Annotated in this window: 47 protein-coding genes, 3 tRNA genes, 6 rRNA genes and 1 pseudogene (2 of these 57 only partly in view); 15 read left to right on the top strand and 42 right to left on the bottom strand. The window is 46.2% G+C overall.

Features of this window, described 5'->3' with window-relative positions; translation table 11 throughout:
* From glpG to ftsY, 6 genes are all read right to left on the bottom strand, one after another.
* On the bottom strand, positions 1-127 hold the 5' portion of the coding sequence (gene glpG, locus OCV50_RS13850; RefSeq protein WP_261903297.1) for a rhomboid family intramembrane serine protease GlpG. 710 nt of this gene lie to the left of the window's left edge; 127 of the gene's 837 nt are visible here — the first part of the coding sequence; its start codon is at positions 125-127; its stop codon lies off the left edge, out of view.
* 36 nt (positions 128-163) lie between these two features.
* Positions 164-484: a thiosulfate sulfurtransferase GlpE gene (gene glpE / locus OCV50_RS13855; protein WP_239843081.1), complete on the bottom strand. Its 321-nt coding sequence runs from the start codon at positions 482-484 to the stop codon at positions 164-166.
* 397 nt (positions 485-881) lie between these two features.
* Entirely contained in the window at positions 882-1,739 is an 858-nt protein-coding gene (rpoH, locus tag OCV50_RS13860; RefSeq protein ID WP_032553383.1) for an RNA polymerase sigma factor RpoH, read from the bottom strand.
* A gap of 177 nt (positions 1,740-1,916) precedes the next feature.
* Positions 1,917-2,885, bottom strand: a complete 969-nt coding sequence (gene ftsX, locus OCV50_RS13865) for a permease-like cell division protein FtsX (RefSeq protein ID WP_239843082.1) — start codon at positions 2,883-2,885, stop codon at positions 1,917-1,919.
* Complete coding sequence (ftsE, locus tag OCV50_RS13870; protein WP_032553381.1) at positions 2,875-3,549, bottom strand: cell division ATP-binding protein FtsE; 675 nt, start codon at positions 3,547-3,549, stop codon at positions 2,875-2,877. The genes ftsX and ftsE overlap by 11 nt, the downstream gene beginning before the upstream one ends.
* A 77-nt stretch (positions 3,550-3,626) precedes the next feature.
* A complete protein-coding gene (gene ftsY / locus OCV50_RS13875) occupies positions 3,627-4,883 on the bottom strand; it encodes a signal recognition particle-docking protein FtsY (protein WP_261903298.1) in 1,257 nt (418 codons plus the stop codon).
* 231 nt (positions 4,884-5,114) lie between these two features.
* On the opposite strand from ftsY, the gene rsmD reads away from it, so the two are divergent.
* Positions 5,115-5,717 carry a 16S rRNA (guanine(966)-N(2))-methyltransferase RsmD gene (gene rsmD / locus OCV50_RS13880; protein ID WP_239843084.1) on the top strand — a complete coding sequence of 201 codons (603 nt, stop codon included), beginning with the start codon at positions 5,115-5,117 and terminating at the stop codon, positions 5,715-5,717.
* A 10-nt stretch (positions 5,718-5,727) separates the two neighbouring features.
* Entirely contained in the window at positions 5,728-5,994 is a 267-nt protein-coding gene (locus tag OCV50_RS13885) for a DUF1145 domain-containing protein (protein ID WP_032553377.1), read from the top strand.
* A gap of 58 nt (positions 5,995-6,052) precedes the next feature.
* On the opposite strand, the gene OCV50_RS13890 is transcribed toward OCV50_RS13885, so the two are convergent.
* From OCV50_RS13890 to OCV50_RS13905, 4 genes are all read right to left on the bottom strand, one after another.
* Positions 6,053-6,640: a YhgN family NAAT transporter gene (locus OCV50_RS13890; protein ID WP_239843085.1), complete on the bottom strand. Its 588-nt coding sequence runs from the start codon at positions 6,638-6,640 to the stop codon at positions 6,053-6,055.
* A 133-nt stretch (positions 6,641-6,773) separates the two neighbouring features.
* Positions 6,774-7,010, bottom strand: coding sequence for a YecH family metal-binding protein (locus OCV50_RS13895; protein ID WP_239843086.1), 237 nt, complete (start codon positions 7,008-7,010; stop codon positions 6,774-6,776).
* A gap of 91 nt (positions 7,011-7,101) precedes the next feature.
* Positions 7,102-7,722 (bottom strand): lysoplasmalogenase, encoded by a 621-nt coding sequence (locus OCV50_RS13900; protein WP_239843087.1) that lies wholly within the window; start codon positions 7,720-7,722, stop codon positions 7,102-7,104.
* Between the two features lie 932 nt (positions 7,723-8,654).
* Positions 8,655-9,029: a DUF4145 domain-containing protein gene (locus tag OCV50_RS13905; RefSeq protein WP_239843088.1), complete on the bottom strand. Its 375-nt coding sequence runs from the start codon at positions 9,027-9,029 to the stop codon at positions 8,655-8,657.
* Positions 9,030-9,273: 244 nt separating this feature from the next.
* On the opposite strand from OCV50_RS13905, the gene OCV50_RS13910 reads away from it, so the two are divergent.
* A complete protein-coding gene (locus tag OCV50_RS13910) occupies positions 9,274-9,603 on the top strand; it encodes a DUF2500 domain-containing protein (RefSeq protein ID WP_261903299.1) in 330 nt (109 codons plus the stop codon).
* A gap of 26 nt (positions 9,604-9,629) precedes the next feature.
* Here OCV50_RS13910 and OCV50_RS13915 read toward each other — a convergent pair whose 3' ends face one another.
* From OCV50_RS13915 to rhtB, 7 genes are all read right to left on the bottom strand, one after another.
* A complete protein-coding gene (locus OCV50_RS13915) occupies positions 9,630-10,643 on the bottom strand; it encodes an acyltransferase (protein WP_261903300.1) in 1,014 nt (337 codons plus the stop codon).
* A gap of 122 nt (positions 10,644-10,765) precedes the next feature.
* The gene (gene arsJ / locus OCV50_RS13920; protein ID WP_261903301.1) at positions 10,766-11,986 is read right to left on the bottom strand and encodes an organoarsenical effux MFS transporter ArsJ; all 1,221 of its coding nucleotides are present in this window, start codon (positions 11,984-11,986) and stop codon (positions 10,766-10,768) included.
* A gap of 96 nt (positions 11,987-12,082) precedes the next feature.
* Complete coding sequence (locus OCV50_RS13925) at positions 12,083-12,589, bottom strand: cyclin-dependent kinase inhibitor 3 family protein (RefSeq protein ID WP_261903302.1); 507 nt, start codon at positions 12,587-12,589, stop codon at positions 12,083-12,085.
* 17 nt (positions 12,590-12,606) lie between these two features.
* The gene (locus OCV50_RS13930) at positions 12,607-13,611 is read right to left on the bottom strand and encodes an ArsJ-associated glyceraldehyde-3-phosphate dehydrogenase (protein ID WP_261903303.1); all 1,005 of its coding nucleotides are present in this window, start codon (positions 13,609-13,611) and stop codon (positions 12,607-12,609) included.
* 41 nt (positions 13,612-13,652) lie between these two features.
* Positions 13,653-13,994, bottom strand: a complete 342-nt coding sequence (locus tag OCV50_RS13935) for an ArsR/SmtB family transcription factor (protein ID WP_171761272.1) — start codon at positions 13,992-13,994, stop codon at positions 13,653-13,655.
* Between the two features lie 100 nt (positions 13,995-14,094).
* A complete protein-coding gene (locus OCV50_RS13940; protein WP_239843095.1) occupies positions 14,095-15,315 on the bottom strand; it encodes an EAL and HDOD domain-containing protein in 1,221 nt (406 codons plus the stop codon).
* Positions 15,316-15,338: 23 nt separating this feature from the next.
* On the bottom strand, positions 15,339-15,956 hold the full coding sequence (rhtB, locus tag OCV50_RS13945) for a homoserine/homoserine lactone efflux protein (protein WP_239843096.1): 618 nt from the start codon (positions 15,954-15,956) through the stop codon (positions 15,339-15,341).
* A gap of 81 nt (positions 15,957-16,037) precedes the next feature.
* Here rhtB and OCV50_RS13950 point away from each other — a divergent pair, with 81 nt between their 5' ends.
* Positions 16,038-17,018: an alpha/beta fold hydrolase gene (locus tag OCV50_RS13950; RefSeq protein ID WP_261903304.1), complete on the top strand. Its 981-nt coding sequence runs from the start codon at positions 16,038-16,040 to the stop codon at positions 17,016-17,018.
* Between the two features lie 143 nt (positions 17,019-17,161).
* On the top strand, positions 17,162-17,989 hold the full coding sequence (locus OCV50_RS13955) for a Cof-type HAD-IIB family hydrolase (RefSeq protein ID WP_261903305.1): 828 nt from the start codon (positions 17,162-17,164) through the stop codon (positions 17,987-17,989).
* Between the two features lie 77 nt (positions 17,990-18,066).
* On the opposite strand, the gene OCV50_RS13960 is transcribed toward OCV50_RS13955, so the two are convergent.
* A complete protein-coding gene (locus tag OCV50_RS13960; RefSeq protein WP_261903306.1) occupies positions 18,067-18,534 on the bottom strand; it encodes an EVE domain-containing protein in 468 nt (155 codons plus the stop codon).
* A gap of 39 nt (positions 18,535-18,573) precedes the next feature.
* Here OCV50_RS13960 and OCV50_RS13965 point away from each other — a divergent pair, with 39 nt between their 5' ends.
* Both OCV50_RS13965 and OCV50_RS13970 read left to right on the top strand, forming a co-directional pair.
* On the top strand, positions 18,574-20,124 hold the full coding sequence (locus tag OCV50_RS13965; protein WP_261903307.1) for a COG3650 family protein: 1,551 nt from the start codon (positions 18,574-18,576) through the stop codon (positions 20,122-20,124).
* A 1-nt stretch (position 20,125) separates the two neighbouring features.
* A complete protein-coding gene (locus tag OCV50_RS13970; protein ID WP_261903308.1) occupies positions 20,126-20,725 on the top strand; it encodes a tRNA-uridine aminocarboxypropyltransferase in 600 nt (199 codons plus the stop codon).
* 65 nt (positions 20,726-20,790) lie between these two features.
* Here OCV50_RS13970 and OCV50_RS13975 read toward each other — a convergent pair whose 3' ends face one another.
* The 8 genes from OCV50_RS13975 to lptM all read right to left on the bottom strand — a co-directional run bounded on the left by OCV50_RS13975 (position 20,791) and on the right by lptM (position 30,749).
* On the bottom strand, positions 20,791-23,271 hold the full coding sequence (locus OCV50_RS13975) for a bifunctional diguanylate cyclase/phosphodiesterase (protein WP_261903309.1): 2,481 nt from the start codon (positions 23,269-23,271) through the stop codon (positions 20,791-20,793).
* Between the two features lie 204 nt (positions 23,272-23,475).
* On the bottom strand, positions 23,476-25,971 hold the full coding sequence (locus OCV50_RS13980; protein ID WP_261903310.1) for a bifunctional diguanylate cyclase/phosphodiesterase: 2,496 nt from the start codon (positions 25,969-25,971) through the stop codon (positions 23,476-23,478).
* A gap of 162 nt (positions 25,972-26,133) precedes the next feature.
* A complete protein-coding gene (gene yigB / locus OCV50_RS13985) occupies positions 26,134-26,850 on the bottom strand; it encodes a 5-amino-6-(5-phospho-D-ribitylamino)uracil phosphatase YigB (RefSeq protein ID WP_261903311.1) in 717 nt (238 codons plus the stop codon).
* A 9-nt stretch (positions 26,851-26,859) separates the two neighbouring features.
* Complete coding sequence (xerC, locus tag OCV50_RS13990; protein WP_261903312.1) at positions 26,860-27,792, bottom strand: tyrosine recombinase XerC; 933 nt, start codon at positions 27,790-27,792, stop codon at positions 26,860-26,862.
* Entirely contained in the window at positions 27,761-28,459 is a 699-nt protein-coding gene (locus OCV50_RS13995; protein WP_239843105.1) for a DUF484 family protein, read from the bottom strand. The genes xerC and OCV50_RS13995 overlap by 32 nt, the downstream gene beginning before the upstream one ends.
* 29 nt (positions 28,460-28,488) lie before the next feature.
* On the bottom strand, positions 28,489-29,319 hold the full coding sequence (dapF, locus tag OCV50_RS14000) for a diaminopimelate epimerase (RefSeq protein WP_239843106.1): 831 nt from the start codon (positions 29,317-29,319) through the stop codon (positions 28,489-28,491).
* A gap of 11 nt (positions 29,320-29,330) precedes the next feature.
* On the bottom strand, positions 29,331-30,584 hold the full coding sequence (gene lysA, locus OCV50_RS14005) for a diaminopimelate decarboxylase (protein WP_261903313.1): 1,254 nt from the start codon (positions 30,582-30,584) through the stop codon (positions 29,331-29,333).
* A gap of 48 nt (positions 30,585-30,632) precedes the next feature.
* Entirely contained in the window at positions 30,633-30,749 is a 117-nt protein-coding gene (gene lptM, locus OCV50_RS23325) for an LPS translocon maturation chaperone LptM (RefSeq protein ID WP_032553346.1), read from the bottom strand.
* Positions 30,750-30,824: 75 nt separating this feature from the next.
* Here lptM and cyaY point away from each other — a divergent pair, with 75 nt between their 5' ends.
* Positions 30,825-31,139: an iron donor protein CyaY gene (cyaY, locus tag OCV50_RS14015; protein WP_239843108.1), complete on the top strand. Its 315-nt coding sequence runs from the start codon at positions 30,825-30,827 to the stop codon at positions 31,137-31,139.
* Positions 31,140-31,206: 67 nt separating this feature from the next.
* Here the strand turns inward: cyaY and OCV50_RS14020 are convergent, their stop codons facing one another.
* Positions 31,207-33,735, bottom strand: coding sequence for a class I adenylate cyclase (locus OCV50_RS14020; protein WP_261903314.1), 2,529 nt, complete (start codon positions 33,733-33,735; stop codon positions 31,207-31,209).
* Between the two features lie 342 nt (positions 33,736-34,077).
* Here OCV50_RS14020 and hemC point away from each other — a divergent pair, with 342 nt between their 5' ends.
* The 6 genes and pseudogenes from hemC to OCV50_RS14050 all read left to right on the top strand — a co-directional run bounded on the left by hemC (position 34,078) and on the right by OCV50_RS14050 (position 40,015).
* On the top strand, positions 34,078-35,016 hold the full coding sequence (hemC, locus tag OCV50_RS14025) for a hydroxymethylbilane synthase (RefSeq protein ID WP_032553343.1): 939 nt from the start codon (positions 34,078-34,080) through the stop codon (positions 35,014-35,016).
* Between the two features lie 2 nt (positions 35,017-35,018).
* Complete coding sequence (locus OCV50_RS14030; protein ID WP_261903315.1) at positions 35,019-35,747, top strand: uroporphyrinogen-III synthase; 729 nt, start codon at positions 35,019-35,021, stop codon at positions 35,745-35,747.
* Between the two features lie 19 nt (positions 35,748-35,766).
* Positions 35,767-36,987: a uroporphyrinogen-III C-methyltransferase gene (locus tag OCV50_RS14035; protein ID WP_261903316.1), complete on the top strand. Its 1,221-nt coding sequence runs from the start codon at positions 35,767-35,769 to the stop codon at positions 36,985-36,987.
* On the top strand, positions 36,987-38,168 hold the full coding sequence (locus OCV50_RS14040; RefSeq protein ID WP_261903317.1) for a heme biosynthesis protein HemY: 1,182 nt from the start codon (positions 36,987-36,989) through the stop codon (positions 38,166-38,168). Before OCV50_RS14035 ends, OCV50_RS14040 begins: the two co-directional genes overlap by 1 nt.
* 131 nt (positions 38,169-38,299) lie before the next feature.
* Positions 38,300-38,575 carry a cytochrome c gene (locus tag OCV50_RS14045; RefSeq protein WP_261903318.1) on the top strand — a complete coding sequence of 92 codons (276 nt, stop codon included), beginning with the start codon at positions 38,300-38,302 and terminating at the stop codon, positions 38,573-38,575.
* A gap of 404 nt (positions 38,576-38,979) precedes the next feature.
* Positions 38,980-40,015: pseudogene (locus OCV50_RS14050) on the top strand (IS630 family transposase).
* A gap of 90 nt (positions 40,016-40,105) precedes the next feature.
* Here the strand turns inward: OCV50_RS14050 and OCV50_RS14055 are convergent.
* The 15 genes from OCV50_RS14055 to trxA form a co-directional block, all read right to left on the bottom strand.
* Positions 40,106-40,182: transfer RNA gene (locus OCV50_RS14055), tRNA-Asp, on the bottom strand.
* Positions 40,183-40,223: 41 nt separating this feature from the next.
* Positions 40,224-40,339 (bottom strand): 5S ribosomal RNA (rrf, locus tag OCV50_RS14060).
* Between the two features lie 119 nt (positions 40,340-40,458).
* Positions 40,459-43,350 (bottom strand): 23S ribosomal RNA (locus OCV50_RS14065).
* 293 nt (positions 43,351-43,643) lie between these two features.
* Positions 43,644-43,719: transfer RNA gene (locus OCV50_RS14070), tRNA-Ala, on the bottom strand.
* Between the two features lie 40 nt (positions 43,720-43,759).
* Positions 43,760-43,836, bottom strand: a tRNA-Ile gene (locus OCV50_RS14075).
* A 66-nt stretch (positions 43,837-43,902) separates the two neighbouring features.
* Positions 43,903-45,455, bottom strand: a 16S ribosomal RNA gene (locus tag OCV50_RS14080).
* 346 nt (positions 45,456-45,801) lie between these two features.
* Positions 45,802-45,917: ribosomal RNA gene (gene rrf / locus OCV50_RS14085) — 5S ribosomal RNA — on the bottom strand.
* Positions 45,918-46,061: 144 nt separating this feature from the next.
* A 23S ribosomal RNA gene (locus OCV50_RS14090) occupies positions 46,062-48,953 on the bottom strand.
* A 311-nt stretch (positions 48,954-49,264) separates the two neighbouring features.
* Positions 49,265-50,817 (bottom strand): 16S ribosomal RNA (locus OCV50_RS14095).
* The 16S, 23S and 5S rRNA genes sit together here with 3 tRNA genes alongside, the layout of an rRNA operon.
* Positions 50,818-51,290: 473 nt before the next feature.
* A complete protein-coding gene (fre, locus tag OCV50_RS14100; RefSeq protein WP_150895980.1) occupies positions 51,291-52,004 on the bottom strand; it encodes an NAD(P)H-flavin reductase in 714 nt (237 codons plus the stop codon).
* Between the two features lie 20 nt (positions 52,005-52,024).
* Entirely contained in the window at positions 52,025-52,294 is a 270-nt protein-coding gene (locus tag OCV50_RS14105) for a 2Fe-2S iron-sulfur cluster-binding protein (protein ID WP_261903319.1), read from the bottom strand.
* The gene (gene ubiD, locus OCV50_RS14110; protein WP_261903320.1) at positions 52,291-54,135 is read right to left on the bottom strand and encodes a 4-hydroxy-3-polyprenylbenzoate decarboxylase; all 1,845 of its coding nucleotides are present in this window, start codon (positions 54,133-54,135) and stop codon (positions 52,291-52,293) included. The genes OCV50_RS14105 and ubiD overlap by 4 nt, the downstream gene beginning before the upstream one ends.
* A gap of 96 nt (positions 54,136-54,231) precedes the next feature.
* Complete coding sequence (locus OCV50_RS14115) at positions 54,232-55,227, bottom strand: hypothetical protein (protein WP_261903321.1); 996 nt, start codon at positions 55,225-55,227, stop codon at positions 54,232-54,234.
* A gap of 114 nt (positions 55,228-55,341) precedes the next feature.
* A complete protein-coding gene (gene rho, locus OCV50_RS14120; protein ID WP_032552271.1) occupies positions 55,342-56,601 on the bottom strand; it encodes a transcription termination factor Rho in 1,260 nt (419 codons plus the stop codon).
* A gap of 196 nt (positions 56,602-56,797) precedes the next feature.
* The gene (gene trxA / locus OCV50_RS14125) at positions 56,798-57,124 is read right to left on the bottom strand and encodes a thioredoxin TrxA (protein ID WP_032552270.1); all 327 of its coding nucleotides are present in this window, start codon (positions 57,122-57,124) and stop codon (positions 56,798-56,800) included.
* Positions 57,125-57,235: 111 nt separating this feature from the next.
* Between trxA and rhlB the strand changes: the two genes are divergently transcribed.
* A protein-coding gene (gene rhlB / locus OCV50_RS14130; protein ID WP_239843133.1) for an ATP-dependent RNA helicase RhlB crosses the window boundary here: on the top strand, positions 57,236-57,671 show its start. It continues 875 nt past the right edge of the window; the window shows 436 of its 1,311 coding nt (coding positions 1-436); it begins with the start codon at positions 57,236-57,238; its stop codon lies off the right edge, out of view.

Below are 57,671 nucleotides of genomic sequence, written 5' to 3' on the forward strand. Positions count from 1 at the left end.
CAATCAACCATAGCGCGACACGCCCTTCTCCCTCTGGAGACATCTGAATTGAGATATGGCGCGACGCCATATAATCAATGAAAGCCTGCGCAACACGCGCATTATTCAATACCATCAATCTTACCATTGGAGTTTCCTGCTTAAATTTTTCTAGGGAAGCAAGCTAGCCTGTCACTACAGGGAGCTGGGCACGATGCCAAGCTTCAAAGCCTCCATCCACACTATATACGTCTTCGAAACCTTGGTTGACTAGGTATTGTGCGGCACCTTGGCTGCTAATACCGTGATAACACATCACAAGGATCGGTTGTTCAAATTCTACCTCATCCATAAACGCGACCATGGTGTCATTCGTCAAATGATACGCGGTTTCTGGGTGTGCAACGGCAAATGATTGTGGATCGCGGATATCTACTAGGCGTGCATCGCCCTGCTTAATGAGTGTTTGAGCACCTTGCACATCAATATGTTTAAACTGGTCCATGACTTTCTCTTGTACTGATTTACTTTGGTGCCATTGTAACCTATCCCAAGGCTAACATTTACACCGACTTAATAAGGTTATCCACCAGCGATCACTTTTACACCATATGTGGATAAATCTGTGAATTGCGTGAATAAAGTGTTTTTTGAAAAATGGATCCACAAGATGTAGTAATGATCCTGATCTATCTGTGGGTTAACTTGAAAATATCCCCACCAACAAAACCGCTTGAAAGCCTTACTACACCCTGCTTTTTGACAACTGACGAAGAAACTCCTCACAGAGTTATCCACAATCCACACTTAGTCATTTCGATCGCAATAACACTAAAATGCGATCCAAATAAAAAGGCCGAGATCTCTCGATCTCGGCCTTTTCATAAAAATCATGTGTGCGCTTAGAAGTCGCCGACAGCTTGCTTTAACTTCTTCATTGCGTTCTTTTCTAGCTGACGAACACGTTCTGCTGAGATGTTGTAGGTTTCAGCAAGATCTTGCAATGTTGCCTTGTCGTCATCTAACCAACGCGAACGAACAATGTGTTGGCTACGGTCATCTAGGCTTGCTAGTGCATGACCAAGACGATTATTGGTATGCGTTTCCCAGTTTGCAGCCTCAACCGTTTCTGCAACGTCTGACGCTTTATCTTCTAGATAGTAAACTGGCGCCGTGTAAGCCGAACCGCCATCGTCATCGTCCATCGGTGCTTCAAAGGTCGCATCTTGCGCCGCAAGGCGAGATTCCATTTCACGAACTTCAGAAGGCTCTACACCTAACTCGCGTGCAACGGTTTCAACTTCACCATTGTTGAACCAACCTAGACGCTTCTTAGATTTACGTAGGTTGAAAAACAACTTACGTTGCGCTTTCGTTGTCGCAATCTTAACGATACGCCAGTTACGAAGTACGTACTCATGGATTTCAGCTTTGATCCAGTGAACAGCGAAAGATACCAGTCTTACCCCTACTTCAGGGTTAAAGCGTTTTACTGCTTTCATTAGACCAATATTACCTTCCTGAACAAGGTCAGCCATAGGCAGGCCGTAACCAGAGTAACCTCTCGCTACATGAACCACGAATCGTAGATGTGAAAGGATCAAACCTTTCGCCGCTTCGATCTCACCTTTGTAATGTAATCGCTCTGCAAGTCCACGTTCCTCTTCAGCAGTTAGCATTGGGTAGCTGTTTGCTGAGCGGATATAGCTGTCTAGGCTATCTTGTGTAACTAAAGCCATTTGATACGCTTGGTTTGCCATTCGGTTCCTCATCAATATCTGATCTGGAGTAGTCTTTCTATTAGAACCCGCTAATCTTGAACCTAAAATGAACAGGATTCAAGAAGGGGGAAGTAATTATGCATAATCAATTCGTCTATACAAGGCGAAAACTGACTAACATGTGTCTATTTCTCGTCTAAATATGACTCAATTCACCTAAACTGGTTCAATTTCTTTTAGGTGTCTTTGGGCAGAAAGTTTTGCTGCCACGCTACCAAGCAAGGTTCCAACGATTAAAAGCAGTAGTGATTCATCCCAGCTTAAGCCAATTAAGCGGAAATGACTGTCGTATAATTGCGCCAAGTCATCTACTGCACTGTTAAGTAATACCGTAATCAGGGCAGTCATGATCCACGCACTGACAGAGCCCAACACACCAAACCACATACCTGTGTAGAGATAAGGGCGCAGGATGAAGCTATCAGTCGCACCGATTAACTTCATGGTTTGGATCTCTTCTTTATGAGCAAGCACGTTAAAGCGCAGAGTATTACCAATAATTAAAAATACCGCCCCAAGCATAAGGAAGGTTAATGTCACTACGATGACAGTCGCCAGCGCTTTGATAGCATCAAGCCTTGCTAACCAATCTTCATCAAGGCGAACGTCTGTTACAGAAGGCTGCTCTTTGACTTGCTGTGCGAGTGCTTTAATTTCCGTGTCAGTTTCAACACTCGGTGTAATGATCAGTACACCGGGTAGTGAGTAATCATCAAGAATGGTCAGTGCGTCATTAAAACCTGAGTACTGGCTGAGGTCTGCAAGGCCTTGTTGTGGCGAGATGTACTCAACTAAATCAACTTGTGGCCAGCTTTCAATCTCATCTTTCATCACCATCACTCTAGGCTCTGGGATGCCCTCTTCTATATAAGCACTCACCTGAGAAGGGCTAGCAACATCTTGCGCAGCTTCACCCACGTTTTTACCAAGTAGGTATAAACACGCAGGCATCGCCAGTGCCATAGAAATTACAGCTAACGTCAGTAAGTTACCCAGAGGACGCTGCCACAAGTCTGACAGAGAAGACTTCGCCTGTTTCCAGTGAACCACCAAAAAACCATCGCTTGCCGCACGATTGTTGGCGCGCTTTGGTTTCGCCTTTTTAAGACGTTTATTAACGGCCATAGTCTTCTACCTCACTTAAGAAGCCTTGGTTTAACTCGAAATGACGATATTGTGGGCGAGTATTTACTAACCCCACATCATGCGTAGCTAAAAGGATAGTCACGCCTGCTCGATTAAATTCTTCGAACAGTCTTAAAACTCTATTCGATAATTCTGGGTCAAGGTTACCCGTCGGCTCATCGGCCAATAGTAGGGTTGGTCGGTTGACCACAGCGCGTGCAATACCGACACGTTGCTGTTCCCCCCCCGATAATTGGCTTGGTAGACAGCGCGCTTTATCGAGCAGACCCGTTTTATCCAATGCAGCACCAACGCGTCGCTTGATCTCATTTTCAGAGATCGACTCGATACGCATCGGCAGTGCCACATTGTCATAAATAGAGCGGTCCATTAACAAACGGTGATCTTGAAAGACGATACCAATGTTACGACGCAAAAAAGGAATGTCTTTACTCGGAATTCGAGTAATGTCGTGATCGTTGAACCAAACACGCCCGTCGGTCGGGCGCTCAATCGCACAGATCAATTTCAGCAGTGTGCTTTTACCCGCACCTGAATGCCCACCCAAAAAAGCCATTTCACCTCGCTTAAGATGAAAGTCCACTTTTTGTAATGCTTGGCGTCCACCTCGGTAGGCCTTGCTCACTTGCTGAAATTTGATCACCGAAAATTCCTCTTACGATCACTCTTATCAAATTTAAAAAGGTAGCAGGTTAAACACAAACCAAATTGCTACCCAGATTACTCTTCGCGACTAAACAACGCTTCAATAAAGTCTTTTGACTCGAATGGACGTAGATCGTCAATGCCTTCACCAACGCCAATAAAGCGAATTGGAATCTGGAATTGATCAGCGATAGAGAAAATCACACCGCCTTTGGCAGTACCATCTAGTTTCGTCAGAGTAATACCTGTAACCGGCGCGACTTCGCTGAATAGTTTCGCTTGGCTGATCGCGTTCTGACCGGTACCTGCATCTAACGTTAGCATGATTTCATGAGGCGCAGAGTCATCAATCTTCTTCATTACACGAACAATCTTGCGCAGCTCTTCCATCAAGTTGCTCTTGTTCTGTAGACGACCTGCGGTATCAGCGATAACCACATCCACACCACGAGCCTTAGCAGCTTCGATAGCATCATAGATAACAGAGGCACTGTCTGCGCCAGTATGCTGAGCAATCACAGGTACGTCGTTGCGCTTACCCCATACTTGAAGCTGTTCAACCGCAGCAGCACGGAAGGTATCACCCGCCGCTAGCATCACCTTCTTGCCTTCATTCTGGAACTGCTTCGCAAGCTTACCGATAGTCGTTGTTTTACCTACACCATTTACACCGACCATTAAGATAACGTAAGGCGTTTTGGTTGTATCAACCACCAATGGCTGTTCTACCTGACTTAGGATATCTGCCATCTCTTCTTTTAAGAGACCATACAGCGCTTCACCATCTTTCAGGTCATTACGAGATGCTTTTTCTGTTAGGTTATCAATGATTTTGACTGTGGTGTTCATGCCCACGTCAGCAATCAACAGTTGTTCTTCAAGCTCTTCAAATAGATCTTCATCGATTTGCTTACCTTTGAACAAACCGAAGAAGCCTGCGCCAATGTTGGCTTTGGTGCGGCTTAGGCTGCGCTTTAAGCGCGCAAAGAAGCTCTCGGTTGGTTTCTCTTGAACTTCTTCAACTTGTGGCTCTTCCGCAACCACTTCAGGCTCTGTTTCTACTTCTGCTTCTGCTTCTGCTTCTGCTTCTGCTTCTGCTTCTGCTTCTGCTTCTGCTTGTTCAGGTTGAAGTTCAGCACTTGGCTGTTCAAGTTCTTCTTGTAACTCCGCCTCTTGTGCAGATTCTTCCTTTTCTACCGGTTGCTCAACCTCAGCTTGAGGCTGCTCTTCCGTTTGCTGCTCTACTTTAGAGTCAGTCTGCGTTTGTGGGCTCTGTTCTTCTTCACCAAAGCCAAGCCACGATAATAATCCGCGCTTCTTTTTTTCCGCCATCAGAGGAGTTTCCTAGATCTACTAATTAACTGTATTGACTTAATGCACGTCGACTCTTTGCTATTGTTCTACAATACAAACTTGTAGACACGAATAGTAAAGAAAAATGACAAAGCAGTGATATGCTTGCTGTTTGCTTGATACACTTTGTCATTGCAAAATTTATTTAATACTCGAACCAAATTAAATTGGGCTCGATATAGTATCACTTTATTAGCGGTCAAAAAATCTATGGTAAGACGTCGCCAGCAAAACACATCACAAAAAAAGCCATCTGGAGGCTTTGTTAGAATCATTAGTGGCTCATGGAGAGGCAGAAAGCTCCCAGTTCACGACTTAGAGGGATTACGCCCAACCATTGACCGAGTAAAAGAGACACTCTTTAACTGGGTGGCTCAAGATATCCCAAATGCGACATGTCTGGATGTTTTTGCAGGCTCTGGCGGGCTCGGTTTTGAAGCAGCGTCTCGCCAAGCTAAGATGGTGACGCTTTTAGAGATGAACCAAAAGGCAGCTAAACAGCTATCGGACAACGCTAAAGAGCTGAAAGCCGATAACATTAAGGTAGAGAACATCGATGCTATCTCTTATCTAAGTAAGCCAGGCACACCTTATGATGTGGTTTTCTTGGATCCTCCTTTCCGTAAGGGCTTGCTTGCTGAAACTGTAAACCTACTAGAATCTAATGGTTGGTTGGCTGAAGATGCCGTGGTGTATGTCGAGACCGAAAAAGAACTTAAGCTAGAAGGCATGCCAGAGAACTGGGAACTCTATCGTGATAAAACCACAGGGCAGTCAAGCTACCGACTTTTCCACAGAACCATTGCAGAATAGGATTTAAATAATGAATGTACTGATTCCCGTTGCCAAAGCGGCTATTGCTTTCGTTTGGTTTGTTCTCATCGTTAACATTTTCCATCCATTCCCAGGAAATGCAGCGATTGCCCTATATATCATGACGGCATTCTTGTTCTTTATGCATGGCCTACAAATGCTGATTTTTATTGGTGCGTTTGGCGATAAGATTTCAATGACGCGCTGGGAGAAATGGTCAATTTTGATCTTTGGTATCTTTGCTCTGCTCGATATCCGACGCAAATACATGATGTAAAAAAAGCCGCTCAATTTTGAATTGAGCGGCTTTTTTAATGTAGCTGAACCAACTAAAGCTAAGAGACGATGTAAGCCTTGATACCATCAAGGAACATCTGGGTCGATATCATAATAAGCAATAGACCCATCAATCGCTCCACCGCTTTCAGGCCGCGTTCCCCGAGGATACGCAAGAAGAAGCCATTAAACATCAGAATAAAGAAGGTTGCGCCCCAAGCCAGTAATACCGCCGCAGACAGCTCCAACATATTGTCTGGGTGTTGGGTCGATAGCAGAATCAACGCTGCAATCACCGATGGCCCCGCAATCATAGGGATCGCCATAGGTACAATAAAAGGTTCTTCACCCGCCGCTAACCCAGTAATACTCCCTGCACTTGGGAAAATCATCTTAATCGCGATAATAAACAGGATAATACCGCCCGAAATACTCAAGGTTTCTGGCTGAACGTGCAAAAAGTTGAGAATGCTCTGACCGGCAAACAAGAACAGTAATAGGATAATCAGCGCGAACATAAGCTCACGAATCAAAACAGTTCGGCGTCGCTTTGGATCGATGTGTTTAAGTATGGAGAGCACAATCGGCAAGTTGCCTAACGGATCCATAATAAGAAACAGCATGGTGGCTGCAGATAGGATTTCCATGAATAAGTCCTGAAAAGCGAAGGTGCGCGGAGTATAGCAGCCTCAATCCGGCTTTTCGAACCTAGTGGGAAGGATTATGTGTTAAATCTATGATTTAAAGGGAAGCAGGAACCCGCCTCCCAAAACAACCGAATTAGTGGCTACATACTCGTGCCATATTGGTTCTCAGCTTATCGCCCTCTAACACTACCTTCTCCATTTTCACAAAGAAAGTCAGCAATGCGTCCAAGTCCAAACCACTGAGCTTGCAAGTATGAAAGCGTGCTTCTGAACCGTACTCTTGCGCCAATTTTTCAGCCAACTCTTCACGAGTCATCGCTTGTTCATTTAATAGGTTAAGTACATTGTGAGCATGAATTTCAGTCGTCATTCCAAGGTTCCTCTGTCTGTCATATCTCGCCAAGCATAACGAATTGCTTTAAGCGCACTTTGATATAACGCAGCCTCAGTTCAGTTTTCGACTAAAGGGTTAGTGATGCCACGATTAAAGAGTGAGCCAGGAAGTAGCTACCTGTCACCCAAACATAAGCACCTTTGATAGGGCTTCGATAAAAATTCAATGCGTAGGCCAGAGCAGACAGCAATAAGACACAACAACCAATGAATCCTACCCCGTGAGATATATGAGGCTCGAGTAACCACACCTCACCCGACGCCCATGCGAGCTGGATAAGGACGATACCCATAATCACAACCGGGAACACCAGTTTATCAAGGCGAGGTAACAATAAGAAAAAAGCCACTACGCATGCGGCAAGCAATAGGGCAAACAGCCACCAAACGACCTGACCAGAAAGTTGTAGCCAGAACGCTTTGCTATAACAAAGTTGTGCGACCAGAAAGCAGATAAAGTGCAGCGGTTTTCTCTTGGATAGAGTATGTAGAATGTCCGCCAAAGCAGACACAACCAAGCCACCGACGATCCAATAACTGTAAACGGTAAGCTCAGGTTGGCTTAAAGCAATAATTGCCAAGAGTACAAAAGTGAACACTTTGTACATTAAGGTTTGAGTAACATGCCCATGCTTAGCTCCTGCTATCGCTCCGATACCAGATAACGAAACCGCTAACCAACTCCACATAACATCTACCCTATTACCTCAAATCGTCGCCAGTCTAGGCACCTCAATAGTGATGTAAAGTGCTAGCCACTCAAAATTGGATCTTGCTTACGCTTCCACTAAAAATGTGACCGTTGCTTAAAATGAACCAAAATACCCAGCCTGACCATCCCACGCTAATTATGTAGGGCTTATATCGCTCAATACCTATCAAAGTAAACTTTAGACTCTATCTATCAGATCTAACCCCATTTTCTATAAGAACCCACCTCTTTAAATGCACCTTAAACACCCTATATCTATAATTAAACACCCAAAAACATAAAATATAAATTAATTAAAAACAAAAACTTAACTAGAAAATAAGCCACTTTACATGTTTAAAAAACGTCAGGGTTTCATTTCTTATAAAAAGCTAGAAACAGTGCCAAATTATGAAGCCCCACTGCACGGTAAGTAACCAACCTCACAATAAGAGCTCCCAATAAAAGCCAAATTATCTTCATAATGCACATTGCAAAACCACAGAGCACACCAACAAGCATTAATACACTTTAACAAGTTTTAACAACTACGATTACATTAATTAAATCCTTAAAAACAACAACTTAAACAACAAATGAGCAAACAAAAACCACAAAGAACAAAATTAAAACAACACAAAAACAAACATAAACTCGACCAATAACACCAATAATAAGGAAGTTTTCTTATGTTTTTAGGGATTTCAAAACTAATTCTTGATCTAAAGCCGAAAGTAGTGCTATTCTTAATCACATAGCGATAGTTAACCAGATTTAGGAGTAGTGTTATGATTTCATCTTCGCAGAAACAAGGACTTGTAATGATCGCAGTAGTTGTTGGCCTTATGACACTACCGATGATGTACTAATCAAGTACCAAAAAAGAGAAAAGGGACGCCGAGGCGTCCCTTTTCTTTTATCTAAATCTGGCTACTTTGAGAATAGATGTAACGTCAGTACATCCCAGTTGGCATAATAGAATCCAGCCGCAGCCAGAGTCATTACCATCATCAAGAGAATAGCAACACGCCAAATAAAGCGCCCACTTCTTGGGGTCAACTCTTTCTCACAATCATTACACATCATGATGAACTGATGCTGATCTTCTAGTTTCGCATCATGCTCGTTGACCACCTTGTTTCGGCAAGTGGCAATGTAGCGTAGCTTTACCACCATATCGTGTGGCAATCTCTCTTCACAACTCGTGACTAGTTCATGCAGCCCTTCTCCCTCAGCGTGATACTGAAGCCGCAATAACTTCTCTATATTACGAGTCCTTGTGACTACTTTTTCAATGTCCGTCATATTGACCCTCCCACTCCACACTTTAATTTTAGTCGAGCTTTACCCTATTCTTATACAATTTGATCACGATTTACGTGAGAAAGAGACAATAAATAACAACGTCTTATCCACAAATGACAATGAAATGTGATATCAGCCGAAAAACAACTCGCTCAACTTACATCAATTCACGAATAGCGGCTTTAAACACATATCCCATCCAATCGACCGACTAGAATAGCCCTCAGGACTATATGGAGGTTGTATGCCTAATTCACTTTTTCTTGCGATTATTGTACTTGTCGCCCTAGCAGGCTGGGTTTTTGTTAGCTTTTACCGAAAGCATATGCAAGGAGAAAACGCGCCAGAGAAAAAGGTAGATGTCACGGTACTCGACAAACAATCCATTGACCTCCCTGATGCGCAACCTGGTCAAGAAGACCAAGAGTATTGGATCTACGTTCAACGTGGGCTGGTTGGCCCCAAACGTGAGTTCCAAGTAGGGGTCCATTACTTCCATGCTCTAAATCCTGGGGACAAAGGTACATTGACTTATCAGGGTGATAAATTTTTGCACTTTGCCCTCAAGCGCTAATTCCTTTTCTGCTTTAGATTATTAAGTTATGGCAATAACCAGCGTGTTTTCGCTGATTTTGCCATCAACCAACTCATCCACAGTGCGCCTGCACCGCTGATCACGACCCACAATGGTATCACCCAAGCTGGATGGCCTTGATACCAACCAAACTCTTTCATTGGCCATAAGAAGATAGGGTGCAACAGATAGATACCTAAGCTGTGCTTGCTGATGAAGCCCACCACTTTATTCGACTTATCCGATAGCCCTTCCCCAAAGTAGCGACACAGCATAAACACCATACTTGCAGCCAAGACTGTATTTAGCGTTTTGTAAGACAGCCAGCGCCCTACGGTGTACTTCTCTGCCGCGAGACTCGCATCAACGACCATATAAACCGTGGTAAACAGTGCCAAAGCACCCAATATCGTCGTCCCTGTGACCACAGGTGTGGTTAGAGGTAGCTTCTTATACAAGATATAGCCCAGAGGTAAATAACCTGTATATAGCCACAATTCATGACTCCATGGTCCATCTACCTTAAACAAGAACAGTAACGTGGTGAACAACCAGACCGCAGTGAAACTGTAGATGAACGCATCACCATACTTACGCAGTCCAATCTGCATAAACGGAATCACAAAATAGAGCGGTATGAAGTAGTAGAAGAACCCTAAGTGGTAGTAGGTATAGTGGTGATAGCTGTTACTCAGCACATCCCAACTGACCGAGGCATCATAGCCTGACGCAGACCAACCAGAGAGATAGGTATAGAACAGAGACCATACAAGAAATGGAATCAGAACCTTACCTAAACGTCGTTTTAAATAGTATTTGGCATCAAACGGGCGTTGATCACTGAGCATCAATGCGCCGGTAATCAAAATGAACACAGGAACTGCCCATCGGCTAAACCCATTCACCGTAATCGCTGTCAGCCACTCATTGAATGGAATCATATTGAGCTCATTGCGATAGGGTGCCAGCACATGAATTGCGATCACGGCCACTGCCGCTACACATCGTGCTAAATCAAAGAAGAGAATTCGCTGCTTCATCTAAATGCCTGATTAATATTCAATCATTCTACTATAGCAACAAAAAAGCTGACTGGTATGGTAACCAAGTCAGCTTATTGTTAAAGCAAGCTATGCTCACCAACAAAACACACTATTTTCGATTATGCGGTCTCTGTTTGTGGCACTTTCGGTAACTTTAGAGAAATAAGCGTTGTGAACGCTAAGAAAGTAAACGACACCCACAAACAGGCCGACAATCCACCCATTTGGAATACCAAGCCTGACAAAATTGTGCCAATCAAACGGCCCATCGCGTTCGCCATGTAGTAGAAACCGACATCAAGCGATACACCATCGCCTTTTGCATAGCTTACAATCAGGTATGAGTGCAGTGATGAGTTGACCGCGAAAATAGCACCAAACACCATTAAACCCGCGATAATCACTAACTCAGGCTGCCAACCAATTTGCACCGCATAGGCAATACCCGCCGTTACCAAAGCCAGTACACCAGCCCACAGTAGTGCAGCGTGTCCATCAGGTACCTTACCTTGCGCTTTACCGGTAATCTTAGGTGCTATGCCCTGAACAAAGCCGTAAGCAATCGTCCAAGCCGCTAAGAAGCCACCTACCCAAGAGTGATCCCAACCAAATACACTACCAAGATAAATTGGCAGAGCAATCACGAACCACACGTCACGAGCACCAAACAAGAACATGCGTGCCGCAGACAGGATGTTGATCGATTCAGACTTAGAGAAAATCTGTTTGAACTTAGGCTTGGTTTTCGCCTTGCCCATGTCTGCCTCTAAACTCACTAAGCTGCCAACGAAGACGAGAGTCAGCACAACCGCCATCGCCAACACCGCATATTGGAACCCAATGGTTGAGAGCAACAAACCGCCAATAAAGAAGCCTGCACCTTTCAGCGCATTCTTAGAACCAGTAAGAATCGCAATCCACTTATACAATGCGCCTTGCTGTTCATCCGGCACTAAGGTCTTAATTGAGCTCTTAGCACTCATCTTATTGAGATCTTTGGCAATACCCGACAATGCCTGCGCCGCCATCACCCAAGGTATGGTTAACATGGCCGATGGTAGTGCGAGCATACCCAAAGCGACAACTTGCATCCCAAGGCCAATGTTCATGGTTTTATTAAGACCGAGACGAGCGCCCAACCAACCACCAATAAGATTGGTCACTACGCCAAAGAATTCATAGAAAAGAAACAGCGAAGCGATCTCTAATGAACTGTAGCCAAGGTCATAGAAATACAGAACCACCAGCATGCGAAGTGCACCATCAGTAATGGTGAAGTTCCAGTAATTGAAGGTCACCAACATATATTGGCGAACGCTCTTACTTAGATTTGAAAACATAACGCTCTCTCTACAATCTAAACAAAAAGAGCTTTTGGATCACGATATGCTAAACACTCAAGATACCAAAAGCTCCTTGTCTAACATCGATGGTTGTTAGCTATTCGCTACACCATTAATGTACTCAACCTGGATGGGTTTTGTGAAAGCACCTGGGCGCAATGCTTGAACTTCTTGAACAATCTTATCAAGGTCCCAGCCTTTCTCTAGCAGTAGGTGTGCCGCAAACAAACCTGTGCGACCTGAGCCACCCATGCAATGCAGAGCAACTTTCGCACCGCTATCAACGATCTTGTGTAACTCTGGGCTTGCCGCTTGCCACTTCGCAGCGAAGTCAGCTTCCGGTGCGCAGTCGTCTTCAATTTCAATTTGGAACCACTGCATGCCTAGAGCACGAGTTTTCTCGCCAAGTGCGGCAACGTCTTTGCTTGCAAGCTCTGCATCGTCCAGTGCCGTTACAATGGCTTCAACGCCTTGCTCTTTCAGTTGAGCAAGAGATGAGTCAAGGTCTGCCTCTTTCGTACCAGGGCACGGAGTTAGGATAAGTGCACCTTTCTCAAGGTCTAGTTGCCAAGTCGGGTGGATATGATCAGGATGTGTCATTTTTATTCCTCAAATACTTACTTTGCTAGACCAACGTTGCGTACCAACTCAGCAGTACGCGTCGCGTAACCCATTTCGTTGTCGTACCAAGCGTAGATCTTCACCATGCGCTTACCAACTAACATAGTTGATAGTGCATCTACGATGGTAGAGCGTTGGTCGCCTTTGTAGTCGATAGACACCAATGGACGCTCCTCAAAGCCTAGAATGCCTTGTAGTTCGTTCTCAGATGCTTCTTTTAGCAGAGCGTTTACTTCTTCTGCTGTTGTGTCTTGCTTCACTTCGAAGATGATGTCAGTCAGAGACGCATTCGCTAGCGGTACACGCACCGCGTGGCCATTGATGCGGTTTTCTAGTTCAGGGAAAATCTCAACAATCGCCTTAGCAGAGCCGGTGGTTGTCGGGATTAGACTCATGCCACAAGCACGTGCACGACGTAGGTCTTTGTGCGGCGCGTCTAAAATCGTTTGTGTATTGGTAAGATCGTGAATCGTGGTGAAAGACGCGTTTTCGATACCCAGCTTCTCGTTGATCACTTTCACTACAGGTGCAATACAGTTTGTTGTACAAGACGCTGCCGTCACGATCTTGTGTACTGCTGGATCGAAGATATCATCGTTGATACCAACCACGATGTTCGCTACGCCGTCTTCTTTCACTGGTGCAGAAACCACAACGCGCTTCACGCCTTGCTCTAGGTATTTATTTAGGAACTTACCAGCACGGTGGACACCTGTTGCTTCAATCACAACATCACAACCAGACCAGTCAATCGCATCGATATCACACTCTTGAGTCGTCTTAATACGCTGACCATTGATGATCATCTCATCGCCTTCAGCGGTTACTTCATGGTGAAAGCGACCCTGAACCGAATCGAACTCTAGAAGATGAGCAAGCGTTGCTGTATCGCCCGCTACATCATTAATTTGCACAAACTCTAGCTCTTCCCAATCGAATGCTGCGCGAAGTGCTAGACGGCCGATACGACCAAAACCGTTAATACCTACTTTAACTGTCATCGTGTTTTCTCTCAGTCAGTGGTGAATCTAAAAATATTCCATTAAACACAACATTGAGGACGTGAAGTCATGGCTTCTAGACGCTCAATGTCTTGCTGATATTCAGTTTTCAAACAGTTGGATGCGATTAGGTCATCAATTAACTTTAGCATCCAACCTGGCAAATCTTTGGACAGACGATAGAACACCCACTGCCCTTGACGAACATCCGTGAGGATCCCATTTGAGCGCAATTGCGCTAAGTGACGAGACACCTTCGGCTGACTCTCTTGTAATGCTTCAGTTAGCTCACCAACAGATAAACACTCTTGGCGCACAATCAGCATTAAGCAGCGTACACGCGTTTCATCGGACAATAATTTAAAAAACTGGTGAGGAAGCATACTTGTATTCTCATATATGGATATGCGTATATATTAGTTATAAAAAAACGCACGTCAAGGCGTGCATTTCCACTGTCATAAAAGTTTAATACTTGTACCGTTAGGTTTGACTAGTCACACTGTGGCTCCAACGCTGCGCCTCGGTCAGCTCAGCTTTAACTTGGTCGACACTCAACCCTAACCTATTACAGTACTCTTCTATCTGGCGCCAATCAGCATGTTCAAAGCTCTCTTCCAAAGCCAAAAGCTGACCATACGGCCCCTCTCGACGCAACAGCGCTAACTTAATGATCTCGCATAGTGGCAGTTGTTCAACTAAGTGCTCCAGCGACAGATCGAGTAACGCATCCAACAACGAGAATAGCCCAATCATAAAGGCTTGCTCAGTATGCCCTTCAAAGGGTTGGTAACGAGACATCCGCTGACAGAACTGGGCACGTTGCAAAGATAAGCTGTATAACTCTTTTGGCTTCTTATCAGAGACATAAGAGGCGACCGCCAGTGAGACAAACATCTTGAGGTTATCTTGCCCCAAATACACCAATGCCTGACGAAATGAAGAGATACTGACCTCTAAGCGCGGCGACATGGTGTTCACAAATCGGAGTAGCTTGTAAGAAAGTGCCACGTCTTTTGCCACAATACTTTCCACACGCTGAAAGTCGACGTTGGGCTTACAGACTTCTTGGAACAACTCCATCGCAATCACATGCTCAGGGCTGATGTACTTCGTTTTCACCATTTCTGGCTTACTGAAGAAGTACCCTTGAAAAAACTTAAAACCCGCCTTCTTTGCTTGTTGAAACTCCTCTTCCGTTTCAACACGTTCCGCCAAAAAGCTGTATTTCTTGCCTTGATGCTTTTGCACCAATTCACACGCCGCATCCAACCCCATCTGCATGATGTCGAGCTTTACAATGTGCGTATACCTCAGAAACGCTTCCCACTCTGGTGTCGATGTAAAGTCGTCCAATGCGATCATATAACCCTGTTGGTAGAGATCTTTAACCGCCTCCAATAGCTCGGGTGTCGGTGGACAGGTCTCCAAAATCTCAATAACCACTTTGTCTTTGGGCAAGCTTTGAGGAAGACGACGCAGTAGGCTTTGATATGGAAAGTTAATGAAACAGCGAGATGAAGGGATCGATGGGTTGAGACCCACCGATAAGAAATTTTCGACAATCAAACGATACGTAGCTCGATTCGACTCAACATGCGCAGGGTAGGCATTATTTTCCCCATCACGAAACAGCAACTCATAACCAAGGGTGTGCTTTTTTCGATTAAAGATAGGTTGTCGAGCGACGTATGTAGCGGTCATCTATTTTCTAACTCTATGATTGGTTAAGCCTTGGCAGCAGCAAGCAATGCACCGCATCCCATGAACATACCACCAAAAATTTTATTTATCTTACCCATTACGCGATCTGAGCGAATAAAACGTCCCATTTGTGATGCCAATGAGGTGTAGCCCAACATAACAACGCTATCAATGAATACCGTAGTCACACCAAGTACCAAAAGCTGCGGAGCTTGAGGCTGTGAAGGGTCTATAAATTGCGGGAACAATGCAACCAAAAATACGATAGATTTCGGATTTGTAAGATTAATTAAGACCGCATTGCGCAAAAGTGCCCAACTTGACTGCGATACACCCTCTTCGGTAGCCACCATGCTCGACGTGTCACGCCACTTTTGAATACCAAGCCAGATAAGATAGACCACACCAACCCATTTAATTAATGTGAACGCGAACGCCGATTTAGCCACCAGCGCGCCAATCCCAGCTCCCACCAATAAAATATGAAATGCCAAACCAATTTGCAGGCCAGCAATAGAAGCCAATGATTTACGAGTACCATAGCTTAGACCATTGCTGATCGAATTCACGGTACCTGAGCCCGGCGCTAAACTAAACAGAATTGCGGTCACGACATAAGCGAGCCAAACATGAGTATCCATTGCATTTCCTTAGCAGTACTTTAATCTAACAACATCAATAGCGATAAAAGCTCTCATCAGTATTCTTTCAGGTAACTTCTCATGGCAAACAGCGCTGCCGCACCTTCTTATTTCACTCAAGAGCCTCAATTTGAGGAAGCGATTAAACACCCGATCTCAGCCTTTTGGCAACAAAGAAATGAAGGTTATGTCACCTCATCGAGCAAGAAAAAACTCTACTGGTCGAGCTTTACTTCACCACTGCATAGCAAAGCAATTGTGATCTCGAATGGGCGCATAGAGTGCTGCGAAAAATACCAAGAGCTTTTTTACGATCTCTACCATCAAGGTTATGACATTTACTCTTTTGATCATCAAGGTCAAGGGCGTTCACAACGCAGTGTGCAAGACTCTGACATTGGTCATATTCATGAGTTTGATGATTACATCCGTGATATGCGTGAGATTCTCCAACACTTCCCACTCGATAAATACCAGCAACGCTACTTACTCGCTCATTCGATGGGCAGCACCATCGCGACTCGCTACTTACAAACAACACCAGACCACTGCTTTGAAAAGGTCGTCTTATGTGCGCCTATGTTTGGCGTCAATACAGATTGGTACCTTAAACCTATCGCTATGTTCGTTGCACAACTGCTAACGGGGCTATACGCCAAGCCAACTTATGCGCCGGGACATAAAGCGTATTACGCTAAACCTTTTGAAAACAACCTGCTCAGTCAGAGCAAAGTTCGCTACCAGTGGTTCAGAAAGCTGTATGACGACAATCCAGCGATTCAAGTTGGCGGACCAAGCACGCGTTGGGTATGGCAAGGCTTAATGGCGGCGAAACAAGCCATTCAGCAAACGCGCCAAATTAAAATTCCCCTTTTGTTGATTCAAGCCGGTAATGAGCAGATCGTTTGCAATCAAGCTCAACAGAACTTCATTAATAAACTGCGCAAAACAAACGCCGACAGCAAGATGGTCACCATCAATGACGCTAGACATGAAGTGCTGTTTGAAATTGACCAATATCGAAATCAAACTCTGGATTCGATTGTTGAGTTTTTTCGTTAGAGGGGTTCGCTAAAGAGGAAGACAAGTAATAGAGCTTTGCCCTCTTTTGTTGTACTAATTTCACGTACAATTTGTCTTACAACATTGGACACCAACCTCTGCTTGGTGTCTCTATTAATCAAGTACGCTGTATCGAGGGTTAAATGACGATTCCTGCACTGAAAGATTCCATCAATATTGTTGCCTCTGATCTTGATGGCACACTGCTTGCTCCTAACCACAAGTTGAGTGATTTTACCAAGCAGACGTTGAAGAAATTACACCAGCAAGGCTTCACCTTTATCTTTGCCACTGGTCGACACCATGTTGACGTTGCGGGTATTCGTCAGCAAGTCGGTATCCCAGCGTATATGATCACCTCTAACGGCGCTCGCGTGCATGACCAAAACGATCAGTTGATGTACAGCCAGAACGTACCTCAAGAGCTTGTTCAACCAATACTCGATATCGTTCGTCAAGATACGAATATTTTCATCCATATGTACCAAAACGATGACTGGTTGCTGGATCGTGAAGATGAGATGCTAGCCAAGTTCCATAGCGAGTCTGGCTTTAGCTACAAACGCTTTGAAGCTGAACAGGCACCCACTGATGGTATCGCGAAGGTATTCTTTACTCACCCTGAACATGATCATGAATACCTAGTGACGTTCGAGCAGAAGTTGCGAGACACCTTTGGCGATAAGCTGAACATCTCCTTCTCTACCCCTTGGTGTTTGGAAATCATGGCTGCTGAGGTATCAAAAGGCCACGCGCTAGAAGCCGTTGCAAAATCACTAGACCTCACTCTAGATAACTGCATTGCCTTTGGTGATGGTATGAACGATGCCGAAATGTTAGCGATGGCAGGTAAAGGCCTAGTAATGGGCACATCACATGAGAAAGTGATGCAAGCATTGCCAAACAACGAAGTAATCGGTAGCAACGCGGATGATGCCGTAGCTCACTACCTTGAAGATCATCTGTTGTAACTGTCTCTCCCCTAAAAACTAAAAAGGCAGCCAACCGCTGCCTTTTTTGAACCTTCATGTTCTCATAAGCTCTAACGCTATCGAGAACCCAGTACCTCTTTGTTTAAAATAGCGTGCCACTCTTGCTCTGTCACTGGCATGATGGATAAGCGATTGCCTCGCTTTACTAATGGCATATTTTCAAGTTCAGGCATCGCTTTCAGCGTCGCTAAAGGAATCAAACGTTCTGTGGTTCGAACATACTCGACATCGACCATCACCCAACGAGGATTGTCTGGTGACGATTTAGCATCGTAGTAATCACTCTCTGGATCAAACTGAAAATGATCCGGATAGGCTTCTCGTGTCACTTTAGCGATACCGGCAACACCGACTTTTTTGCAAGACGAATGGTAAATCATCACTAGGTCACCCAATTTGACCTGATCACGCATCATATTACGAGCTTGATAGTTACGAACGCCCTCCCAACAAGAGGTGTTTTGCACACGCAAGGTATGAATAGAGAAGGTGTCGGGTTCTGTTTTAAATAACCAATATGCCATAATAAATCCAATTAACGGTTGCTCCGAGGAAGATATAACATGAAGGTACTTAAAAACCCAGCCGTGTGGCTGACGGCCATCGCTCTGACGGGTTGTAGTCAAACCCAACTATCCCCTTCAGAATCAGAGAAGTCGCCCACTGCCAGCTTAGATGCGCCGAGTACCATTCAGCCACAAACCTTTATTATGCGTGGTCAAGTGATTGTCGGCCATGAGAGCCGCACTTTTACTCCTTGTGGTAGCCAAGAACAATACTGGCTAGATTTATCACCAGAGCTGGCACTGGAGGCTCAAGGACTCTCTAATACTCCCTACCAACCAATGTATGGCGAGCTTATTGGCCACCTGACCGTACCTAGCCAAACCGGATATAACGCCGATTTCACAGCACGCTTTGTTGTCGACCAAGTAAACATTCTGACGGCAGAAAACCCAAACCGCTGCAACCAACCACTTAAACCAACACGTGTCTTTGGTAATGAACCTTTCTGGTCGGCGCAATTCGATAAGAGCAACATTACCTACTCACAAATGGGTGAGACACCACAAGCTTTTGAGATTCAGTCAAGCCGTATGAGCAGCGAACAGCGTCAGTATCAATTAAGTAGCGACCAAAGCGATGGCGAACTGAACCTCACTAAGAGCCGTTGTAACGATACCATGAGTGATAGCTTGTACGGCTGGAATGCCGAGCTCACCCTCAATGATAAGACCCACAAAGGCTGCGCTACGCTCTCTAATCAAGACCCAACCCTAGAATGGGCAGATCGCTACTTTGCTAGCTCAACACAAAATGCCGGCTTCTCAGTGGCTCTTGAATTGAATGCTGACCATAGTGCAATTACCACTTACTCATACAGCAACGGTGATGATCCTATTATTGAGCAAGGGTTTTGGCAGCAGCTCAACACCAACCAAGTTCAAGTGGTCATGACGCGCCACCAGCAACAATATCTTATCTCAGAGCGTATTTTTACTCGTGAAGGCAACCAGTTGACGGCGAAAAAAGAGCGTGTGGGCAATGTTGTGTATCCAATAGCCGATGGTGGTCTGGTTCTCTTTAAAACCAAAGAGCAACAAGATCTGACCACAGTGACGGAATCATCCGCCGATCTTACACCTCAGAAAATCGATGGTAGGGATCAACTTGATCCCAAGGTCGACCGTGCGATGCGTGATTATTTTAAGATCCACAAGACCTCAACTGACGATACCCAATATCGTTGGCTGACCTATGACCTCAATGGTGATGGCCAAGAGGAACTACTGGCTCAGCTTAATTGGTGTGGTTCTGGAGGATGCACTCTGCTTATCTTTGAAAACCATCAACAACAGTGGCGCTTCAACAGTCGTATCACCTTAGTACAGGGAGCGATTCATTTAGGTGCCGAACAACATAACGGTTGGCAAGATCTCGTCTTTAATGTCAGTGGTGGCGGTGCTACACCAGCACAACATGTGTTGCAGTATTCAGGTGTCAGTTACCCACTCAACCCAAGCGTCGCGCCTACAACCACCAACGACAAAGTGAGCCAAGTCATTCTGTTTGCCGACGAAACATCTCCGATGCAAAAAGGAGTTAAACTCTAATATGGAAAAGGTTGTGGCTTGCCAACGATGTGGCTTCACTCATCAATGTATTTGCTCGTTGATCCCCACTCTTGAAAGCTCTGTAAACATTGCACTGCTTACTCACGAGAACGAACTCCAACGTGATACCAACACTGGAAAACTACTGCAACAAACACTGCCCAACTGTCGCAGCTATGTTTGGCAGCGTAAGTCTGCTCCCACAGACTTAATGGCGATGATCAATGATGATGCGATACAAGCTTTGCTCTTATTTCCAAGTGAGCAGAGTGTTGAAGTCAGTGAGGTCACTAAAGATTATCCAGTAGAAAGCCACAAATTATTGTTTATTGTGCTCGATGCGACATGGCAAGAAGCGAAGAAAATGATGAACAAAAGCCCATGGTTAAAAGACATCCCACAGGTACACCTCACCCCTAATTTGGATTCAGCCTATACCTTGAGGCGCAATCAAGACTCAGGGCACTTATGTACTTGTGAGGTTGGTAGCCTACTACTGAGTCAATTGGGTGAAACTGAGCAAGCTCAACAGCTCAACCAGTACTTCCAACACTACTTGAAAGTCTTCCAGGCCGATAAAAGTGGCCATGCGTTAAGGTAAAAAAACCAAAGAGCGAGCCTTAGCTCGCTCTTTACGTTTCACGTGAAACAGTAGTCAATCAGAAATCAGAACAGGCGCTTAGGCTCTCCGACGAAATAGCCTTGTAGGTAATCGACGCCCATGCCCTCAGCAATCCTACACACCTCTTGATTATGAACAAATTCCGCCACGGTTTTAGCATTCAGTATCTGACACAGGCTGACCAGTTGCTGCGCTATCTTACGCTGCTTCATATCCTGATCAATATTGCGAATCAAACTACCATCGAGCTTAATTATCTGCGGCTCCAGCTTAAGGATCTCATCAATGTTGGAGTATCCAGAACCAAAATCATCAACAATGATGTTCACACCCAGCTCTCTGAAGTGATTACAGATTTCGATTAAGCGACCGTAATCCTTGATTTGTTCCGTCTCTAACACCTCTAAGCCGATACGCTGTGGATGACTGATGCTTTTAATTGCCTGCTCAAGGTGGAGTACCGTTTTCTCGTTGGTGAAATCTTGTGGTGCCAGGTTAATACTAAATGAGTCGGTTCGGGTGCTCATAAAATCAAAGGTACGCGAGATCATTTGGCGACTTAATCGAGTGTAAAGATGAGTGCCTTCAATAATCGGTAAGAAGCGTCCCGGAGTGATCAGCTCTCCTTCTTCCTCGATGCGAACTAAACACTCATAACTCTCCACTTGATGAGAATGAGCCGACACTATGGGTTGAGCACAAGCGACCACATTCTTGTTCATAACCGCTCGACTAACACAAGACAACCAACGCAGCTGCTCTTGGCGCTGTTTTTCTAGCTGAACCAAGGTCTTTGCGTTAACGAGATGTTTGTTTTGACTGACCGCACTACGACGAGCATCAATCGACTTCAGCAATAAATCATCAATCGATGTGGTCGGAAAATCACGACGACTCGCAATCCCCGCGCCAATTGATACCGACAAGTAATCAATATCAGGGAGCCCCATCGGCTCAAAGTTGACATGCTCAGTCTCATCGGCAAATTCAGAGAAGCGCTGTTGTATGTATTCATCACTGGACAAGCTATCAAAGACCACCGCCCACTCACCGATACCCACGCTGTAGAGCTGACACTCTTGTTCGAAAAAACGAGTCAACGAACTTTGGAAGTGCTCACTCAAGTCGTTAAGAAGCTTGTCCCCTACACGGTAGCCATACTTCTCATTAATTTGGCTAAATGTCGTGACCTTGAGCGTGAGCAAGTGGCTAGCTCCACCCATTCGAGCCAATCTTTCGCGCAGAACACTCCGGTTAGGTAAACCCGTTCGACGATCAACACGATAACTGGCGGTTAGAGCCGTTGCCTGTTGTTGGATCTTGTTGACCATGCTGTTGTTCATGTCATCAACGTCCATCAAGGCATTGCGAATCAGTGAAAACAGAGGGGATATATTACTCGCAGGCTGACTGCTTAACTGACGACAGTTTGAATGCTTGCCCTCACTAAGAGCCATATAGGTTAAGCTATGGTGCAATAGACGTTGTTGCCCTTGCTCGTGGAACAACTCCCCCATACAGTAAACACCATAAGTGTCGGTCAGCTTCTGGAAGATCTCGACCTCTTGGTTCCCTTCAATAAAGTCCAAGCGAGAAGTGCAATTATAGACAAAGAAGCACTCTGGAGAGTGTAAGGCAACTTGCTCAACCCCTAACCTGACTTGTTCCAGTGTTAGCGAAGGATGGTCATAACAGAAACGCACCTCCTCCCCAACGTGAAACTCTCCGCTGAACTCAATCTCACCATTATTCGCCATTTTAACTGGCAAATGAATATTCTGTTTTTTCGGGTCACCAACCATCAACGGGAAGTTGTGTAGCTGTTCAAAGGGTACTTCGAGACCATCAGCCAGATAACGATTATAAAGCTCTCGAATCGGCACCTCGTCCAACTCAATGAGACGAGTGCCTTGCGCCGCGGTAACACGGAAGGTTTTGCCAATTGGATTCCACTCGGTGAAGTAACCTCGATTAACAGCGAGCTTTTCACTGTGTAGTGCAACCATGACATAGGCTTCTTGATAACAGCACCCATTACTCATCACCCAGCGCCCAGATGGAGTGATGGTCGATGCGCCACCACAGATTGGAATATTCAGAGATGAGCGTTCAAACGCATAGAAGAGATCCGTTTTATCCAGCGTTAGGCAATCAGCAAAACAGATCGCCGTTTGGGTTCCCTCATGGCAATCGAGCTGACGTAACATATCGTCGCTATCTCGAGCCAAATCATCACTATATGGAACCACGGCTGAGCTAAAGGTAGTCGAAGAGAAACTGCTAAAGACCGCCAGTAACCCTTGGTGTCTAAGCTCGCCCTTATCAATGAAGTGTTCAGCACTGCAGCCAATAGAAGTAGAGTTAGGAAAACGCGCATGAATAATCTGACACGCAGCTTCAACTCTCTCTTGCTCAAAAGAAGAGAAAATCTGAACCAAAAGCGTGTCGCTCGTTGCGAAACTTACAGTCTCTAGCTCAACTGCAAGCTGCTCTATATCATGTATAAAGAGAGAAAATGACTGCATAACCACATTAATCGCTGCATTAATGATTTGTTATTGTGCTGATTATCGATAAGCCTTGCACGTATTACTTACAATCATCCTGTAAGATCTGTGAGCTCAGTTAGGGATGATTCCTTAATAAATCATAGAATATGCAGCGAATTTCTCGAGAGCTGTATGCACATCACATTGTGCTTTAGACACCTTTAAGCGAAACGTTTTTAGTTAGAACAAACGCTTAGGTTCTCCAAAGTAATAACCTTGCAGATAATCAATTCCCATATCTTCCGCTAACTCGCACACTTGTTGATTGTGAACGAACTCAGCGACAGTTTTCGCATTAAATACCTGACACAGCTTCACCAACTGAGCAGCAATACTGCGCTGTTTTGGGTCTCTATCGATGTTACGGATGAGACTACCATCTAACTTGATGATCTGAGGTTCTAATTTGATGATCTCATCAATGTTGGAATACCCAGAGCCAAAATCATCAACGATAATGCGAGCGCCTAAGGCTCTAAAGTGATCACACACTTCAATCATTCGTCCGTAGTCTTTAATCTGCTCAGACTCCAACACTTCTAAGCCCAGTCTAGTCGGATCGTTCATCCCTTGAATCGCCGTTTCCAGTATCATCAAGGTTTTATCGCTCAATAGATCTTGCGGTGACAAGTTTATGGAGAACGCACCTTGCTTATCTGCCAAATGACCAATCGTGTTTTTAATCATATGACGACTGAGGCGCGTGTACAGGTGAGTATCAGCGATAATAGGTAGGAACTTGCCCGGAGGTACGATATTTCCATCGTCCATAATACGAACCAGACACTCTTGGCTCACTTCTTCATGACTGCCAGCTGCAACGATAGGTTGTGAGTACGTGATGATATTTTGACTCAAGATGGCGCGGCTTACACAAGACAACCATCCGAGCTGATCTTTACGGTCTTCTTCACTTACCTGAATGTCTTTCGCGTTAGTGATATGGGTATTGTTACGCACCCCATAGCGCCGAGCTTCGATGGCCTTTAATAGAATTTCTTCACCCGAATCTTCTGTAAAGTCACAGCGGCTCGCAAAGCCACCACACAACGAAACAGAGAGATAATCTACATCCGCTAAACCATAAGGTTCAAAATTGATGTGCTCGATGTCATCTGCAAATTGGGCAAAACGGTATTTAATCAACTCGCTCTGAACCAGAGCATCAAAGATGATGGCCCACTCACCCACGCCGATACTAAACAGTTGTACGCGCTCAAGAGAATCTTTATCCGCATTATTTTGTAATTGCTCTACGAAATGAGTGGATAGATCTCTGAGCAGTTGGTCTCCAACCTGGTAGCCATACTTTTCATTCACTTGATGGAAGTTCGTCAGCTTTAAGGTGAGCAGATGCTCCGAACTCTTCATGCTATTAAGCTGCTCTTTGAGCACGATGCGATTTGGTAAACCGGTGCGCGAATCCACGCGATAACTTTCAGTGAGACGGCGCGTTTGTTGATGAAGTTTCTTCTCCATCTGGCTGTTCATATGGTCAAGGTCGGCAACCGCATTTCTGACCAGATTAAGCAGCGGTGACACCATAGAGTCGATATGATCATCCGTTCGACTGTATTCAATCAACTCATGGGATTCACGCATCGCCACATAGGTAAGGCTATGGTGCAAAATCTCTTGTTGTGTGTCCGTTCGATACAGTTCACCCATGCAGTAGGCTCCGCATGCATCAACAACGCCTTCAAACGGCTTAAGCTCTGTACGACTATCAATAAACTCTAATCGTGACACACAGTTGTAGATCATCACTGATTCGGGTTGATGCATCGCCAAAACTTCCGCACCGTGACGAACCTTCTCTGCGGTCAGTGATGGATGGTTATAGCAGAATTGAGCCTCTTCACCGACTTGCCAAGCACTATCAAACTCGATACTGCCATCATCATTGATTCGCAGCGGCGTCGAAATACCCTTCTTTCTGCCGGATTCACGATACAGAGGGAAACTCATCAGCTGACTAAAGGGAATATCTTTACCGTCGGCTAAGTAGTGTTTAAATACATCAATAGCAGGCTTATCGTTGAGACTATACAGGCGATGCCCTTCAGCACGAGTGACTCTAAGCTTCATGCCGATAGGGTTCCACTCAGAGTAAGCGCCCGACCATACCTTTAAGTTAGGGTTATGCAGTGCAACGGCAACACAAGCATGTTGATATACCTGACCGTTATACATCACCCAACGGCCATACGCATTCTCGTGACACAAACCACCAGCGACAGGCACCGAATAAGGCAACGTGTCAAAGCCTGCATAAATCGGGTAATCACAGCCCTCTAGTTGGTCGCAAATACTGATCACGGTTTGGCTGTGCTCGGTTAAGTTGAGTGCGTTAACCAGCGCTAATCCATCCAGCCCAGTTTTGCCACTAAATGGTACAACGGTAGAACTTAGCGTCGTCTCTTCAAACTCACTGATCATCAGCAAACTGCCGCTGCTTACCTGACGATTATTGTGAATCATATGCTGAACGCTCTGACCGATTAAGGTCGCGCCTTTGAGGTACGTCAATGTGATATCGGCTAAGCGACTCGCCGATTGGCTGGAAAGTGTAGAGTGTAACTGAATAAGGTACTGTTTATCGGCATGCCACACTTTTTGTTGTAGATAGGTTTCTAAGGATTCCTCAGAGTTGACGAGAAAAGTGTAGGTATGCATGCCAAGCCTTGTTGTAATCATATAAGTAGACGACAACAGCTTTAATGATGGATATGAATACGATGAAAGCCGTTGTCGATTAGAGAAGCTATTACTGCTTCTTAAACGAAACTCAATGTAACAAGACCCTATAATAAATGCGACATAAGCTTAAGGTCGCGATTAAATTAGTCGCATAAGATCTCTTAATTGTGAAATTTCGATATCAGGCAACACACGCACTTTCGATGCCTGCTGAATATTTACGTTTTTATCATTAAACCAACACGCCTGATAGCCATTGACCTTAGCACCATAAACATCGCTGATAAGATGATCACCAACGTGTAAAATATGGTGAGCCGGAATATCGAGATGCTGCTGCGCTTGAGTAAACATATCAGGATAAGGCTTAGCTCTGCCATCGGGTCCCGCTTTCAATATCAACTGAAAATAGTCCCCCAAACCGATTTTGTGCGGATCGACATTACCGTTAGTGATGGCTATTAGAGGAAGCTTTTCACAGAGAGCCTGCATCACACAATGCGTCTCTTGAGGGACATCGATTTGGTTTCTGAGCCACAATGCATGCTCAATGCCCGCCTTAGCCGCAGCAGTCGCTTCGGCTTCTTTATAGCCAAGCTGCATCAGCCCTTGTTTGATTTGCGTTTCACGCCACAAAGTCACATCATGCTTCAACTCAGGATTTGCCTGCGCGACTTGAACCTTTACTTGGTGCCACTCATCCAGAGACAAAGATGACGATACTGGGTGCTCTGTGAACAACCACTTCGCCATATCCTTTTCTACTTTCATGATCACAGGCCAGTTGTCATAAAGCGTGTCATCTAGGTCAAACGTCATCGCCTTAATCGAGTTCAATCCACGGTAGAGTTGCATTCGTGCCTCTTATTCTTTGCTTCTTTTACGAGCTCTTGGGTGCGCCTGATCGTACGCTTGTGCCAAGTGTTGAAAGTCCAAGTGTGTATAGATCTGGGTTGTTGAGATGTTTTCATGTCCTAAGAGTTCTTGGACAGCCCTTAGGTTCTGACTCGATTCTAAAACATGGGTCGCAAATGAGTGGCGAAGTTTGTGAGGGCTAATATGACTGGCCACCGCCTGCTTCTTGCCCCACTCTTCCATACGCTTCTGTACACTACGGTGGGAGATACGCGTACCCAGTTTAGATACAAACAACGCAGGCTCTCCGGGCGCAGCTAATTCACCACGCACCTTAAGCCATTTCTCAACGCACTCTTTGGCTTGGCCAGAAAAAGGCGCCTTACGCTCTTTATCACCCTTACCAATCACTCGAATCTCGCCCTGACGAGCCTGAATATCTTTCAGATTGATGCCCACCAGTTCAGCCAGACGCAAGCCTGCACCGTACATGACTTCCATCATTGCTCGATCACGAATCGATAAGGGATCACTTTCATCAACCTCAAGCAGCTGACCTACTTCATCCACATCTAGGTTCTTTGGCAACGGACGCTGCTTACGCGGTGCCGATACCCCCTTCGCAGGGTTTGCTGAAATCTCGCCTCGTAGCACTAAGAAATCAAAGAAGCTACGCAGTGAAGAAAGACGCGTCGCCAAACTACTCGCCTTAATCCCTTCACGCATGCCTTTACTGGCTAACTGGCGCACCCACGCAGCATCGACTTGCTGCCAGTCTTTAAGACCTAGGGTGACCAGTTGAGCGGCCATGGTTTCTAGTTGCTGTTTGTAATTGCGCTGAGTATGCAGACTCAGTCCTTTCTCGCTTCTTAAGTACTCATAGAAACGAGAAAGTGGTTTTTGGAGGCGATTAGGAAGAGGTGTGTTGGGCTCTAGGCTCATTATCAATCTGCCAAGGTAAGGTCTCTGCCATATGAGCAACAACAAGTGCTAAATGACGCAAGAAAAGGGTATCCATGTAGGGCTGAAAGTGACCACCATCTTCACTAGAGAAGGCCAGCAACCCAATCGGAGACTGTTTTGCCAACGGCAGCACTACATACGATCCTAGCTCAGGAGCAGGTTGTTCGCCAAATAGGTCTTGGCGATCGCTCTTTCTCAAGCGACCAAGGTACGCATCTTTACCATTGAGGTGATTCAACGAAAATTTAGCATAGCCCTCATCACTGAGCTGATAAAAACCACCCTGAGACAGAATACGAACATACGCCTTAAGACCAAGCTCAGTCGCTTTCTGCTCTACCGCTTTAATCACCTGCATGAAATCACGACATTTCAGCACTTGGTCCTGCAGCGCCATAAACTCATAGAAGGTTTTATCGTTATTGGCCGCCAGTGACATTAAGCTGGTGATCTCTTCTTCAAGCTCTTCAATGCGTTGACGCTGACGCTTCAATTGCACTTCGACTAAAGAGACAGCACCCTGCTCTACATTATTAATCGCAAGGCGATCCACCAGCTCTCTCCTATCTTGGAAGAAGTCTGGGTTATCACGCAAATATTCAGCAACCACTTCTGCCGTTAGCGCATCGGCTTCTACGTAAGACAAAACCTATCCTTATTTATTATTAATGGTGATCAGCAAGAGAGCTGACCATCAAAGACGTGTGTAGCAGGGCCTGTCATAAACAGCGGTTTACCTGGACCTTGCCAACTGATCTGTAGATCGCCGCCTGGTAGGCGCACTTTTACATTATTAGATAGCAAGCCCTGAGTAATACCCACAGCAACAGCGCCACAAGCACCGCTTCCGCACGCTTGGGTCTCACCTGCACCACGTTCGTAAACACGTAGGCGAACTTCGTCACGAGTGACTACCTGCATAAAACCGGCATTCACACGCTCAGGGAAACGCTCGTGTGACTCAAGCAGCGGACCAATGGTATCAACATCTGCGGTATCCACATCATCAACTACTGTCACTACATGAGGGTTACCCATGCTTACCGCGCCACAGAAAAGCGTGTGCTCATCGGTACGCAGAATGTAGGTTTTCTCTGACTGTTTAGCTTTGAAAGGGATCTTACTTGGCTCGAACTCAGGCACGCCCATATTAACCGTGATCTGATCGTTCTCCTCAATCTTAAGAACCATCTTGCCTTTCTTGGTGCTCACATTGATGCTGTATTTGTTGGTCAGCCCTTTCATGCGCACAAAGCGAGCAAAGCAACGAGCACCGTTGCCACACTGTTCGACTTCGCTACCATCGGCATTAAAAATACGATAGTGGAAATCCGTTTCTGGGTCGTACGGAGCCTCAACCACCAGCAGTTGGTCGAAACCAACGCCGGTATGACGATCCGCCAAACGGCGGATCAGGTCTGGAGAGAAGAAGATGTTTTGAGTAATGCAGTCCACGACCATGAAATCATTGCCCAAACCATGCATTTTTGAAAAGTGGAAGTGCATAACGCTTAAACTTACTCCGGAAGAATGTTTTCAAGTTCCCACAAGCTCGTTAGCTCTTCACGCTGACGAACAAGATGAGTTTTATCGCCATCAACCATCACTTCTGCTGCACGAGAGCGAGTGTTGTAGTTCGATGACATCACGAAGCCATAAGCACCTGCAGAACGCACCGCTAGGAGATCGCCCTCTTCAAGAACAAGCGCGCGATCTTTACCTAAGAAGTCACCGGTTTCACAGATAGGACCCACTAAATCATAAGTCACTGCTTCACCTTCACGTGGAACAACAGGGACAATGTCTTGCCATGCTTGGTATAGCGCTGGACGCATCAAGTCATTCATCGCAGCATCGATGATGGCAAAGTTCTTATATTCAGTCGGTTTTAGGAATTCGACTTTTGTTAATAATACACCAGCGTTAGCAGCAATCGCTCTTCCAGGTTCGAAAATCAGCTCTAGATCAGCATGATTATCTAGTCGAGCTAGTAACGCTTTTGCATAGTCGGATGGTTGCGGCGGTAATTCATCACGGTAAACCACCCCTAAACCACCACCCACATCGAGATGTTTGATGTTAATACCATCAGCGCGTAGTTGGTCAATCAGAGCCAACAAGCGATCAGTCGCATCGATGAACGGTTCAATGTCAGTTAGTTGGGAACCGATATGACAGTCGATACCGTGGATATCGAGGTTCTCAAGCTGCTGAGCAAACGCATACACGGCAGGTGCACGGTCAAAGGCGATACCAAATTTGTTATCACGCAGACCCGTAGAGATATAAGGGTGAGTATTTGCATCAACGTCTGGGTTAATACGCAGAGAAATTGGCGCCTTCACACCAAGCTCGCCAGCAACTTTATTTAGGCGCTCTAACTCAGGCTCTGATTCCACGTTAAAACATTTAATCTTCAACTCAAGCGCACGTTTCATCTCTGCCGCTGTTTTGCCGACACCAGAGAACACAACCTTAGATGGATCACCACCCGCTGCAATAACACGCTCCAGTTCACCACCAGATACGATATCGAAGCCAGAGCCCAATCTTGCCAGTGTATTTAGTACACCTAGGTTAGAGTTCGCTTTTACGGCATAGCAAACCAAGTGAGGATGCTCACCCACAGAAGAGTCGAACGCGTTCCAGTGACGTTCTAGAGTGGCGCGAGAGTATACGTACAGTGGCGTGCCGTATTGCTCTGCCAGTTGTGAAAGTGCGACGTTTTCAGCCCAAAGCTGGCCATCATCCTGATAGTTGAAGTAATCCAAAATTCTTATCCCTTATCCGTTACGATTGCTACTACATTGTTGATTCACTTATTGCGATTGTTCATTTTGCTGCGCATCATCAGGTAAGTAGAGCGGACCAGTTTGACCACAGCCCGAAAGACCAATAACAGACAACATAAACAGAGCGGTAATTAACTTTTTCATTTTGCATATCGTGATTATTAACTCAATGCCCCCTATAATCGCACCACACTCAAGAAAAGCAATAGGATAGAAAGGATGAACGATACTGAATTTCATCAGCTAGTCGATATACAGATGCAAAACATCGAAGAAGCGATCGATGAATCAGAGGCTGACATCGATTACGAAGTGACTGGCAACGTGATGACGCTGGAGTTTGAAGACCGCAGCCAAATCATCATTAACCGCCAAGAGCCAATGAAAGAGATCTGGCTAGCGTCTAAGTCAGGTGGCTTTCACTTCAAGTTGATTGAAGACAAATGGACATGCTCAAAGACAGGCATGGAGCTATTTGAGATGGTTAAAGCTGAGTGTGAGAAACACGCCGGTGAAGAGATCGACTGGGTTTAATCTATCCATGGATACCCCAAAGCGACCAATGTAAAAAAGGAGCGACTCAGTCACTCCTTTTTTGTTGCTAAACGTTAGCGATCTTAGAATTACGCGAAGAGAGCGTGGCATCGTTACGATAAGGCACCACGTAAGATTGCCCATCATCAGGGTGAACAATCTGATAATACTGAGGAAGATTGAAGTTAATCAGCTTCGACGCCACCTTGGAATCATCTTTCACAGAGGTGTAGAAAGAGTTCACACTCGCAATCATCTCGTCTTTCTGGCCACTGTATTGGTGGTAAACCTCAACCTGATTCGACTCATCCAATACGTAGATGTTGAAACCCTTATCGGTATCCTCAAAGAAGAACTGAATCAACCCCTCACTGGCAAAGCCATCGACCACTTCTGGTAGTTGGTACTCTTGCTCTTTATCCAACATCAACAGTGGTGAGCCCTTCAGCTTATTGGTTGAGATGCTGCGATAGAAGTCGACGGAGTTTTCTAGCATCTGCACCGATACGCCACGACGCTCAAAGAACAGACCAAACATCTTGTTAGCCAGACGAATCGCTTTGAATCGACGACGCTTCTCTTGCTCAATCGGCTTCAAACGCAGATCAATACACTCAGCAAGCAGTTGGTAAACCATATTGCGAATCACACCGCGCAGGTTTTTGCTGTAACAGAACACGTCTACCGACTCTGGCGGTAGCGCATCTTGGTGCATTTTACCCAATACGGTTTTTAAAGCGTCGAGCATTGCCGTCTCACCTTGGAAATGCAGTGTTCGCACTTCATGCCAAGAGTTACGGTAAACCAAATCGACACTACCCACCAGGCTCTGACCTTCTTCGCCAAAACTAAAAATGTCTGCACTCTTCAAATCGACCTTCAAAGAACGAGCACTCAACTCTGAGGTTGGATCGTTCTCAAAGTTGATGAACATCGCCAATTGGCTGATCTCACACGGGCTCGCCAGCGCTTGCATACTCGGACGGCGCTTGCGCAATGAGAAGGTGTTACGCAGATCGCTCACCATCTGATAGAACTTATCGATATCAATGTGTGCGTCACGAACCACAGAGTGAAGGCGTGTGGACTCAGTGATCAGTCCATTAAAGAACGACCACGCAACCAACTTACTCAAGTACTCATGGTGCTCAAGCGACGGTTGACCAAGAATTCGGTGAGCAATCAAAGGCTGCTTATACAGATACCACCCAGCCTTATTAGTTTGACCCTGCCTTACCTCGATAAAACTCAGATCAGGCTCATGCAGATCCGGTGAGATTTGAGGATTAAGAAGTGTCACCTTGCCCGGTAGCACCTCAAACGCTGCATACAGCTTACGAGCAAGAATACTGATATCTTGTGGGCTAATAGCTGAGGTGATGTCATTACGACGTGCAAACTGAATTAGGTTGCGGTAGCTGAGCATCAAGGCATCTAATAGAGCGTGGTGAACGACTTTAACTTGTTCAACCTTCCAGTTACGGCGGTTATCCAACTCAACGATAGTCTCATGATCCCAGTTCCAAGATTGAGTCATCTCGGTTAATGCTTCACGACGCCAAGCAACAGAGCCAACTCCAGCCTCACGCGATAACTTCTCATGAGTTTTGAGATAAAAACAGCGGCGAACAAGATCAAGACGCGTATCATCGTTGATACGTTCAAGATAGCGAGTCACTTTCTCAAGCATCAAGTAGTAACTATCCATCCCGTACAAGTCAGGTTCATCGGCAAAGAAACGACGCTTGGTATCAATACTCAGAAGTTGAGTATGTGGGTACTCCCACGAGTAAGCCTCTAACAGGATCGCTTTTAAAACTGATTTGTATGGAGAGTCGATGCTTTTGTATAACTGCCACAGGTTGGATCCGAAATACTCTTCCGCTGGAATTCGGTTTAATTTGCCGAAATCAATCCACTGAGAGCAATCGATATAGCCCTTGTTACACAGATCGTGCACATACTCGTCATAACACTCTTCCATTTCTGGAGGAATGATCTGCCAAAGCAGACGCTGACCAGCCAAACGCACCGCCGAACGATAGAACTCGTCCAACAGCAAGAGATGCTGCGAAGAGCCACAGTTATCACCCGTCATCTCTTCCGAATGGTTTGAGCGGAAACGCTGTTCATCCATCAAGAAGAAGTTAGCCTCAACCCCAAGCGTTTGAGCCCAATCGGTGATAAGCAGACACTTGTTAGTCAAACTATCACGAGCACCACCATCCATATCAGGTGATACGCAGACCCAAATATCAAGATCGCTTGAAGTACTTTGACCAATAGAAGAAGTACTGCCCATGGTGTAGAGACCGAGAATCTCTGGATAATCCGTTTCGGCAAGCTTACCGCCTAACGTCAGCTCAGTATCTTCGACAAATTGCTTTTGGAATTCATTAGGCGTGAAACTACGAATTCCAAAAGGAACTTGTTGGTCATAGAAACCAGGCATCATAGGGTGGTTGTAGTGAAGCAGTGCAGGGATAAGATGGAATACGCGCTGACTTTGCAAATCCATCAACGCCAACGCACGATCAATGCGCTGTTGATTTAGATTATCCAACCGTTGAATCAAAGTCTGAGTGTATGCCTGCAAGGTAAGTCCTTGGTTGAGATTAAATGCACTTCTGTTTAGTTACTGAACGAAAGCAACAACAAAACGTGATCAATTTAACACTTTTACTGTTAATGGTAAAGCAAAGCTAGCGATGCTGCCACCTTTGTTCCGCTAGGAAAAACGTTAAATCCACGGCATGGTAGTGTCCTCTTTATTGACTATTTCTAATAATAGCCCATGTTTCAAATGAGATACCAATCACACTATTTTGGTGAAGTAATGAAATTCCTTTATCTATCAAAGCTCGCAATGATCTAACAGTAAGAATTTTCTGCCCAGAGTGTTAGGATTAGGCTATTACAGACTCATATCGGAATCACCATGACACAATCAACTCCAATCCGTATCGCTACTCGAAAAAGCCCACTTGCTCTTTGGCAAGCCTACTTTGTAAGGGATGCCCTTCAAGCTGCGCACCCTGGTTTAGAGGTTGAGTTGGTGACCATGGTTACTAAAGGCGACATCATTCTCGATACGCCGCTTGCTAAAGTGGGCGGTAAAGGTCTCTTCGTTAAAGAGCTTGAGGTGGCGATGCTAGAAGGTCGCGCTGACCTCGCGGTCCACTCAATGAAAGATGTGCCTGTCGATTTCCCTGAAGGCTTAGGTCTAGTTACGATTTGTGAGCGTGAAGACCCGCGTGACGCTTTTGTATCCAACACCTACAACAACATTGATGAGCTACCTCAAGGTGCTGTTGTTGGTACATGTAGCCTGCGTCGCCAATGCCAGCTAATGGAGTACCGTCCAGACCTTGTAATCAAAGAGCTGCGTGGCAACGTAGGTACTCGCCTAGGTAAACTCGATGATGGTCAATACGACGCAATCATCCTTGCTGCTGCGGGCCTAAAGCGCCTAGAGCTAGAGGAGCGTATCCGCAGCTTCATTGAGCCAGAACAATCTCTTCCAGCCGTTGGCCAAGGTGCCGTTGGCATCGAGTGTCGTTTGGATGACGAAAGACTAATCAAACTACTAGAGCCGTTAAATCACCAAGATACCGCTGATCGTGTCCTGTGTGAGCGTGCAATGAACCTTACACTAGAAGGTGGTTGTCAGGTGCCAATCGGTAGCTACTCGCTACTCGACGGTGATGACATTTGGCTACGCGCTTTAGTGGGTGAACCAGACGGCTCGAAAATGGTACGCGGTGAGATCAAAGGCCCACGTAAAGACGCGGAAGCACTAGGCGTTAAGCTTGCTAACCAGCTTCTTGATGATGGCGCTCGTGAAATCCTCACAAAACTTTACGCTGACCAAGACTAACCATGACAGTGTTGGTAACTCGCCCAGGTCTTGAAGGGCAAGCGCTTTGCCAACAGCTAGTGGATGATGGAGTCTCTGCACTCCATCATCCACTGATTCGCATCGTTGACAACACTCCGCCCCAACCTCTTTCTGATCTGTTACAAAGCAGCGATATCATCATTGCTGTCAGTCAACACGCTGTTACCTCGGCTCAACGAATTCTTGCCCAAAGTAACCAAAGTTGGCCCAGTTCCGCTCTATATCTTGGCGTTGGTCAAAAAACCGCGCACATTTTAAGCAAAGCTTGTAAACAAAAAGTAAACTACCCACAAGTGAGTGATAGTGAGCACCTTCTCAGGCTGCCAGAGCTAAGAAATGTGCGAGATAAGGCGATCTTAATACTGCGTGGAAATGGTGGTCGCGAGCTAATACGCGAATCTCTTGTCAATCAGGGAGCACAAGTCTCCTATTGTGAGACCTACCGTAGAGAATATATTCCGATAAACCACCACAATACTTACCCTCTGTGGGTTGAACAAAAGATTTCAAAAATTGTCATCACCAGTCAGGAGCAATTGGAATACTTTACCTCCAATACACCTGACGAGTATTCGACTTGGCTTTTCACAAGACATCTATTTGTCCCAAGCCAACGCATTGCAGAACGAGCCCAACAACTGGGGTATTCAACAGTTACGAATACGACAAGTGCGACAAACCCAATATTACTGGCTGCTCTCCAGCCTTAGCTAGAAACAGGAAATAAGCATGACAAGCAAAAAAAATAACGAGCATATTGAACCTGAAAAAAGTCCAGAAACTCAGCCAGTAGTTCAAGACGAGGCTACCTCTGAAAGTCCAGAAGAGACAAAAGCAGAAGCCCCTAAACCTGATGAGCAACCAACCAAGCCTCAAACAACGTCGGAAGAAAATGAGCTAATCGCTAAAGCTGAAAAGCAAGGCAAACGTGGCGTTAAGTTTGGTGCAATTGCGATTGCTATCTCTATTATCTTCAGTGGCGGTATCGCTTTCCAAATGCAGCAAAAAAATGCTGAATACTCAGCGCAAATTGCAGCTCTTCAATCTAAGTTGGAAAACACCCAATCGGCAGTCAACAAAGACCTACAAGCTGTTAAACAAGAGACAATCCAAGAAGCATCTCAAGCCGTTCAAAAAACACAGGTTGTCCAAGCTCAACAAGAGAAGAGCATCCAAAGCCTACAGCTTGCTGTTGCTGACGTTAAAGGCCGCAGACCGAATGATTGGTTGCTTGCTGAAGCGGATTATCTAGTGAAGCTAGCTGGCCGCAAACTGTTCTTGGAGCACGATGCCGTTAGCGCAACTAAGCTAATGGAAAGCGCTGACCAACGCATTGCTGCGCTGAACGATCCAAGCCTAGTGTCACTGCGCCAGTCAATGGCTAACGACATTACTAAGCTTCGCACGATCCCACTGATTGATCGTGACGGTTTGGTACTACGCCTAACCAGTCTACAGCAACAAGTTGATACTCTACCTTTGGCGAACGCGATCTTGCCTGAAGCTCCAGAACAGAAAAAAGAAGTGGTTTCTGGAGACATCAACGACTGGCAAACCAACCTGATGACTTCATTGAAAGACTTCTCAGGCAACTTCATCACTTTCCGTAGCCGTGATGGAGACGTAGTACCTCTGCTTTCTCCAGAGCAACACTTTTACCTAAGAGAAAACATCAAGGGTAAGCTTGAGACGGCAATCCGCGCTGTTTATAAAGAGCAAGGTGATATCTATACAGCGGCTCTAGAAACAGCAAATGAATGGTCAACTGCGTACCTAAACCAGGACAACAACGCTGTCATCGAGTTTGAAAAAGCCATCAAGCAGCTGAGCGAACAAAACATCACGGTGAAGTACCCTGTGAAGCTTGAATCTCAAAGCTCTCTTTCAGATGTCATTCGTGAGCGCCTACGTCGTGAAGTGACCACGATGACGAGCAAGGAGGAGAAATAATGATTCGTTGGATTTTTCTTTTCTTAGTCCTTGGTGCTGGTCTATTTGTCGGCACGCAATTCTCAGGGCAACAAGGCTACGTTCTGATCTCTATTGCTAATAAAACAATAGAAATGAGCGTAACCACATTGGTTATTTTTGTTATCGCGCTATTGGCCGCACTCTTTGGCCTTGAGTACCTGTTTAAGAAGGTGGTATACGCGAGTTCAACTACGTGGAACTGGTTCAGCGTTCGCAAACAAAAACGCTCACGTCGTTACACTAATGAAGGCATCGTTAAACTGCTTGAAGGTGACTGGAAAGGCGCAGAGAAAAAAGTAACGCGCTGGGCAAACCACCATGACATGCCACTACTGTGCTACCTAGTTGCATCACAAGCAGCGCATGAGCAAGGCAATAAAGGTGAGCGAGATAAGTACATCGAGCTAGCTAGCCAACAAGATAATTCTCAACTTGCCGTTGAGCTAACAAAAGCTAAGCAGCAGATCAGCGAGAGAAACTTCGAAGCCGCTTTCGATACTCTGTCGACGTTAAAAGGCACTTATCCGAGCAATACAGCTGTCTTAGGCTTGTTGAAGACAACCTACGTTGAGCTTAAATTGTGGCAACCTCTGATTGAACTGACGCCGAAATTGGTTAAAACCAAGATCATTACTGCAGAAGAACAAATCGCATTAGAGCAGAAGGCACAATGTGGTCTACTGCATGATGTAGCGAAACAGCAAGGCAGCGAAGGGCTGATCAGTCACTGGAATAAACTATCTCGTAAACAAAAACAAAGCACTCACCTTGTCTCTTGTTTTGTTAAACAGTTAATTGCTCGTAAGGCCGACTCAGAGGCATTTACTGTCATCAAAGAGAACATTGCTAAGAGCGAGTCAAACGAGCTTTACACGTTGCTTCCAGAGCTTAACCTAGCCGATCACCACCCAGTCGTGGTTATGCTAGAGAAAGCTGTGAAGAAAGACGATAACAATGCAGAGGCTCACAGTGCTCTGGCTCAGTTCTACCTAAGAGAGCAAAAGTGGACAGAGGCACAAGCGCATTTCGAAAAAGCACTAGAGCTTCGTTCTAACGTTTCAGATTATGGTTACTTGTCGGATGCGCTAGAGAAGCAAAACCTAACCAAAGCGGCGCATGAGGTTTCACGTAAGGCCTTAGGTTTAGTGAAATCGGCATAACCACTGAAATCAACACCACAAAGCCGATGCTGATATGCATCGGCTTTTTTGTACATCTTACTCAGACAACATTCATACCAACCATCGTGCTCTTACTTTATTCCCAAATAACATCATGAGTGAGAGTTATCATGCCAAAATTCGCCATCCTATTACTTACTAGCTTTATTGGTTTCAATACATACGCAGCTAACCTAGATATAGAAACTGGTGAGGCCTCCTATAAGAGCTTCTGCGTCTCCTGCCATGGCGATCTGGGTCATAGTGATGGTATTGCGGGAAAAGCGTTCCCAGAGCTGCCCTCGAACATTTATGATGGATTGAACTCTTGGTTTGAAAGCGAATCAGAACTCATCGAAACGTGTTCAATGGTAATGAAGGTATGCCAGCTTGGAACTCCGTCTTAAATGAGAAGGATGTAAAAGATATCTTTGTCTATATCGAAAAGATAAATAGCAAATAACCCTTGGTATAGTACCTAGCCATTGCTGGGTGTTTTACTTCTTACCCGACTAATCTGTCTTTAAAATTTGCCCTATATATCGCAGGAATTTAGATTCCCTACTCCTTCCTTCGTCAGCCTAGGGAATGACGAGGGCTTGGCCACAACTAGAAACACAATAACGCGATATCGAGCATTAAATGGGACTCATAGCTTAGAAACCACGAAGACTTATCGCACGTCCAACCATCCTTTATTCCTCTTATTTTTGACGAAGTTCCTTAATAAATAGCGTGCCTTAGTATCTAATACCAATCTAAGTAAAAATATGATCTAATTGAGGATATGACTAATTCGTGAAAAGACGCTATGGATAGCCTCGACAACATTGATTTCAAAAAGCTTGCTAGCCAACAAAAATCTATTCAAATGAAGATGCGATTACTCGCATTAGCCCATTTTAAAGATGGTCATTCTCGAACCCAAATTGCTAAGTTCCTTAAAGTAAGCAGAACAAGCGTGAATAAGTGGGTACAAACTTTCCTTGAAGAAGGACTTGAGGGATTGTAAGAGAAACCAAGGCCTGGGAGACCCGCATTTCTTTCTCCAAAGCAACGTGAACAATTAAGGCTATTTATCAAAAGCCGAGCTTCTGATTCTTCAGGGGGGCGATTAACGGGCAGTGATATCCATGCCTACATCGTCAGAGAATTTGATAAACATTATCACCCTGACTCTATCTATTACTTGCTTAATCACATGGGGTTTTCTTGGATAACTTCACGCTCTAAACACCCTTCTCAATCTCAGCAAGTTCAAGACGATTTTAAAAAAATTCAAAATAGAAACGATCCTTAAGATCCCGGGGCATATGGGTTTGGAATCGGTGGATGTCTGGTTTCAAGATGAGGCTCGATTTGGGCAGCAAAATACGACGACTCGCCTCTGGGCAGAAAGAGGCACAAGGCCTCGAGCAGTAAAACAGCAGCAATTTGAGTATGCGTACTTGTTTGGTTCAGTCTGTCCTTCAAAAGGCATCGGAGAAGCTATGGTTGTCCCTTGGGTAAACAAAGACATCATGATTGACCACCTTGCTCAAATATCAGAGGCCACAGAAAAAGGTCGTCATGCGATTGTGATCATGGATGGTGCAGGTTGGCATACCAATGATATTGCTGAGCAATTTTCGAATGTGAGTATCGTTAAACTGCCTCCCTATTCACCCGAACTAAACCCAATTGAACAAGTATGGAGTTGGCTACGGCAACACTATCTAGCAAACCAGAGTTTTACGCACTATGACGACATTGTTGAGACAATATGTGGTGCATGGAATTGCTTTCTAGAAAGTACAGATAGGGTGAAAAGAATGTGCACAAGAGAGTGGATTGAACTGATCAGTTAATTTTCCAGATTGGTATCACTGGTTGAAGACCCAAATACCTATCTCCAGAAACGACGAAAGCCTAGTCGTAAGACTAGGCTTTCTGATAAGTGGCGGAGTGGACGGGACTCGAACCCGCGACCCCCGGCGTGACAGGCCGGTATTCTAACCAACTGAACTACCACTCCGCAGTGGTAAACACGTCTTTAGACGTGGTTCCAAAATTAAAGCCTGGCGATGTCCTACTCTCACATGGGGAAGCCCCACACTACCATCGGCGCTATTGCGTTTCACTTCTGAGTTCGGCATGGAATCAGGTGGGTCCACAACGCTATGGTCGCCAAGCAAATTCTTAAAATTCGGAAAGCTGTTTATTCTCTAAACTCATTCAAGTGCTCTTGTTTGCCTCTGCTTTTTAAAGCGGAAACAATGTTTTGAGTCCATCAAAACCCCTTGGGTGTTGTATGGTTAAGCCTCACGGGCAATTAGTACAGGTTAGCTCAACGCCTCACAGCGCTTACACACCCTGCCTATCAACGTTCTAGTCTTGAACAACCCTTTAGGACGCTTAAAGCGCCAGGGAAGACTCATCTCAGGGCTCGCTTCCCGCTTAGATGCTTTCAGCGGTTATCGATTCCGAACTTAGCTACCGGGCAATGCCATTGGCATGACAACCCGAACACCAGAGGTTCGTCCACTCCGGTCCTCTCGTACTAGGAGCAGCCCCCTTCAATCTTCCAACGCCCACGGCAGATAGGGACCGAACTGTCTCACGACGTTCTAAACCCAGCTCGCGTACCACTTTAAATGGCGAACAGCCATACCCTTGGGACCGACTTCAGCCCCAGGATGTGATGAGCCGACATCGAGGTGCCAAACACCGCCGTCGATATGAACTCTTGGGCGGTATCAGCCTGTTATCCCCGGAGTACCTTTTATCCGTTGAGCGATGGCCCTTCCATTCAGAACCACCGGATCACTATGACCTGCTTTCGCACCTGCTCGAATTGTCATTCTCGCAGTCAAGCGGGCTTATGCCATTGCACTAACCTCACGATGTCCAACCGTGATTAGCCCACCTTCGTGCTCCTCCGTTACTCTTTGGGAGGAGACCGCCCCAGTCAAACTACCCACCAGGCACTGTCCGTAATCCCGATTCAGGGACCAACGTTAGAACATCAACACTACAAGGGTGGTATTTCAAGGACGACTCCACCACATCTAGCGACGCGGTTTCAAAGTCTCCCACCTATCCTACACATGTAGGGTCAATGTTCAGTGCCAAGCTGTAGTAAAGGTTCACGGGGTCTTTCCGTCTAGCCGCGGGTACACTGCATCTTCACAGCGATTTCAATTTCACTGAGTCTCGGGTGGAGACAGCGTGGCCATCATTACGCCATTCGTGCAGGTCGGAACTTACCCGACAAGGAATTTCGCTACCTTAGGACCGTTATAGTTACGGCCGCCGTTTACCGGGGCTTCGATCAAGAGCTTCGACCGAAGTCTAACCCCATCAATTAACCTTCCGGCACCGGGCAGGCGTCACACCGTATACGTCATCTTACGATTTTGCACAGTGCTGTGTTTTTAATAAACAGTTGCAGCCACCTGGTATCTGCGACTCTCGTCAGCTCCATCCGCGAGGGACTTCACCGATAAGAGCGTACCTTCTCCCGAAGTTACGGTACCATTTTGCCTAGTTCCTTCACCCGAGTTCTCTCAAGCGCCTTGGTATTCTCTACCCGACCACCTGTGTCGGTTTGGGGTACGATTCCTTACAATCTGAAGCTTAGAGGCTTTTCCTGGAAGCATGGCATCAATGACTTCACCACCGTAGTGGCTCGACATCGTATCTCAGCGTTAAGAAAGTCCGGATTTACCTAAACTTTCCGCCTACGTACTTGAACCTGGACAACCGTCGCCAGGCCCACCTAGCCTTCTCCGTCCCCCCATCGCAATTGTAAGAAGTACGGGAATATTAACCCGTTTCCCATCGACTACGCCTTTCGGCCTCGCCTTAGGGGTCGACTTACCCTGCCCCGATTAACGTTGGACAGGAACCCTTGGTCTTCCGGCGAGGGAGTTTTTCACTCCCTTTATCGTTACTCATGTCAGCATTCGCACTTCTGATACCTCCAGCAGCCCTTACAGACCACCTTCAACGGCTTACAGAACGCTCCCCTACCCCGCACACTAAAGTGTGCAGCCGCAGCTTCGGTGTATAGCTTAGCCCCGTTACATCTTCCGCGCAGGCCGACTCGACCAGTGAGCTATTACGCTTTCTTTAAATGATGGCTGCTTCTAAGCCAACATCCTGGCTGTCTGAGCCTTCCCACATCGTTTCCCACTTAGCTATACTTTGGGACCTTAGCTGGCGGTCTGGGTTGTTTCCCTCTCCACGACGGACGTTAGCACCCGCCGTGTGTCTCCCGGATAGTACTTACTGGTATTCGGAGTTTGCAAAGGGTTGGTAAGTCGGGATGACCCCCTAGCCTTAACAGTGCTCTACCCCCAGTAGTATTCGTCCGAGGCGCTACCTAAATAGCTTTCGGGGAGAACCAGCTATCTCCAGGTTTGATTGGCCTTTCACCCCTAGCCACAAGTCATCCGCTAATTTTTCAACATTAGTCGGTTCGGTCCTCCAGTTGATGTTACTCAACCTTCAACCTGCCCATGGCTAGATCACCTGGTTTCGGGTCTATATCCAGAGACTGAACGCCCAGTTAAGACTCGGTTTCCCTACGGCTCCCCTAAACGGTTAACCTTGCCACTGAATATAAGTCGCTGACCCATTATACAAAAGGTACGCAGTCACGGGACAATGCCCGCTCCTACTGCTTGTACGTACACGGTTTCAGGTTCTATTTCACTCCCCTCACAGGGGTTCTTTTCGCCTTTCCCTCACGGTACTGGTTCACTATCGGTCAGTCAGTAGTATTTAGCCTTGGAGGATGGTCCCCCCATATTCAGACAGGATATCACGTGTCCCGCCCTACTCGATTTCACTGATTATGATGTGTCGGTTACGGGGCTATCACCCTTTATTGCGGCACTTTCCAGAGCCTTCACCTGCATCATTAAAAGCTTAAGGGCTAATCCAATTTCGCTCGCCGCTACTTTCGGAATCTCGGTTGATTTCTCTTCCTCGGGGTACTTAGATGTTTCAGTTCCCCCGGTTTGCCTCTTGCTGCTATGTATTCACAACAAGATACTTACTTGTGTAAGTGGGTTTCCCCATTCGGAAATCCCAGACTCAAAAGGTTTTTACTACCTAATCTGGGCTTATCGCAAGTTAATACGTCCTTCATCGCCTCTGACTGCCAAGGCATCCACCGTGTACGCTTAGTCACTTAACCATACAACCCAAAAGGGTCTTAGTGTATGGCAACTAACCAAGGTTTTTGGTTGTAATAAGAAGGGTTAGTTCTTATTACGTGTTTGCCGGACTCAATGGTGAATCAAACTAAGTTTGATTCGAATACAAGACACTTGAATGTGTTTGTGTTGTGTTTATCCAAAGGATAAACATTGAGAACTTTTAATTTGATTTAAATAACTCTGTTATTTAAATCAGTCAGCTTTCCAAATTGTTAAAGAGCAGATTCATTTATGAACCATTTTTAAACACACTCCTAAGAATGCTTAAAGATGGTGGAGCTAAGCAGGATCGAACTGCTGACCTCCTGCGTGCAAGGCAGGCGCTCTCCCAGCTGAGCTATAGCCCCAACGAAATCGATATTGACCGCTATCTCTGGGAAAAGATAGTGGTGGGTCTGAGTGGACTTGAACCACCGACCTCCCGCTTATCAGGCGAGCGCTCTAACCAGCTGAGCTACAGACCCAATATCGTCTCTTAACTTTCTAAACCGTATCAATCTGTGTGGACACTTATCGTGAATATCTTCGTATAAGGAGGTGATCCAGCCCCAGGTTCCCCTAGGGCTACCTTGTTACGACTTCACCCCAGTCATGAACCACAAAGTGGTGAGCGTCCTCCCGAAGGTTAAACTACCCACTTCTTTTGCAGCCCACTCCCATGGTGTGACGGGCGGTGTGTACAAGGCCCGGGAACGTATTCACCGTAGCATTCTGATCTACGATTACTAGCGATTCCGACTTCATGGAGTCGAGTTGCAGACTCCAATCCGGACTACGACGCACTTTTTGGGATTCGCTCACTCTCGCGAGTTGGCCGCCCTCTGTATGCGCCATTGTAGCACGTGTGTAGCCCTACTCGTAAGGGCCATGATGACTTGACGTCGTCCCCACCTTCCTCCGGTTTATCACCGGCAGTCTCCCTGGAGTTCCCGACATTACTCGCTGGCAAACAAGGATAAGGGTTGCGCTCGTTGCGGGACTTAACCCAACATTTCACAACACGAGCTGACGACAGCCATGCAGCACCTGTCTCAGAGTTCCCGAAGGCACCAAAGCATCTCTGCTAAGTTCTCTGGATGTCAAGAGTAGGTAAGGTTCTTCGCGTTGCATCGAATTAAACCACATGCTCCACCGCTTGTGCGGGCCCCCGTCAATTCATTTGAGTTTTAATCTTGCGACCGTACTCCCCAGGCGGTCTACTTAACGCGTTAGCTCCGAAAGCCACGGCTCAAGGCCACAACCTCCAAGTAGACATCGTTTACGGCGTGGACTACCAGGGTATCTAATCCTGTTTGCTCCCCACGCTTTCGCATCTGAGTGTCAGTATCTGTCCAGGGGGCCGCCTTCGCCACTGGTATTCCTTCAGATCTCTACGCATTTCACCGCTACACCTGAAATTCTACCCCCCTCTACAGTACTCTAGTTTGCCAGTTTCAAATGCAGTTCCGAGGTTGAGCCCCGGGCTTTCACATCTGACTTAACAAACCACCTGCATGCGCTTTACGCCCAGTAATTCCGATTAACGCTCGCACCCTCCGTATTACCGCGGCTGCTGGCACGGAGTTAGCCGGTGCTTCTTCTGCAGCTAACGTCAAGAGATGCCGCTATTAACGACACCCCCTTCCTCACTGCTGAAAGTACTTTACAACCCGAAGGCCTTCTTCATACACGCGGCATGGCTGCATCAGGCTTGCGCCCATTGTGCAATATTCCCCACTGCTGCCTCCCGTAGGAGTCTGGACCGTGTCTCAGTTCCAGTGTGGCTGATCATCCTCTCAGACCAGCTAGGGATCGTCGCCTTGGTGAGCCATTACCTCACCAACTAGCTAATCCCACCTAGGCATATCTTGACGCGAGAGGCCCGAAGGTCCCCCTCTTTGGCCCGTAGGCGTTATGCGGTATTAGCCATCGTTTCCAATGGTTATCCCCCACATCAAGGCAATTTCCTAGGCATTACTCACCCGTCCGCCGCTCGACGCCGTTATCGTTCCCCGAAGGTTCAGATAACTCGTTTCCGCTCGACTTGCATGTGTTAGGCCTGCCGCCAGCGTTCAATCTGAGCCATGATCAAACTCTTCAATTTAAGATTTTGTGACTCAATGAATACTGATTACATTACATAGTAATGTTGAATTGACTGTGCCGATACTAAGTATCGATTGGTCACTCAGTTCATTGAAATCAAGTTGAAACCGAAGTTTCATTTTTGATATTCATCAACGAGTGCCCACACAGATTGATAGGTTTAAATTGTTAAAGAGCTTTGCTATCAACGCTTTAGCGCTGAAGCGGATGCGTATAATACGCGATTGACTCTGTAAGTCAACATAAAACTCTAAATTTATTTAGAACTTTATGGTGACTTGCTTAGATACCAAGCAAAGTCGCTATTTTGTTTTCATTTTTCTAAAAAATGAAAGTAAATAGAAGCCTGGCGATGTCCTACTCTCACATGGGGAAGCCCCACACTACCATCGGCGCTATTGCGTTTCACTTCTGAGTTCGGCATGGAATCAGGTGGGTCCACAACGCTATGGTCGCCAAGCAAATTCTTTCTTCTCTGATTTTCTTTCAGAAAAGTAATTTGGAAAGCTGTTTATTCTCTAAACTCATTCAAGTGCTCTTGTTTGCCTCTGCTTTTTAAAGCGGAAACAATGTTTTGAGTCCATCAAAACCCCTTGGGTGTTGTATGGTTAAGCCTCACGGGCAATTAGTACAGGTTAGCTCAACGCCTCACAGCGCTTACACACCCTGCCTATCAACGTTCTAGTCTTGAACAACCCTTTAGGACGCTTAAAGCGCCAGGGAAGACTCATCTCAGGGCTCGCTTCCCGCTTAGATGCTTTCAGCGGTTATCGATTCCGAACTTAGCTACCGGGCAATGCCATTGGCATGACAACCCGAACACCAGAGGTTCGTCCACTCCGGTCCTCTCGTACTAGGAGCAGCCCCCTTCAATCTTCCAACGCCCACGGCAGATAGGGACCGAACTGTCTCACGACGTTCTAAACCCAGCTCGCGTACCACTTTAAATGGCGAACAGCCATACCCTTGGGACCGACTTCAGCCCCAGGATGTGATGAGCCGACATCGAGGTGCCAAACACCGCCGTCGATATGAACTCTTGGGCGGTATCAGCCTGTTATCCCCGGAGTACCTTTTATCCGTTGAGCGATGGCCCTTCCATTCAGAACCACCGGATCACTATGACCTGCTTTCGCACCTGCTCGAATTGTCATTCTCGCAGTCAAGCGGGCTTATGCCATTGCACTAACCTCACGATGTCCAACCGTGATTAGCCCACCTTCGTGCTCCTCCGTTACTCTTTGGGAGGAGACCGCCCCAGTCAAACTACCCACCAGGCACTGTCCGTAATCCCGATTCAGGGACCAACGTTAGAACATCAACACTACAAGGGTGGTATTTCAAGGACGACTCCACCACATCTAGCGACGCGGTTTCAAAGTCTCCCACCTATCCTACACATGTAGGGTCAATGTTCAGTGCCAAGCTGTAGTAAAGGTTCACGGGGTCTTTCCGTCTAGCCGCGGGTACACTGCATCTTCACAGCGATTTCAATTTCACTGAGTCTCGGGTGGAGACAGCGTGGCCATCATTACGCCATTCGTGCAGGTCGGAACTTACCCGACAAGGAATTTCGCTACCTTAGGACCGTTATAGTTACGGCCGCCGTTTACCGGGGCTTCGATCAAGAGCTTCGACCGAAGTCTAACCCCATCAATTAACCTTCCGGCACCGGGCAGGCGTCACACCGTATACGTCATCTTACGATTTTGCACAGTGCTGTGTTTTTAATAAACAGTTGCAGCCACCTGGTATCTGCGACTCTCGTCAGCTCCATCCGCGAGGGACTTCACCGATAAGAGCGTACCTTCTCCCGAAGTTACGGTACCATTTTGCCTAGTTCCTTCACCCGAGTTCTCTCAAGCGCCTTGGTATTCTCTACCCGACCACCTGTGTCGGTTTGGGGTACGATTCCTTACAATCTGAAGCTTAGAGGCTTTTCCTGGAAGCATGGCATCAATGACTTCACCACCGTAGTGGCTCGACATCGTATCTCAGCGTTAAGAAAGTCCGGATTTACCTAAACTTTCCGCCTACGTACTTGAACCTGGACAACCGTCGCCAGGCCCACCTAGCCTTCTCCGTCCCCCCATCGCAATTGTAAGAAGTACGGGAATATTAACCCGTTTCCCATCGACTACGCCTTTCGGCCTCGCCTTAGGGGTCGACTTACCCTGCCCCGATTAACGTTGGACAGGAACCCTTGGTCTTCCGGCGAGGGAGTTTTTCACTCCCTTTATCGTTACTCATGTCAGCATTCGCACTTCTGATACCTCCAGCAGCCCTTACAGACCACCTTCAACGGCTTACAGAACGCTCCCCTACCCCGCACACTAAAGTGTGCAGCCGCAGCTTCGGTGTATAGCTTAGCCCCGTTACATCTTCCGCGCAGGCCGACTCGACCAGTGAGCTATTACGCTTTCTTTAAATGATGGCTGCTTCTAAGCCAACATCCTGGCTGTCTGAGCCTTCCCACATCGTTTCCCACTTAGCTATACTTTGGGACCTTAGCTGGCGGTCTGGGTTGTTTCCCTCTCCACGACGGACGTTAGCACCCGCCGTGTGTCTCCCGGATAGTACTTACTGGTATTCGGAGTTTGCAAAGGGTTGGTAAGTCGGGATGACCCCCTAGCCTTAACAGTGCTCTACCCCCAGTAGTATTCGTCCGAGGCGCTACCTAAATAGCTTTCGGGGAGAACCAGCTATCTCCAGGTTTGATTGGCCTTTCACCCCTAGCCACAAGTCATCCGCTAATTTTTCAACATTAGTCGGTTCGGTCCTCCAGTTGATGTTACTCAACCTTCAACCTGCCCATGGCTAGATCACCTGGTTTCGGGTCTATATCCAGAGACTGAACGCCCAGTTAAGACTCGGTTTCCCTACGGCTCCCCTAAACGGTTAACCTTGCCACTGAATATAAGTCGCTGACCCATTATACAAAAGGTACGCAGTCACGGGACAATGCCCGCTCCTACTGCTTGTACGTACACGGTTTCAGGTTCTATTTCACTCCCCTCACAGGGGTTCTTTTCGCCTTTCCCTCACGGTACTGGTTCACTATCGGTCAGTCAGTAGTATTTAGCCTTGGAGGATGGTCCCCCCATATTCAGACAGGATATCACGTGTCCCGCCCTACTCGATTTCACTGATTATGATGTGTCGGTTACGGGGCTATCACCCTTTATTGCGAGACTTTCCAGACTCTTCACCTGCATCATTAAAAGCTTAAGGGCTAATCCAATTTCGCTCGCCGCTACTTTCGGAATCTCGGTTGATTTCTCTTCCTCGGGGTACTTAGATGTTTCAGTTCCCCCGGTTTGCCTCTTGTTGCTATGTATTCACAACAAGATACTTACTTATGTAAGTGGGTTTCCCCATTCGGAAATCCCAGACTCAAAAGGTTTTTACTACCTAATCTGGGCTTATCGCAAGTTAATACGTCCTTCATCGCCTCTGACTGCCAAGGCATCCACCGTGTACGCTTAGTCACTTAACCATACAACCCGAAGAGGTCTTATGTATGGTAAACAACCAAGGTTTTTGGTTGTAATAAGAAGGGTTAGTTCTTATTACGTGTTTGCCGGACTCAATGGTGAATCAAACTAAGTTTGATTCGAATACAAGACACTTGAATGTGTTTGTGTTGTGTTTATCCAAAGGATAAACATTGAGAACTTTTAATTTGATTTAAATAACTGTGTTATTTAAATCAGTCAGCTTTCCAAATTGTTAAAGAGCAATAATAGCTCGAAGCTTTCGCTTCAAAACCATCAATCTGTGTGGACACTTATCGTGAACATCTTCGTATAAGGAGGTGATCCAGCCCCAGGTTCCCCTAGGGCTACCTTGTTACGACTTCACCCCAGTCATGAACCACAAAGTGGTGAGCGTCCTCCCGAAGGTTAAACTACCCACTTCTTTTGCAGCCCACTCCCATGGTGTGACGGGCGGTGTGTACAAGGCCCGGGAACGTATTCACCGTAGCATTCTGATCTACGATTACTAGCGATTCCGACTTCATGGAGTCGAGTTGCAGACTCCAATCCGGACTACGACGCACTTTTTGGGATTCGCTCACTCTCGCGAGTTGGCCGCCCTCTGTATGCGCCATTGTAGCACGTGTGTAGCCCTACTCGTAAGGGCCATGATGACTTGACGTCGTCCCCACCTTCCTCCGGTTTATCACCGGCAGTCTCCCTGGAGTTCCCGACATTACTCGCTGGCAAACAAGGATAAGGGTTGCGCTCGTTGCGGGACTTAACCCAACATTTCACAACACGAGCTGACGACAGCCATGCAGCACCTGTCTCAGAGTTCCCGAAGGCACCAAAGCATCTCTGCTAAGTTCTCTGGATGTCAAGAGTAGGTAAGGTTCTTCGCGTTGCATCGAATTAAACCACATGCTCCACCGCTTGTGCGGGCCCCCGTCAATTCATTTGAGTTTTAATCTTGCGACCGTACTCCCCAGGCGGTCTACTTAACGCGTTAGCTCCGAAAGCCACGGCTCAAGGCCACAACCTCCAAGTAGACATCGTTTACGGCGTGGACTACCAGGGTATCTAATCCTGTTTGCTCCCCACGCTTTCGCATCTGAGTGTCAGTATCTGTCCAGGGGGCCGCCTTCGCCACTGGTATTCCTTCAGATCTCTACGCATTTCACCGCTACACCTGAAATTCTACCCCCCTCTACAGTACTCTAGTTTGCCAGTTTCAAATGCAGTTCCGAGGTTGAGCCCCGGGCTTTCACATCTGACTTAACAAACCACCTGCATGCGCTTTACGCCCAGTAATTCCGATTAACGCTCGCACCCTCCGTATTACCGCGGCTGCTGGCACGGAGTTAGCCGGTGCTTCTTCTGCAGCTAACGTCAAGAGATGCCGCTATTAACGACACCCCCTTCCTCACTGCTGAAAGTACTTTACAACCCGAAGGCCTTCTTCATACACGCGGCATGGCTGCATCAGGCTTGCGCCCATTGTGCAATATTCCCCACTGCTGCCTCCCGTAGGAGTCTGGACCGTGTCTCAGTTCCAGTGTGGCTGATCATCCTCTCAGACCAGCTAGGGATCGTCGCCTTGGTGAGCCATTACCTCACCAACTAGCTAATCCCACCTAGGCATATCTTGACGCGAGAGGCCCGAAGGTCCCCCTCTTTGGCCCGTAGGCATCATGCGGTATTAGCCATCGTTTCCAATGGTTATCCCCCACATCAAGGCAATTTCCTAGGCATTACTCACCCGTCCGCCGCTCGACGCCGTTATCGTTCCCCGAAGGTTCAGATAACTCGTTTCCGCTCGACTTGCATGTGTTAGGCCTGCCGCCAGCGTTCAATCTGAGCCATGATCAAACTCTTCAATTTAAGATTTTGTGACTCAATGAATACTGATTACATTACATAGTAATGTTGAATTGACTGTGCCGAATCTTACGATTCGAATTGGTCACTCAGTTCATCGAAATCAATGTGATTCCTAAGAATCAATTTTGATATTCATCAACGAGTGCCCACACAGATTGATAGGTTCTAATTTTTAAAGAGCTTTACTTTTTGAGGCTTACCTCTCAAAGTGGACGGCCATTCTAGCGAATTAACATTCAGTGTCAAACACTTTTTGAAAATTAATTTCTTTCGAATTTTCGTCTTACTGATTACTGCTGAAGCCTTGTGGCGCCTGCCGTGTCAGTGAGGCGGCATTATAGAGATACCTAAGAACTTGGCAACTACTTTTTCATAAAAATTGAATAAATAGGGGTTAACTGCCTAATAGTTCATCAAAACCAAAAAAAGAGAGCATTTCTGCTCTCTTTTTGAACGAATTAATACGCTTTTAGTTAGATAAATGCGTAGGCATCAGCATACATATGCTCGCGTTTCGCATCTTTTTTCTCAGTAAACTGCTCTCTTGCAGCTCCCGCCATTTCAAAACGACCTGCAATATAGATGTCGTAATCAGCTAGAGACTCAAAGTTATGATTGATTGCTTCTAGAACATTACCTGTTTGACCGCTCCACGCTGCTGGTGCGTCTTCTACTACTGGCACAAAGTGAACATTGCTGTGCTTTTCTGCAATCTCCGTTAGCTCTGCTTTTGCGTACAGCTGGCGCTCATCTTTAGCACCCCAGTATAGATGAATCTCTTTTTGGCTATTCTGAGCGATGCAGTGATCAAGAATAGAACGTACATAACTGAAACCAGTACCACCAGCCACAAGTAATAGTGGGCGATCACTCTCTTCTTTTACCCATGCGTCACCGTGAGGCGCATCGATAGCGATATCGCCATCTTCCGCTAGTGCTTTCTGCATAGCTTCTACTACTTCAAGTGCGTAAGCGTTATGTTCTGCAGCACCGATATGCAGCTCTAGCTCACCTTCGTGACGGCAAGGACTGCTCGCAATTGAGAATGGGCGCTTATCTTTCTCACCCATTTCTACCATTAGGTATTGGCCCGCTTTGAACGCTACTGGTGTTTCAGGGTGAAGTAGAATCTGGTATGTATTACACGCCAATGGCTCGATAGACTTCACTTTACATTTAATTGTCATGCTATTCCTCTCACAGACCTTTAATCAGCAAAGGTCAGGACTAAATTACTTTCTGCTATTGCTTGGCAAGCGAAGATCCACCCTTGTTGCTGCTCTTTCTCTGTAAGCATTGGCTCAAGGTGGTAACTGACTTGCCCTTCTAGTTTTTTGCACATGCACATTGCACAAGCACCGACTTGGCAACGGTTGGGGAAGTTAATGTTGCTGTTGAGCGCAGCATCCAACACCGTTTGCCCTTTTTCTATATCGAAGGTGATACTCTCTGGATACAAGACTACTTGGTAGCTCATAAGATTCCTAGTTGTTCCCAGATACTATCAACTTTTTCAACAATCTTTGGATCTTTTGTGATTGGTGTTCCCCATTCACGTCGACACTCCTGTCCTTGAATCTTATTGGTCGCATCCAACCCCATACGAGACAGAGTAGATGGCTGTGATACGAAAATCGTGTCGCGCGCTGGATCCATTCGCGTAGTGATCGCCCAGATAATATCGTTCCAATCACGAACATTAACGTCGCCATCACACACAATCACAAATTTGTTATCTGCAAACTGCTGCCAGATCGTTTCCATCACCTCTTTTGCATGATGCGCCTTTGCTTTCTCAATCGAAACCACGACCATACTGCTATTGTCGTTCTGCAAATGAATATCGATGATTTCTGGATGAGTTTGTTTGATCTTTTGTAGCGCTTGCTCACATACAGGCTTATCTTCACTGGCGACTAGAGCTTCAGGAGACAGTTCAAGTTCAGCATCCCACTTCTTGGTGATATCCAGTCCCATCTTAGATCCCAGCCCAACCACTGGAGATGCAAAGTCGAGAGAATCAATTGGCGTACTTTCTATCATCAACGTGTCACGCTTAGGGCTCATGTGCTCGACCATCGCTCCCGTGACTTCAGACCAATCACGTGCATTGACGCTCTCATCGCATACCAAGACAAATTTGGTGTACATAAACTGACGCAAGAAAGACCACACTCCCATCATCACGCGCTTCGCATGACCTGGATACTGTTTCTTCATGGTCACTACTGCCATTCGGTACGAACAGCCTTCAGGCGGTAGATAGAAATCTTCAATTTCAGGGAATTGCTTTTGCAGAATTGGGACGAACACTTCGTTCAGCGCAACACCTAATACTGCAGGCTCATCTGGCGGACGGCCGGTGTAGGTACTGTGATAAATCGGGTCTTTACGCATGGTGATATGAGTAATGGTAAACACATGGTGTTTCTCTTTCTCATTGTAGTAACCCGTGTGATCACCATATGGACCTTCATCAGCAAACTCGTTCGGGTCGATATAGCCTTCCATCACAATCTCTGCGCTGGCAGGAACTTCTAGATTATTACTAATCGACTTAACCACTTCCGTTTTGCTACCACGCAGCAGACCTGCAAACGCATATTCGGAAAGCGTATCAGGCACTGGTGTTACAGCACCTAGAATCGTTGCTGGATCTGCGCCAAACGCAACCGACACAGGGAATGGCTTACCTGGATTGGTCTCCATCCAGTCTCGAAGATCGAGAGCTCCACCACGATGCGCTAGCCATCGCATGATGATCTTGTTCTTGCCTATCTTTTGCTGACGGTAGATACCCAAGTTTTGGCGTTTCTTGTTTGGCCCACGAGTAACCGTCAAACCCCAAGTTAAAAGTGGCGCTACATCATCTGCCCAACAGCTCATTACTGGTACTTTATCAAGATCAACCTCGTCCCCCTGCCAAACAACCTCTTGGCACGGCGCTTTACGAAGGCGCTTAGCTGGCATGTTCAAGACTTGCTTAAAGACCGGTATTTTTTCTATCGCATCTTTAAAGCCTTTTGGCGGCTCTGGCTCTTTGAGATAAGCCAATAACTTACCTACTTCGCGTAACTCTTTAACGTCCTGACGCCCCATGCCAATAGCTACACGCTGCGGCGTACCAAATAAATTGGTCAATACAGGCATGTTATAGCCAATTGGGTTTTCGAATAGCAATGCAGGACCACCAGCACGCAGTGTACGGTCGCTGATCTCTGTCATTTCATAATCGGGGTCGACAGGGTGAGAAATGCGCTTTAGCTGACCAATCCCTTCTAGGTGATCAATAAAGTCGCGTAAATCCTTATAACTCATAGGGCTTCTAATGCTGATTAATCTGCAAGCAGTATATCAAAAAGGGGCATCCTGAGATCCCCCTTTTTAGTAAGGTTATTGCGAGGTGAAACCCAGTTACGGTAGCACTTTCTGGATTACAGAACTCTTCACTTGCGGATTGTCGTTAACTAAGTCTTGTAGCCAACCGGTGTGACCTTGTTTAGCTAGCTCACGAGCGACCAGCGAAGCGTCATCTGCAATCGCCATACGAGAGACCAAAAACGCTTTTACATCATCCGACAGTGGGTTAACTCTTGTCAGTAAAGTGATTGCCTCTTCTTTAAGGCGTGGGTTCTTTGTTGCTGCCATCACCTGCTCTAACGCGAAGGGTTCTTTACTTGCGGCCAAACGTACTAGCTCAGCTTGGCTATGATAATCGGCTTTCATCTTCCACAGGATTTGGTAGACCTCAGGGTCTTCGCTGACTTGTGCCAAGCGTACAACCACTTCCGTCGATGGCAACCAACTCACAATTGGTGATTCGGTTAGTTGCTTAACAAGGTAATCGACCGCTTCTGGAGACAAACTATCAAGCTCTCGAACCAACAGAGCCTCTCGCGTTTGAACCTGATGCTCTGGCCCTGATAGCCACGACTTTAAATCAAGCTCTTTCTTTTCTGCATTCAGTACAAATACTAAGGTGTTCTGGTTTTCACGGAACTGCTTGATCAGGCGATTGGCGATAGATGGGTAATTAAATGCAGGCACCGTAAACTCGTAGCCATCTCCACGCTCTAACACTTGATAAGTGGGTGTAATAGCCAGTTGCTGCTCAACAAAAATCGACATCTTGGGAGTGAGAACAATATCTTGCTGCTCTAACTTTTTGAGCAGTTGATAGCGAGCCACTTCTTGCTGGGGAAAGGTAAGACGCTCAAGAGCAAAACGTAACGAATCTACTTCATCACGCATCACTAACTCTAAAAACTCTGAGGTCTTTTGTTTTACTTGGTCATTCTCCAGCCATGTTTCGACTGTTTGAGGAGACATCTCTGTCGCGAACGATGCGCTGACAGGAGCGAATAACAGTGAAGTAGACAGGAGTATTGACGACAACAGTCCATGTTGCATTTTAACTTCCTTGTAACACTTTTGGTTATTCTGCAAGCTACTAGCCAAAAATGCAAATAAAAAGCGCTACTCAGTGGCAGCGCTTTATAGTCATTCTAGATAACGGTATCTAACTTATTGACGACGCATTGCGTCAAAGAATTCATCGTTGGTCTTCGTCATTGCAAGCTTATCGATTAGGAATTCCATTGCATCGATCTCACCCATTGGATGAACAATCTTACGTAGGATCCACATCTTCTGCAGTTCATCGTTCTTAGTCAGTAGCTCTTCACGACGAGTACCTGAACGGTTGAAGTCGATTGCAGGGAAGACACGCTTCTCAGCGATCTTACGGTTCAAGTGGATTTCCATGTTACCCGTACCCTTGAACTCTTCGTAGATAACTTCATCCATCTTAGAACCAGTATCAACCAGTGCTGTTGCTAGGATAGTTAAGCTACCACCCTCTTCTACGTTACGTGCCGCACCGAAGAAACGCTTAGGACGGTGTAGTGCGTTCGCATCCACACCACCAGTCAGTACTTTACCTGATGAAGGTACTACAGTGTTGTAGGCACGAGCTAGACGAGTAATAGAGTCAAGCAGGATAACTACGTCTTTCTTATGCTCAACAAGACGTTTTGCTTTCTCGATAACCATTTCTGCAACCTGTACGTGGCGAGATGCTGGCTCATCGAATGTCGATGCCACTACTTCACCCTTAACTAGGCGTTGCATCTCGGTTACTTCTTCTGGACGCTCATCGATAAGAAGTACCATCAGCTCACACTCTGGGTGGTTGTGCGCAATGCTTTGTGCGATGTTCTGAAGCAACATTGTCTTACCCGCTTTAGGCGGAGCAACAATCAGACCACGCTGACCTTTACCGATTGGCGATGCAAGGTCTAGTACACGTGCTGTGATGTCTTCAGTTGAACCATTACCACGCTCCATAACCATACGCTCGTTAGCGTGTAGAGGGGTAAGGTTTTCAAATAGGATTTTGTTACGAGCGTTGTCTGGCTTATCGTGGTTTACCGTGTTTACTTTAAGTAGAGCAAAGTAACGTTCGCCGTCTTTAGGTGGGCGAATCTTTCCGGCAATTGAGTCACCAGTGCGTAGGTTGAAACGACGAATCTGACTTGGCGATACGTAAATGTCGTCAGGGCCAGCTAGGTATGAGCTGTCTGCGCTACGTAGGAAACCAAAACCGTCTTGCAGAATTTCTAGAACACCATCACCGAAGATGTCTTCACCACTTTTTGCATGTGCTTTAAGGATGGAGAAGATAATGTCCTGCTTTCTTAGACGAGCTAGGTTTTCTAGGCCTAAGCTTTCGCCAAGTTTAACAAGTTCAGACACAGGTCTGTTCTTCAGTTCTGTAAGATTCATTGTGGTGGATGCTTGTTTAGTCAAAATAAGATCTGTTTTCTAGTTAAGAGGGATTCGGTCACAGGATCGACCAAGAAGAGAAATTTGTTCAATTAACGTGCGATAAATTATCACTAAAACTAAGCCTAGTCTATAGCTTAGAAAAAACAAAACCGTGCATTTGTTAACTGCACGGTTTCTTTTTATTGCTTGCCTATTATAGGTTCGCGTCTAGGAACTCTTTAAGTTGAGTTTTAGACAGAGCACCAACTTTAGTTGCTGCTACGCCACCATCTTTGAAAAGAAGTAGCGTTGGAATACCACGGATACCAAACTTAGGTGGTGTACCCGCATTTTGGTCGATATTCAGTTTACCGATAGTGAGTTTGCCTTCGTACTCGTCAGCGATTTCATCAAGAATCGGCGCAATCATTTTACATGGACCACACCATTCTGCCCAAAAATCAACAAGAACCGGGCCTGCAGCGTTGATTACATCGTTATCAAAACCTTCATCAGTAAGCTGCAAAATCTTATCACTCATCTTCCACTCCAATGTGTTTTTTAGAACTGGTTGGATGATAACCAGTAAATAGATGCCCTATTGGAATGTATTTACTTTCGTATTGCAAGCTTAAGCTGATATTCTATAGCTATGAAAAAGACGCATATCACAGAGCAAAAGTTCGCCGATTTGGATTTAAACGCCCAAGTCATTGAAGGATTGGAGAAAAAAGGGTTCGAATATTGTACCCCGATTCAAGCCTTGGCGCTGCCGGTACTGCTCACCGGCCAAGACATCGCAGGCCAGGCCCAAACGGGCACTGGTAAAACGCTCGCGTTTCTTACTGCTACCTTTAACCACCTGCTAAATACGCCTGAACACGAAGGTCGCAAGCCAAATCAGCCACGTGCGATTATTATGGCGCCGACGCGTGAGTTAGCGATTCAGATCTTTAACGATGCTGAACCTCTTATCGCGAGTACAGGTATCAAAGCAGCACTTGCATACGGTGGCGAGAGCTACGATAAGCAATTAGCGAAGCTAGAAGATGGCGTAGACGTTCTGATCGGCACTACAGGCCGAATCA

The organism is Vibrio fortis, assembly GCF_024347475.1.
GTDB lineage: Bacteria > Pseudomonadota > Gammaproteobacteria > Enterobacterales > Vibrionaceae > Vibrio > Vibrio fortis.

Bases quoted from the DNA above. Each gene is read 5' to 3' on its own strand.
- glpE (WP_239843081.1), bottom strand. From the start codon at position 484: ATGGACCAGTTTAAACATATTGATGTGCAAGGTGCTCAAACACTCATT.
- rpoH (WP_032553383.1), bottom strand. From the start codon at position 1,739: ATGGCAAACCAAGCGTATCAAATGGCTTTAGTTACACAAGATAGCCTA.
- ftsX (WP_239843082.1), bottom strand. From the start codon at position 2,885: ATGGCCGTTAATAAACGTCTTAAAAAGGCGAAACCAAAGCGCGCCAAC.
- ftsY (WP_261903298.1), bottom strand. From the start codon at position 4,883: ATGGCGGAAAAAAAGAAGCGCGGATTATTATCGTGGCTTGGCTTTGGT.
- rsmD (WP_239843084.1), top strand. From the start codon at position 5,115: ATGGTAAGACGTCGCCAGCAAAACACATCACAAAAAAAGCCATCTGGA.
- OCV50_RS13885 (WP_032553377.1), top strand. From the start codon at position 5,728: ATGAATGTACTGATTCCCGTTGCCAAAGCGGCTATTGCTTTCGTTTGG.
- OCV50_RS13890 (WP_239843085.1), bottom strand. From the start codon at position 6,640: ATGGAAATCCTATCTGCAGCCACCATGCTGTTTCTTATTATGGATCCG.
- OCV50_RS13895 (WP_239843086.1), bottom strand. From the start codon at position 7,010: ATGACGACTGAAATTCATGCTCACAATGTACTTAACCTATTAAATGAA.
- OCV50_RS13900 (WP_239843087.1), bottom strand. From the start codon at position 7,722: ATGTGGAGTTGGTTAGCGGTTTCGTTATCTGGTATCGGAGCGATAGCA.
- OCV50_RS13905 (WP_239843088.1), bottom strand. From the start codon at position 9,029: ATGACGGACATTGAAAAAGTAGTCACAAGGACTCGTAATATAGAGAAG.
- OCV50_RS13910 (WP_261903299.1), top strand. From the start codon at position 9,274: ATGCCTAATTCACTTTTTCTTGCGATTATTGTACTTGTCGCCCTAGCA.
- OCV50_RS13915 (WP_261903300.1), bottom strand. From the start codon at position 10,643: ATGAAGCAGCGAATTCTCTTCTTTGATTTAGCACGATGTGTAGCGGCA.
- arsJ (WP_261903301.1), bottom strand. From the start codon at position 11,986: ATGTTTTCAAATCTAAGTAAGAGCGTTCGCCAATATATGTTGGTGACC.
- OCV50_RS13925 (WP_261903302.1), bottom strand. From the start codon at position 12,589: ATGACACATCCTGATCATATCCACCCGACTTGGCAACTAGACCTTGAG.
- OCV50_RS13930 (WP_261903303.1), bottom strand. From the start codon at position 13,611: ATGACAGTTAAAGTAGGTATTAACGGTTTTGGTCGTATCGGCCGTCTA.
- OCV50_RS13935 (WP_171761272.1), bottom strand. From the start codon at position 13,994: ATGCTTCCTCACCAGTTTTTTAAATTATTGTCCGATGAAACGCGTGTA.
- OCV50_RS13940 (WP_239843095.1), bottom strand. From the start codon at position 15,315: ATGACCGCTACATACGTCGCTCGACAACCTATCTTTAATCGAAAAAAG.
- rhtB (WP_239843096.1), bottom strand. From the start codon at position 15,956: ATGGATACTCATGTTTGGCTCGCTTATGTCGTGACCGCAATTCTGTTT.
- OCV50_RS13950 (WP_261903304.1), top strand. From the start codon at position 16,038: ATGGCAAACAGCGCTGCCGCACCTTCTTATTTCACTCAAGAGCCTCAA.
- OCV50_RS13955 (WP_261903305.1), top strand. From the start codon at position 17,162: ATGACGATTCCTGCACTGAAAGATTCCATCAATATTGTTGCCTCTGAT.
- OCV50_RS13960 (WP_261903306.1), bottom strand. From the start codon at position 18,534: ATGGCATATTGGTTATTTAAAACAGAACCCGACACCTTCTCTATTCAT.
- OCV50_RS13965 (WP_261903307.1), top strand. From the start codon at position 18,574: ATGAAGGTACTTAAAAACCCAGCCGTGTGGCTGACGGCCATCGCTCTG.
- OCV50_RS13970 (WP_261903308.1), top strand. From the start codon at position 20,126: ATGGAAAAGGTTGTGGCTTGCCAACGATGTGGCTTCACTCATCAATGT.
- OCV50_RS13975 (WP_261903309.1), bottom strand. From the start codon at position 23,271: ATGCAGTCATTTTCTCTCTTTATACATGATATAGAGCAGCTTGCAGTT.
- OCV50_RS13980 (WP_261903310.1), bottom strand. From the start codon at position 25,971: ATGCATACCTACACTTTTCTCGTCAACTCTGAGGAATCCTTAGAAACC.
- yigB (WP_261903311.1), bottom strand. From the start codon at position 26,850: ATGCAACTCTACCGTGGATTGAACTCGATTAAGGCGATGACGTTTGAC.
- xerC (WP_261903312.1), bottom strand. From the start codon at position 27,792: ATGAGCCTAGAGCCCAACACACCTCTTCCTAATCGCCTCCAAAAACCA.
- dapF (WP_239843106.1), bottom strand. From the start codon at position 29,319: ATGCACTTCCACTTTTCAAAAATGCATGGTTTGGGCAATGATTTCATG.
- lptM (WP_032553346.1), bottom strand. From the start codon at position 30,749: ATGAAAAAGTTAATTACCGCTCTGTTTATGTTGTCTGTTATTGGTCTT.
- cyaY (WP_239843108.1), top strand. From the start codon at position 30,825: ATGAACGATACTGAATTTCATCAGCTAGTCGATATACAGATGCAAAAC.
- hemC (WP_032553343.1), top strand. From the start codon at position 34,078: ATGACACAATCAACTCCAATCCGTATCGCTACTCGAAAAAGCCCACTT.
- OCV50_RS14030 (WP_261903315.1), top strand. From the start codon at position 35,019: ATGACAGTGTTGGTAACTCGCCCAGGTCTTGAAGGGCAAGCGCTTTGC.
- OCV50_RS14035 (WP_261903316.1), top strand. From the start codon at position 35,767: ATGACAAGCAAAAAAAATAACGAGCATATTGAACCTGAAAAAAGTCCA.
- OCV50_RS14040 (WP_261903317.1), top strand. From the start codon at position 36,987: ATGATTCGTTGGATTTTTCTTTTCTTAGTCCTTGGTGCTGGTCTATTT.
- OCV50_RS14045 (WP_261903318.1), top strand. From the start codon at position 38,300: ATGCCAAAATTCGCCATCCTATTACTTACTAGCTTTATTGGTTTCAAT.
- fre (WP_150895980.1), bottom strand. From the start codon at position 52,004: ATGACAATTAAATGTAAAGTGAAGTCTATCGAGCCATTGGCGTGTAAT.
- OCV50_RS14105 (WP_261903319.1), bottom strand. From the start codon at position 52,294: ATGAGCTACCAAGTAGTCTTGTATCCAGAGAGTATCACCTTCGATATA.
- ubiD (WP_261903320.1), bottom strand. From the start codon at position 54,135: ATGAGTTATAAGGATTTACGCGACTTTATTGATCACCTAGAAGGGATT.
- OCV50_RS14115 (WP_261903321.1), bottom strand. From the start codon at position 55,227: ATGCAACATGGACTGTTGTCGTCAATACTCCTGTCTACTTCACTGTTA.
- rho (WP_032552271.1), bottom strand. From the start codon at position 56,601: ATGAATCTTACAGAACTGAAGAACAGACCTGTGTCTGAACTTGTTAAA.
- trxA (WP_032552270.1), bottom strand. From the start codon at position 57,124: ATGAGTGATAAGATTTTGCAGCTTACTGATGAAGGTTTTGATAACGAT.